Below are 51,147 nucleotides of genomic sequence, written 5' to 3' on the forward strand. Positions count from 1 at the left end.
TAAATTCACCGCCTTTGATGCGGCGATGACGCAGCGCGCGCTGGTGGCCTATTCCGTGGGGCTGATGGGGCTTATCGTGGTGAAGGTGCTGGCCCCGGGATTTTATTCCCGCCAGGACATTAAAACGCCGGTGAAAATCGCGATTGTGACCCTGATCCTCACCCAGCTGATGAACCTGGCGTTCATCGGGCCGCTGAAGCACGCTGGCCTGTCGCTGTCCATTGGTCTGGCAGCCTGTATTAACGCCAGCCTGCTGTACTGGCAGCTGCGTAAGCAGGATATTTTCCAGCCGCAGCCGGGCTGGGCGCCATTCCTCTGGCGTCTGCTTGCCGCCGTGGTCGTGATGTCCGCCGTCTTGTTAGGTATGATGCACGTCATGCCAGCCTGGGACGTCGGCAACATGGCTTATCGCCTGGTGCGCCTGATGGCCGTGGTGGTTGCGGGGATCGCCGCCTACTTCGGTACGCTGATGGTGCTGGGCTTCAAAGTGAAAGATTTCGCACGACGAACGCTGTAACTTTTCCTGAGGTGGATGACGCGCGCGCTTATCCACCCTACTATTTATATGTTGAATTTTTAAGTAGGTAACAGAGCTATGAACGGGACAATCACAACCTGGTTTGAAGAAAAAGGTTTTGGTTTTATCAAAGATGAAAACGGCGATAACCGTTATTTCCACGTCATCAAAGTCGCTAATCCAGAACTGATAAAGAAAGATGCGGCGGTGACCTTTGAGCCAACCACCAATAACAAAGGTCTGTCCGCCTTTGCGGTCAAGGTTGAGCCAGACAGCAAGTATATTTTTATTGCCGGTGAGCGTATCAAAATCACCGCCATCAAGTCTTTCCTGGTCTACAGCGAAGAAGTGCCTGCGGATTCGAAGATCGACAAAGAGAAAACGGTGCTTTCCGTGGGCCTGCTGATGAACAGCATCCGTCCGAAGGATGACAAGAAAGAAGGGGAGATGCGTACGCTGAAAAAGCTGGCGATCACCACTTTCCAGAACAGCACGCTGATTTTCTCTGAAGATGAAATTGACGTGGATGCCACCATGAAGATCCTCAAGGCGCTGCCACGGTAGTCCTAGCGGTGGATAGCGCCTGGCGCCTGTCCACCCTATTTATACTGACATAGAGCGTAGGTCGGATAAGCGTGAGCGCCATCCGACACTTAAATACCTAAATCTTAATCTTTTTATTTCCGCCGCGATTCATCGTCGTGGCTTGCCCATCTGCCCCATACAATTTGGGTTCCTGGTGCGGCTTCAGTACCGCTAATGCCTGCTCGTTACGCTCCAGCTGATCTTCTAACAGCCAGCCGTTGTGCTGATTAATGTCGCGCAAATGCTGCGTTTTCTGGGTAATCGTCTGCCAGCGCTGGCTTACGTCCGTGCTGGACTGCGCTTCGGGGTTTTGCTCCGCCCGGCGCTGCTGCTCAAGGTAGTCGAGCGTCGCCAGCAGCGAGCTTTTATCTTCGGTGATGCGCTGCAGCGCGCTGCCGTTTACGTGGCCCGCAGAGAGCTGCTGCTGTTCGGCGTCCATCACCTCTTTGAGTGAATTGAGCACCGCAGTCATTTGGTCGAGCACTTCTAACAGACGACTCATGCAATTAGTTACTCTGTAAATCGCTTTGGGCATCCTGAATCAGCGCATCGGCGATTTTGCCGGTATCCATCTTCAGTTCGCCGTTACGGATTGCGGTTTTCAGCGCCTCAACACGTTCCATATTGATGTCGCTGCTGCCTGGCTGCATCAGCTTAGCCTGCGCATCGCTCAGGGTCACGCTGGTGCTGTTTGCCGTGGTGCTTTTCTCCAGACGGCTTTTCTGCGCCTGAGTATCGGTGGTTTCACGCGGTTGGACAGTGCTAACCGGCTTCAAAGGCGACGTGCGGTCAATGCTCATTATTTTATCCTCTTCGAGGGGAGGCTCACGGCGGAGAGCCAGTCAGTTTCATCGTTAACTATTTATCGGCAGCCGCCACTGAATCTTTAAAAAGATTACAGATTAATCAGAATATTCCCATCAGGATCTACCGTGCCGCTGACAATCTGCCCGGAGGCCATACGCACGCGGGCATTTTGCGCCACCGCGGCGTTATTTAATACCTGGCCCTGGCTGTTGACGCTGAATCCTTCCCCCGAGGCGACCACCTGCACATGCTGGCCCGCTTTCACCCGCCAGGACTGGCGAACCATCGACAGCATAATCGGCTGATCCGGCGCGATGTCCCGCAGCGTAGCTGCATTCGCCGCCTGCTTCAGATCGAGCATGGTGCGCGGCGGGAGCCGATCCAGACGACCATATTTCATCCGCACATTGCTTTCGCTAAGCAGGGTGCCGCGCGTTAAGGCCTGTGCCGCAACGACGTAATTCCCGCTGGCCGCTACCGCAACCTGAACAAAACGCTTATCGCTGCCGCAGCGCACCATCACGCTGACGCTTCCCCACAGGCGTCCGTTGCCGGGCATCACAAATTCAGGCTGGGGGCAGTCGGGGAGCTGCGCGTCTGGGGTTTTCACCGTCACCGCCACGTCATCGCTGATGCCCGCCAGCCGCTGCTGGAAAAACTGGGTCAGCGGCGCGTCCAGCTGGCCGGCGCCTGCATAAAACGCAGCCAGCAAAGCCGCGGTGCCAGCGCAGATTTTCACTTTGTTCATGATGCCACTCCTTGTTCAGGTTGCAGCGATTCTACCCGCAGGCGGAATTGATCAAGGCGACAAATAGCGATGCATTTTGCGTTTATTCCGTCGATAACGCACGCGTAAGGGGCCGTAAGCTGTCGGACAAATCCTAATTATGCGGAGGGAACATGCTCGACAAACTGGACGCCGCGCTGCGATTTCAGCAGGAAGCGCTTAATTTGCGTGCCCAGCGTCAGGAGATTCTGGCAGCCAATATTGCCAACGCGGATACCCCGGGGTATCAGGCGCGGGATATCGATTTTGCCAGCGAAATGAAGAAAGTGATGGATCGCGGGCGCGCGGAGGGCACAGGCGTATCGCTTGCTATGACCTCGGCTCGCCATATTCCGGCGCAGACGCAAACCGTACCGCAACTGGATCTTCTTTACCGTGTTCCTGACCAACCCGCGCTTGACGGCAACACCGTCGATATGGACCGCGAGCGTACGCAATTTGCTGATAACAGCCTGAAGTATCAATCCGACCTGACGGTTCTGGGCGGGCAAATCAAAGGCATGATGTCCGTGCTGCAACAGGGTGGCTAATCCATGGCGTTACTGAATATTTTTGATATTGCCGGCTCGGCAATGACGGCCCAGTCCCAGCGCCTGAACGTGGCGGCCAGTAACCTGGCCAACGCCGACAGCGCCACGGGGCCGGACGGACAGCCCTACCGCGCCAAACAGGTCGTGTTTCAGGTCGACGCCGCTCCCGGCGCGCAGACCGGCGGCGTGAAGGTCAGTGAAGTCGTGGAAAGCCAGGATCCGGACCGCATGGTTTATCAGCCCGGTAACCCGATGGCGGATGCCAAAGGCTACGTGAAGATGCCGAACGTCGACGTGGTGGGTGAGATGGTGAACAGCATGTCCGCCTCGCGCAGCTACCAGGCCAACGTGGAAGTGCTCAACACCGTGAAGAGCATGATGTTGAAAACCCTGACTCTCGGTCAATAAAGGAGTAACGCATGTCTCTTGCCGTTAACGTAAACGATACCACCACCAGCGCCGCAACCAGTACTAACACCGGCACCAGCAGCCTGACGGGCAGCAGCGCTTCGGATCTGCAGGGCAGCTTCCTGACCCTGCTGGTAGCCCAGCTGAAAAACCAGGATCCGACCAACCCGATGCAGAACAACGAACTGACCACGCAGCTTGCGCAGATCAGCACGGTGAGCGGCATCGAAAAACTGAACACGACCTTAGGCTCCGTCTCCGGCCAGATCAGCAACAATCAGCAGGTTCAGGCCAGCACGCTGATTGGCCACGGCGTGATGATCCCCGGCAGCAAAATTCTCTCCGGCAGCGAAGCCACCACGCCGTTCGGCGTCGAGCTTCAGCAGGCCGCGGATAAAGTCACCGCAACGATTACCGACGCCAGCGGCAAAGTGGTGCGCACGATTGATATCGGCGCGCTGACCGCGGGCGTGCACACCTTTACCTGGGACGGCAGCATGACGGACGGCACCACCGCACCGGACGGCGCCTATAACGTGGCGATCAACGCCAGCAACGGCAGCACGCAGCTGGTCGCGCAGCCGCTTAACTTTGCCATGGTCAACGGCGTCACGCTCAGCAACGGCGCGACCCAGCTCGACCTCGGCACCTACGGCACCACCACCCTCGACCAAATCAGGCAGATCATTTAAGCCTTCAACCTTTGCAGGAGTAAGACATGGCCTTTTCTCAAGCGGTCAGCGGCCTGAATGCTGCGGCCACCAACCTGGACGTGATTGGTAACAACATTGCCAACTCCGCCACCTACGGCTTTAAAGCCGGTTCCGCCTCTTTTGCCGACATGTTTGCCGGTTCAAAAGTGGGCCTCGGCGTAAAAGTGGCGGGCATCACCCAGGACTTTAACGACGGCACCACCACCAACACCGGGCGCGGCCTGGACGTGGCTATCAGCCAGAACGGTTTCTTCCGCCTGGTGGATAGCGCGGGCTCCGTGTTCTACAGCCGTAACGGCCAGTTCAAGCTGGATGAAAACCGTAACCTGGTGAACATGCAGGGTTTACAGCTCACCGGCTACCCGGCAACCGGTACGCCGCCGACCATCCAGCAGGGTGCTAACCCGGTAGGCCTGTCCGTGCCGAATACGCTGATGGCGGCGAAAGCTACCTCGACGGCGGCTATGCAGGTCAACCTTAACTCCACCGACGCTAAGCCAGCCGTATCGCCGTTCAACCCGGCCGATGCTGATACTTATAACAAGAAAGGGACGGTGACGGTTTTCGACAGCCTCGGCAACTCCCATGACATGAACGTTTACTACGTCAAAACCACCGACAACAAGTGGGATGTCTACACCCAGGACTCCAGCATCAGCGGCGCGGGTTTCACTAAGGCTGCGCAGATGAGCTACAGCGACGCAGGCACCCTGACAGAAGTGCGGAATTACGACGCGACTGGCGCGCTGGACGCTAACCCCAACGCGCAGCCGCAAATCACGATCAATATGGCTTCGTTAAACGGTTCTGCTGCAGGCACCTTCGATCTGAGCTTCCTGAACTCCATGCAGCAGAACACCGGCTCCAACAACATCGTGGCGGTCAGCCAGAACGGCTATAAGCCGGGCGACCTGGTGTCCTACCAGATCAACGATGACGGCACCGTGGTCGGCAACTACTCCAACGAACAGACCCAGCTGCTGGGCCAGATCGTGCTGTCCAACTTCGCCAACCCTGAAGGCCTCTCTTCCGAGGGCGATAACGTCTGGTCGGCGAGCAACGCTTCCGGCGTGGCGCTGCTGGGCACGGCGGGCAGCGGTAACTTCGGTACGCTGACCAACGGCGCGCTGGAGTCTTCGAACGTGGACCTGAGTAAAGAACTGGTGAATATGATCGTCGCGCAGCGTAACTATCAGTCTAACGCGCAGACCATCAAAACCCAGGATCAGATCCTCAATACCCTGGTTAACCTGCGCTAAGCGCCTGACGGGACGGCTTAATGGATCACGCAATTTATACCGCCATGGGCGCGGCAAGCCAGACGCTGAACCAGCAGGCGGTGACGGCCAGCAACCTGGCCAACGCCTCAACGCCGGGCTTTCGCGCGCAGCTTACCGCGCTGCGTGCGGTTCCGGTAGAAGGGCTTTCACTGCCAACCCGTACCCTCGTCACCGCCTCTACGCCCGGGGTGGACATGAGCCAGGGCCAGCTGGATTACACCCAGCGCCCCCTCGACGTCGCCCTACAGCAGGACGGCTGGCTGGCGGTACAAAGTGCTGACGGCACCGAAGCCTACACCCGCAACGGCAGCATGCAGCGAAGCCCAACCGGCCAGCTCACCCTGCACGGTCAGCCCGTGATGGGAGACGGTGGCCCGATTGCCATTCCGGAAGGGGCGGAAGTCACCATCGCGGCCGACGGCACCATCTCTGCGCTTAACGCGGGCGATAACCCCAACACGGTTGCGCCGATTGGCAAGCTGAAGCTGGTTAAGGCTACCGCGCAGGAAGTGGTGCGCGGGGACGACGGCTTCTTCCGCCTGAACCCGACCGCCCTGGCCGCACGTGGCGCTACCCTGCAGGCCGACCCGACCATCAAAGTGATGCCGGGCGTGCTGGAAGGCAGCAACGTGAAGCCGGTGGAGGCCATGGCCGACATGATTGCCAGCGCCCGCCGCTTTGAGATGCAGATGAAGATTATCTCAAGCGTCGATGAAAACGAGCAGCGCGCCAACCAGCTGCTGTCGATGAGCTAAGCGCCCAGGCGTAACTAACAGGAAATCAACATGATCAGCTCTTTATGGATCGCCAAAACCGGTCTTGACGCCCAGCAAACCAACATGGATGTGATTGCCAACAACCTGGCAAACGTCTCCACCAACGGGTTTAAGCGTCAGCGCGCGGTATTTGAAGATCTGCTTTATCAGACCATTCGTCAGCCGGGCGCCCAGTCTTCCGAGCAGACTACGCTGCCTTCCGGCCTGCAAATTGGTACCGGCGTGCGTCCGGTTGCCACTGAACGTCTGCACAGCCAGGGCAACCTGTCCCAGACGAACAACAGCAAAGACGTGGCGATCAAAGGCGACGGCTTCTTCACGGTGCAGCTGCCGGACGGCTCGAACGCCTATACCCGCGACGGCTCGTTCCAGGTCGACCAGAACGGCCAGCTGGTGACCTCCAGCGGCTATCAGGTTCAGCCTGCGATCACTATCCCGGCGAACGCGCTGACCATCACCGTTGGCCGCGACGGTATCGTCAGCGTCACCCAGCAGGGCCAGGCGCAGCCCGTTCAGGTTGGTCAGCTTAACCTGACGACCTTCATGAACGATACCGGTCTGGAGAGCCTTGGGGAAAACCTCTATGCCGAAACCCAGTCATCCGGTACGCCGAATGAAAGTACGCCGGGGCTTAACGGCGCGGGGCTGCTGTATCAGGGCTATGTCGAAACCTCTAACGTCAACGTGGCGGAAGAGCTGGTCAACATGATCCAGGTCCAGCGCGCCTACGAAATCAACAGTAAAGCGGTCTCGACCACAGACCAGATGCTGCAAAAACTGACGCAGCTGTAAGATGCCTGCCGGCGCGTCCGCGCGCCGGCAGCTGAGACCTGAAGATGAAAGCAATGCAAAAACAACTGGTTCTTCGTCCCGCCATTGCCTGCCTGCTGCTGGCAACCGGCGGCTGCGCCCTGATCCCCACCAAACCGCTGGTTGAAGGGGCGACCACTGCCCAGCCGGTGCCCGGCCCTGCGCCTGTGATCAACGGCTCTATTTTCCAGACCGCGCAGCCGGTGAACTACGGCTATCAGCCGCTGTTTGAGGACCGTCGCCCGCGTAACGTAGGCGATACGTTGACCATCCAGCTTCAGGAAAACGTCAGCGCGAGCAAAAGCTCGTCGGCCAACGCCAGCCGCGATGGCAAAACTAATTTCGGCCTGGACGTCACGCCGCGCTACCTCGAAGGCCTGTTTGGCAACGACCGCGCGTCCATTGACGGCTCCGGCGGCAACAGTTTCAACGGCAAAGGCGGCGCCAATGCCAGCAACACCTTCAGCGGTACGCTTACCGTCACGGTCGATCAGGTGCTTGCCAACGGCAACCTGCACGTGGTGGGCGAAAAGCAGATCGCTATTAACCAGGGAACGGAGTTCATACGTTTCTCCGGTGTCGTGAACCCGCGCACCATCAGCGGCAGCAACAGCGTACCGTCCACCCAGGTGGCCGATGCCCGCATTGAATACGTCGGCAACGGCTATATCAACGAGGCGCAGAACATGGGCTGGCTGCAGCGTTTCTTCCTTAACCTGTCACCGATGTAAGTGGGGAATCACATGGTCAAATATTTAATCGGCATGCTGATGCTGGTGGCAACGCTGGCCCAGGCCGAGCGTATCCGTGACCTGACCAGCGTTCAGGGCGTGCGCGAGAACTCGCTGATCGGCTACGGGCTGGTGGTCGGCCTGGACGGCACCGGCGACCAGACGACGCAGACGCCATTCACTACCCAGAGCCTGAATAACATGCTCTCGCAGATGGGGATCACCGTTCCGGCCGGCACCAACATGCAGCTCAAGAACGTGGCCGCCGTTATGGTGACGGCAAAATATCCCGCGTTCGCGCGTTCCGGGCAGAACATCGACGTCGTGGTGTCCTCTATGGGTAACGCCAAAAGCCTGCGCGGCGGCACGCTGCTGATGACCCCGATGAAAGGGGTGGATAACCAGGTCTACGCGCTGGCGCAGGGTAACATTCTGGTAGGCGGTGCCGGGGCTTCCGCAGGCGGCAGCAGCGTGCAGGTTAACCAGCTTAACGGCGGACGCATCACCAACGGTGCGGTCATTGAGCGCGAGCTGCCGGGCACCTTCGGCCAGGGCAACGTTATCAACCTGCAGCTGAACGACGACGACTTCACGCTCGCCCAGCAAATCACCGACACCATCAACCGCGCCCAGGGCTACGGCAGCGCGTCCGCGCTGGATGCCCGCACCGTACAGATTCGTACCCCGAGCGGCAACAGCTCGCAGGTGCGCCTGCTGGCCGGCATTCAGAATCTTGAGGTCAACGTAGCGGTGCAGGATGCGAAAGTAATCATTAACTCCCGCACCGGCTCCGTAGTAATGAACCGCGAGGTGACGCTGGACAGCTGCGCGATTGCGCAGGGTAACCTGTCGGTCACCGTCAACCGCTCCGCGCAGGTCAGCCAGCCGGATACGCCGTTTGGCGGCGGTCAGACCGTGGTCACCCCGCAAACGCAAATCGATCTGCGCCAGAGCGGCGGGGCGATGCAGCGGGTTAACGCCAGCGCCAACCTGAATAACGTGGTGCGCGCGCTCAATACCCTTGGCGCGTCGCCGATGGAGCTGATGTCCATCATCCAGGCCATGCAGAGCGCGGGCTGCCTGCGTGCAAAAGTGGAAATCATCTGATGCTGAACGACACCCGGTCATTGGCCAGCGCCGCATGGGATGCCAGCTCTTTAAACGAGCTGAAAGCGAAGGTCGGCCAGGATCCGAAGGGTCACCTGAAATCGGTGGCCCGCGAAGTGGAAGGGATGTTCGTGCAGATGATGCTTAAAAGCATGCGCGAGGCGCTGCCAAAAGACGGCATTTTCAGCAGCGACTCAACGCGCATGTACACCAGCATGTACGACCAGCAAATTTCCCAGCAGCTCAGCAGCAAAGGGCTGGGCTTTGCGGACATGATGGTCAAACAGATGGGGGAAAACGCCGACCCGTCGGAAGAGGCGGGCAGGGTGCCGATGAAGTTTGATTTGCAGACGGTGACCAGCTTCCAGAACCAGACGCTGACTCAGATGGTGCGCCAGGCGGTGCCTAAGGCCCCGTCAAACGAAGAGCCCCTGAGCGGCGACAGCAAAGACTTCCTGGCCCAGCTCTCCCTCCCGGCGCGGCTGGCGAGCGAGCAAAGCGGCATTCCTCATCACCTGATTCTGGCGCAGGCCGCGCTGGAGTCCGGCTGGGGGCAGCGGCAGATCCTCACCAGCAGCGGCGAGCCGAGCTTCAATATTTTCGGCGTGAAGGCGACGAGCAGCTGGAAGGGACCGGTTGCGGAAATCACCACCACCGAATTTGAAAACGGCGAAGCGAAGAAGGTGAAGGCGAAATTCCGCGTCTACGGCTCTTATCTGGAGGCGCTTTCTGACTATGTCGGCATGCTGACCCGTAATCCTCGCTATGCCGCCGTCACCAGCGCGAGCACGCCAGAGCAGGGTGCCCAGGCGCTGCAAAACGCGGGCTACGCCACAGATCCGAACTACGCCCGCAAGCTGACGGGCATGATCCAGCAGCTGAAAGGCATGAGCGAGAAGGTCGCCAAAGCCTACGGTAACGATTTGTCCAAATTGTTCTGATTCGACTCAAGTCCTGCGGCGTGCTGCCGATACTATTCGACGGGACCCGTGACTATACGTGCTTAAGGAAAATCCATGTCCAGTAGCCTGATTAACAGTGCCATGAGTGGCCTGAGTGCTGCCCAGTCGGCACTGAACACCGTCAGTAATAACATTTCCAACTATAACGTCGCGGGCTACACCCGCCAGACGACGCTGCTCGCCCAGGCTAACAGTACGCTGGGCGCCGGTGGCTTTGTGGGTAACGGCGTCTACGTAAGCGGCGTGCAGCGTGAATATGACTCATTTATCACCAACCAGCTGCGCGGCGCGCAGAACCAAAGCAGCGGGCTGACAACGCAGTATCAGCAGATGTCGAAAATCGACGACATGCTGTCCGGCTCCACCAATACGCTCGCCACCACCATGCAGGATTTCTTTACCAGCCTGCAAACGCTGGTCAGCAACGCCTCTGATTCGGCGGCCCGCCAGGCGATGCTGGGAAAAGCGGACGGTCTGGTTAACCAGTTTAAGGTAACCGACCAGTATCTGCGTGACCAGGACAAGCAGGTCAACCTTGCCATCACCAGCAGCGTGGAGCAGATCAACAGCTACGCCAGCCAGATTGCCAACCTTAACGATCAGATCTCCCGCCTGAAGGGCGTGGGCGCAGGCGCATCCCCTAACGACCTGCTGGATCAGCGTGACCAGCTGGTCAGCCAGCTTAACCAGATTGTCGGCGTTGAAGTCAGCGTGCAGGACGGCGGCACCTACAACGTTTCAATCGCCAACGGCATTAACCTGGTGCAGGGTTCAACGGCAAACCAGCTGGCGGCCGTGCCGTCCAGCGCGGATCCGACCCGCACGACAGTAGCCTATGTAGATAAAGTTTCCGGCACCACGGAAATCCCGGAGAAGCAGCTTACTAACGGCTCTCTCGGCGGCCTGCTTGCCTTCCGCTCTCAGGATCTGGACAGCGCACGCAACCGTCTGGGCCAGCTGGCGCTTGCCTTCGGGACCGCGCTTAACGATCAGCATACCCAGGGTTACGACGCCAACGGCCACAAAGGCGAGGCGCTTTTCGATCTCGGTGGCCCGACGGTTATCGGCAACAGCAAGAACACTCCGGGAACCTCCCTCTCCGCAAACGTTGCCGACAGCACTAAAGTACAGGCCAGCGATTATAAAGTGACGTTCGACGGTACCGACTGGCAGGTGACCCGCCTGTCTGACAACGCCAAAATAAACCCGGGCGTTGCCGACGACGGCAGCGGCAACAAAAGCCTGAATTTTGACGGGCTGAAAATCGATATCAGCGGCGCGCCTGCTAAAAATGACAGCTTCACCGTCAAGCCGGTCAGCAACGTCATCGTTAATATGGACGTGGCTATCAGCGACGAAAGCGAGCTGGCGCTGGCAAGCGATCCGACCGCAGGCGAGAGCGATAACCGCAACGCCCAGGCGCTGCTTGATTTGCAGAGTGCGAAAGAGGTCGGCGGGAATAAATCGTTCAACGACGCTTATGCAAGCCTGGTCAGCGACGTCGGCAACAAGACGGCCAGCCTTAAAGTCACCAGCACCACCCAGAGCAACGTGGTCACGCAGCTGAGCAACCAGCAGCAGTCCATCTCCGGCGTCAACCTGGATGAAGAGTACGGCAACCTGCAGCGCTTCCAGCAGTACTACCTGGCGAATGCTCAGGTTTTACAGACCGCATCGTCGATGTTTGATGCCCTACTGGCCATTCGTTAACAGGAGCAACGTATGCGTATCAGCACCCAAATGATGTACGACCAGAACATGCGCGGCGTGACCAGTGCCCAGAGCGAATGGCTACGCTACGGCGAGCAGATGTCGACCGGCAAGCGCGTCAACCGTCCTTCCGACGACCCTATTGCCGCCTCGCAGGCGGTGGTGCTCTCTCAGGCTCAGTCGCAGAACAGCCAGTATGCGCTGGCGCGCACCTTCGCCACCCAGAAAGTCTCTCTTGAAGAGAACGTGCTGGGGCAGGTGACGACGGCAATCCAGAGCGCGCAGGAGAGAATTGTTAACGCCGGTAACGGTACCTTAAGCGATGATGACCGCGCGTCGCTGGCCACCGACCTTGAAGGGATCCGCAACCAGATCCTGAACCTGGCAAACAGCACCGACGGCAACGGCCGGTTTATCTTTGCCGGTTACAAAACCGAGAGCGCCCCGTTCGTGGAAAATGCGACGACGGGGAAGGTCGGCTATGAAGGGGGCAGCACCGGGATCACACAAACCGTAGACGCCGCCCGTACCATGACCATCGGCCATACCGGCAAAGAAGTTTTCAATTCGGTCACCAGCAATGCGGTGAAGGAGCCAAACGGCGATGCTTCAGAAACTAATCTGTTCGAAATGCTGGACTCGGCGATTGCCTCGCTGAAAACGCCGGTGGCAGATCTGGACGACGCGGGAAAGGCCGTACAGGCTGAAGTGATTGATAAAACCAACCGCGGCCTGAAAAACTCCCTCAACAACGTGCTGACCGTACGTGCGGAGCTTGGCACGCAGCTTAACGAGCTGGACAAGCTTGATTCGCTGGGGTCTGACAGGGCGCTGGGGCAAACTACCCAGATGAGTAACCTGGTGGACGTTGACTGGAACTCAACAATCTCTTCGTATGTGATGCAGCAGGCCGCGCTTCAGGCGTCCTATAAGGCCTTCAGCGATATGCAGGGGATGTCGCTGTTCCAGCTGAATAAGTAATCTTTTGTTGTTTGGGCGAGCCTGGAAACCGGCTCGCTTTCTCTGCCCGCTTCCGCACCCCGGAGCGGGCATTTTTTTGTCCTGCGCTCGGGAATAACAGCGATAAAAAAAGCCGGTCAGTTTCCTGACCGGCTTTTTAGCTTAGCGCTTTAGCTTAATCGACGCTTTGCGGACGAGTAGCTGGCGCGGTAGCCTGATGAGTGGCGCTGTGGCCACCTGCAGAACCACGACCGCTGAACTCATAGTCCGGGCGTACCCAGTCGCTATGGCGCGCTGGCTCTGGCGAGTAGTCCGGCGCCGGAGCGCGGGTCATTGGCGCAGTAGCATGCTTAACGGCGTGTACCGCAGCAGGGACTTCAGCAGCAACAGGTGCTGGTTTCGCCGCTGGAGCTGGCTCAGCCGCAGGTACTGGTTCAGTAACCGGAGCTGGTTCAGCCGCAGGTGCTGGTTCAGCAACCGGGGCAGGCGCAGCGACGGCTGGCTTGCTTTCTTCAACGGTAGCCACCGGTGCTTCTGGCGCAGCTTCTTCAACCACGACAGGCGCCTCTTCGGCGATTTCCACAGACTGTACCGGCTGCTCGCTGATCTCTTCCGCTGCCGGAGCCGCTTCTGCAATCACCTGTTCGGCCACGGCTTCATCCTGCTGCTCAACAATCTGAGGCTGTTCGGTAACCGGAGCGGCAATCACTTCCGGATGCGTGGTTTCGACAACAGGTGTCTCAACCGGCGCTTCCTGAACGACTGGCTCAGTCACGACAACTTCAGCCGGAGCCGCAACCTGCTGCTCAACTGCCGCAGCAATCGGGGCTACCTGCTCAACAGCATTCTCAGCCGCGTTGTTTTCCGCTGTGTTGCTCTGGAACTCTTCATGCGACGCAATTTCCGGGCGGGCAATCGGATACTGGATCCAGGCTTTACCGGAGGCAAGCTCTGGTGAAGCACAGGCAACGGTCAGCGGCATTGGTGACTGGGTTGGGTAACGCTCGTCACGGTAACGGCGACGACGCTGGCCGCTCACGCGCAGGTGGCGTGGAGAACGGCGTGAACGACGTGGCATACCGTTGGCATCGTTGCGCGTATCTACATTGTCATCCTGTTCTGCTGCCTGAGTTTCAACAACCGCTGGCAGTGGAATGGTGGCGACTTCTGTATGCGGTGCAACGGCTGCCGGTGCTGAGGACTCTTCCTGAGCTGCCAGTTCAAGCGCGGCGGCATTTGCCTGAGCGTTGGCGATGTCTTCAGCAGATTCGAAGCGCACTTTCTGGCTCAGCTGGCGCGGCTTGCGGCGCGGCATGTGCTGAACGCGTTCTTCCTGCTCGGACTCGACCTCAACGACTTCATCACGCTGCAGGGATTTAACTTCCTGCTGCGCCTGACGCTTGTCATCGCTACGGCGACGGTTGCGGTCGCGACGCGGCTGCTGCTCGTCACGTGACTTAGGCTTTTCAGCTTCTTCGGTGGCGACGTTCTGACGAACTTCACGCACTTCAGCATTTGGCTGCTGGCCCTGGCGACGATTGCGACGGTTTTCGTCACGATTCTCGCGCGGCTCACGTGCTTCACGCGGCTCGCGTGGTTCACGGGTTTCACGAGTTTCGCGATTGTCGCGGTTTTCACCACGGTTCTCACGGTCACCACGTTCACCGCGATTATTGCGATCGCCACGGTCACGGCGGTTGTTCTGACGGCGGTTGTTACGGCGATCCTGGCCCTGACGCTGGGTTTCGGTTTCTGCCGGTTTCTCGACCTTAACTTCTTTAGCTTCAGCTTCAGGTTCCGCAGCAAACATGTTTTTCAGCGCGCTGAAGAAGCGGCTAATCAGGCCAGGCTGAGCAGGGGTCTGAGGCTGGGCAGCAGCGGCTGGTTTCGCAGCGGCGGCCGGCGCGGCAGCTGGTGTAGTTTCCTGCGGCGCTGGCGGCACATCCGGCATCACGAAGGTGGCTAATGCTGGCTGTTCAGGACGTTTACGCTCGGCGTACTCTTCGTCAGAAGGCATTGCCATCTCTTCTTCATGCAGCTTCGGCAGCATGTAGCTGAGGGTCTTGGTCTCTTCGCCTTTGCGCACGCGCAGCACGGAGTAATGCGGGGTTTGCATCTGATCGTTAGGCACGATGACGGCTTTAACGCCGCCCTGACGGGTTTCAATGGCGCTTACCGCATCACGTTTTTCGTTCAGCAGGTAGGAAGCAATTGGCACCGGAACGATGGCGTGCACTTCCTGGGTGTTCTCTTTCAGCGCCTCTTCTTCAATCAGACGCAGAATGGAGAGGGCCATGGATTCGTTATCACGAACGGTGCCGGTACCGCTACAGCGTGGGCACACGTGGTGGCTTGACTCGCCCAGGGAAGGGGAGAGACGCTGACGGGACATTTCCAGCAGGCCAAAACGGGAGATATGGCTGATCTGGATACGCGCACGGTCCTGGCGCACCGCTTCACGCAGGCGGTTTTCAACCGCGCGCTGGTGGCGTACCGGGGTCATATCGATGAAGTCGATAACAATCAGACCGCCCAGGTCGCGCAGGCGGAGCTGGCGGGCGATTTCATCGGCGGCTTCAAGGTTGGTGTTGAACGCTGTCTCTTCGATATCGCCACCGCGGGTTGCGCGAGCGGAGTTGATGTCGATAGCGGTCAGGGCTTCGGTAGAGTCGATAACAATCGAGCCACCGGAAGGCAGACGGACTTCACGCTGGAAGGCGGATTCAATCTGCGATTCAATCTGGTAGTGGCTGAACAGCGGGATTTCACCGGTGTAGAGCTTGATTTTGCTGCTGAAGTCCGGACGACCCAGCGCGCCGATATGCTGGCGAGCCAGCTCGAGCACTTTCGGGTTATCGATGAGGATTTCACCGATGTCCTGGCGCAGATAGTCACGGAAAGCACGGACGATAACGTTGCTTTCCTGGTGGATCAGGAACGGAGCAGGGCGGTTTTCCGCCGCTTTCTGTATAGCTTCCCAGTGCTTGAGGCGGAAGCTCAGATCCCATTGCAGCGCTTCCGCGGATTTACCCACGCCGGCCGTGCGCACAATCAGACCCATGCCGTCCGGCAGCTCCAGCGAGGAGAGGGCTTCTTTCAGTTCGGTACGGTCATCACCTTCGATGCGGCGGGAGATACCACCGGCACGCGGGTTGTTTGGCATCAGAACCAGATAGCTACCGGCCAGGCTGATAAAAGTCGTCAGCGCCGCGCCTTTATTACCACGCTCTTCTTTATCAATCTGAACGATCACTTCCTGACCTTCGCGCAGAACATCTTTGATGTTCGGGCGGCCATGAGATGAATAGTTTGACGGGAAGTACTCGCGGGCGATCTCTTTCAGAGGCAGGAAACCATGACGTTCAGCGCCGTAATCAACAAATGCCGCTTCCAGACTTGGTTCAATACGCGTGATTTTTCCTTTATAGATGTTGGCTTTTTTCTGTTCGTGTCCCGGGCTTTCAATATCCAGGTCGTACAGGCGTTGCCCATCTACAAGGGCGACGCGCAACTCTTCTTGCTGAGTTGCGTTTATTAACATTCTCTTCATCGTAACTTACTCATTATTCTTACATTGGTAGATAAGCTACGGGCATGGTGACGCTGACCGGGAATGAACCGATGGCCTCGTGACTGATCGCACAGTCGCCAACCTCACGGTTGTCGCTTGCTGAGAGGCGCAAAGTGTCGGTAGCCTGTATTTCATACGGAAATACAGCGCAATTATCGTGGGAATAACCTTAGAATATTTCTTAAGAGTTGATTCCATTTTACCGGTCAGGCTGCAACCCGCAGCCCGCTAACTGCCTGAAAGTACAAAACGTCTTACGCCATTGCTGCGTGGATGAACATTCAGGCAAAACTGGTAATTCCGCAAAGTTCCTGTTCTGACAAGTCTTAACACGGAAAACCGCAACATTATTCCATTGCTAAGCTTGTTATAGCAAGGTGACTTTTGCCTTTGATGCCTCGTTTCTTACAGTTTTTTAACCCGCAGTTTTTCAATTTGTACAGAAAATGAATAAAAGCAGGTTAAGTTGTGATAAATGAGGCTGAAGTCAGTTAAGCACATAAAAATGAGTGGCGCTATGCGCGTGCGCTAATTAGAATCGCCGACCATGAAAACGCAGACTCCATCTCCTTCAGTACAAATCGTTGCTATTTCCGCCGATGAGGCCGGGCAGCGTGTCGACAACTTTTTGCTTGCCCGGCTCAAGGGCGTGCCAAAAAGCATGATTTATCGCATTTTGCGTAAGGGTGAAGTGCGCGTGAATAAAAAACGCGTCAAGCCCGAGTACAAATTAGAGGATGGCGATCAGCTTCGCATCCCGCCGGTGAGAGTGGCCGAACGTGAAGAGGTGCAGGTCTCTCCCCATCTTCAGAAAGTGGCGGCGCTTACCGATGCCATCCTCTATGAAGATGACCATATCCTGGTGCTCAACAAACCTTCGGGCACCGCCGTTCACGGCGGCAGCGGCCTGAGCTTTGGGGTGATCGAAGGATTGCGCGCTCTGCGCCCGGAAGCCCGTTTCCTGGAGCTGGTGCACCGCCTCGACCGCGATACATCAGGGATCCTGCTGGTGGCCAAAAAGCGTTCCGCGCTGCGTTCGCTGCATGAGCAGCTGCGTGAGAAGGGCATGCAGAAAGATTATCTGGCGCTGGTTCGCGGCCAGTGGCAGTCGCACATCAAGGTTGTTCAGGCACCGCTGCTAAAAAACATCCTGCAAAGCGGTGAGCGTATTGTGCGTGTGAACAGCGAGGGCAAGCCTTCCGAAACCCGCTTTAAGGTGGAAGAGCGCTATGAGTTTGCAACCCTGGTACGCTGCAGCCCTGTGACTGGCCGTACGCACCAGATTCGTGTGCATACCCTGCATGCCGGGCATCCCATCGCCTTCGATGACCGCTACGGTGACCGCGAGTTCGACAAACAGCTGAACGGTACCGGGCTTAGCCGCCTCTTCCTGCACGCTGCCGCGTTGAAATTCACCCACCCGAATACCGGTGAAGTGATGCGCGTTGAAGCGCCGATGGACGATGAGCTGAAGCGCTGCCTTACCGTCCTGCGCAAAACGGCCTGATCAGAAGCTCCCGCCCGGGAGCTTTTTTTATGCCCACTTACCGGTGGATGGCGCTGTCGCTTATCCACCCTACAAAACCCGTCCCGTAGGCCGGATAAGCGCAGCGCCATCCGACAATTTTCCGACAAACTTACTGCCCCAGTGGATTGCACCCCTCGTTTCGCAACATCTCGCACAGGCTGATAAGCGGCAGGCCAATTAGCGTATTGGGATCGCGTCCCTCAAGCCTTTCGAACAGCGCTATGCCTAATCCCTCGCACATAAAGCTCCCCGCGCACTGCAGCGGCTGCTCTTTGCGTACGTAGGCGCGAATCTCTTCCTCGCTCAGATGGCGGAAGTGGACGTCAAATGGTTCACAGGCGGTCTGCAACTGGCCGTTCTCTGAGTTATAGAGGGCAAGTCCAGTGTAGAAGGTCACAATGCTGCCACGCGCCTGCATCAGCTGGGCGACAGCGTTCTCTTCGGTGTGCGGCTTGCCGGTAATTTTATTCTCCAGGACGCAAACCTGATCCGATCCAATAATAAGATGGGAAGGGTAGTCCTCTTTTAACGCCTGAGCTTTCGCCTGAGCCAGCCTCGTGACCAGTTCACGCGCGCTCTCGCCGGGCCGGGGTGTTTCATCAGTAAGCGGTGAGGCCGTTATAAAAGGCATACCAAGCTTCTCAAGCAGCGCACGGCGGAAGGGAGAAGTTGAAGCCAGCACAATAGGTTTCATATTTTTTTCATTAAAGATAGCGAATTGGATAAAGGCATTTTAAACTGTGCCACCGCAATGTGTGCGAATAAATGGCGAAAGGCGCTGTTATGAGGCCTTTTTCTTTGACTCTATGACGTTACAAAGTTAATATGCGCGCCCTATGCAAAAGGTAAAATTACCCCTGACTCTCGATCCGGTTCGTACGGCTCAAAAACGCCTTGATTACCATGGTGTGTATACACCTGAACAGGTAGAGCGCGTCGCCGAATTTGTGGTCAGTGTAGACAGTGATGTGGAATGCGATATGCGGTTTGCTATCGACGAACAACGCCTCGCGGTTTTAACCGGTGATGCGAAGGTCTCGTTAACACTCTCATGTCAGCGTTGCGGGAAGCCGTTTGCGCATCAGGTCTACACGCAGTATTGTTTTAGCCCGATCGTCAAAGACGAGCAGGCTGAAGCACTCCCGGAAGCGTATGAGCCAGTTCAGGTTAACGAATTTGGCGAAATCGATCTTCTGGCGGTGGTAGAAGATGAAATCATCCTCTCCCTGCCGGTGGTTCCGGTGCATGATTCTGAACACTGTGAAGTGTCCGAGGCGGACATGGTCTTTGGCAAACTGCCTGCAGAGGCGGAGAAACCAAACCCATTTGCCGTATTAGCCAGTTTAAAGCGTAAGTAATTGAGGAGTAAGGTCCATGGCCGTACAACAGAATAAACCAACCCGTTCCAAACGTGGCATGCGTCGTTCCCATGACGCGCTGACCACCAGCACCCTGTCCGTGGACAAAGTTTCTGGCGAAACTCATCTGCGTCACCACATGACTGCCGACGGTTTCTACCGCGGCCGCAAGGTTATCGTTAAGTAATCCTGACGATACCTTGACACGTCTAACCCTTGCGTTAGATGCCATGGGTGGGGACTTCGGTCCTTCCGTGACAGTGCCTGCAGCATTGCAGGCACTGGACTCTAACTCCCAGCTAAGCCTTCTCCTGGTCGGTTGCCCCGACACCATCACGCCATTACTTGCCAAAGCTGATTTTGATAAACGTTCGCGTCTGCAGATTATTCCTGCGGAATCGGTTATTGCCAGTGATGCCAGGCCGTCGCAAGCGATCCGCAACAGTCGCGGTTCTTCTATGCGGGTGGCGCTTGAATTGGTCAAAGAGGGGCGGGCAGAAGCCTGCGTCAGTGCCGGGAATACCGGCGCGCTGATGGGGCTGGCGAAATTATTGCTCAAGCCCATTGAGGGAATTGAGCGTCCGGCGCTGATGACGGTGTTGCCGCATCAGCAAAAGGGCAAAACGGTAGTATTAGATCTCGGAGCCAACGTCGACTGCGACAGCAATATGCTGGTGCAGTTTGCCATTATGGGCTCCGTGATGGCGGAAGAAGTGCTGGGCGTGGTGAATCCTCGCGTGGCGCTGCTGAACATCGGTGAAGAAGAGACCAAAGGTCTCGACAGCATTCGCGATGCCTCCGCATTATTAAAAACAATGCCTTCTATCAACTATATTGGTTATCTTGAAGCCAACGAACTGTTGACCGGAAAAACGGATGTCCTGGTGTGCGACGGGTTTGTAGGAAACGTCACGCTCAAGACGATGGAAGGGGTTGTCAGGATGTTCCTTACCCTGCTCAAATCACAGGGCGAAGGGAAAAAAAGGTCGTGGTGGCTGATTTTATTGAAGCGTTGGTTACAAAAGCATCTGACCAGGCGATTCAGTCACCTCAACCCCGACCAGTATAATGGCGCCTGTCTGTTAGGATTGCGCGGCACCGTGATCAAGAGCCACGGTGCGGCCAATCAGCGAGCGTTTGCTGTCGCGATTGAACAGGCAGTGCAGGCGGTGAGGCGGCAAGTTCCGGTAAGGATTGCCGCTCGCCTGGAATCTGTATTACCCAAGAGTGACTGAGCGTACATGTATACGAAGATTATTGGTACGGGCAGCTACCTGCCCGAACAAGTGCGGACTAACGCCGACCTGGAAAAAATGGTGGATACCTCTGACGAGTGGATTGTCACCCGTACAGGTATTCGTGAACGCCGAATCGCCGCGCCTGACGAAACCGTTGCCACAATGGGTTTCCAGGCTGCGACCCGCGCCCTTGAAATGGCCGGTGTTGATAAGTCACAGATTGGCTTAATCATCGTCGCGACGACGTCTTCGACGCACGCGTTTCCAAGCGCCGCCTGCCAGGTGCAGAGCATGCTGGAAATCAAAGGCTGCCCGGCATTTGACGTTGCGGCCGCATGCGCAGGCTTTACCTATGCGCTGAGCATCGCCGATCAGTACATCAAAAATGGTGCGGTAGATTACGCGCTGGTGATCGGTGCTGACGTGCTGGCTCGCACGCTCGATCCAAACGATCGTGGCACAATTATTCTGTTTGGCGATGGTGCCGGTGCGGTCCTGCTTGGCAGGAGCGAAGAGCCGGGCATCTTGTCAACACATCTGCATGCTGACGGCAGTTACGGTGAATTGCTGACGCTGCCAAACCAGGACCGTTTCGATCCGTCCAAACCGTCCTACGTGACGATGGCCGGTAACGAAGTGTTCAAAGTTGCCGTAACTGAACTGGCCCACATCGTTGATGAAACCCTGACGGCGAACAACCTCGATCGTTCCGATCTCGACTGGCTGGTGCCGCATCAGGCCAACCTGCGCATTATCAGCGCGACGGCGAGAAAGCTGGGAATGTCGATGGACAACGTTGTGGTGACGCTGGACAGGCACGGTAATACCTCTGCGGCCTCCGTGCCGGCAGCGCTGGACGAAGCGGTACGTGATGGTCGCATTCAACGCGGTCAGCTGGTGCTGCTTGAGGCGTTCGGCGGCGGCTTTACCTGGGGTTCGGCACTGGTTCGTTTTTGATTAAAGGAATGAGAAAATGACGCAATTTGCTTTTGTTTTCCCGGGACAGGGTTCTCAGAACGTCGGAATGCTGGCAGAGTTAGCCGCCGCGTATCCGATTGTTGAAGATACTTTCCGTGAAGCTTCAGACGCGCTGGGCTACGATCTCTGGGCGCTGGTGCAAAACGGCCCGGCCGAAGAGCTGAATAAAACCTGGCAGACTCAGCCAGCGCTGCTGGCGGCCTCCGTTGCGATTTATCGCGTCTGGCAGCAGCAGGGCGGTAAAACCCCAGCGCTGATGGCAGGTCACAGCCTGGGTGAATATTCTGCTCTAGTGTGCGCAGGCGTAATCAACTTTGCCGACGCTGTTCGTCTGGTAGAACTGCGTGGCAAACTGATGCAGGAAGCGGTGCCGGAAGGCACCGGCGGCATGTCTGCTATTATCGGTCTGGACGATGCTTCCATCGCTAAAGCCTGTGAAGAAGCGGCGCAGGGGCAGGTTGTCTCCCCGGTCAACTTCAACTCTCCGGGCCAGGTTGTGATTGCGGGTAACAAAGAAGCCGTTGAACGTGCGGGCGCCGCTTGTAAAGCCGCTGGTGCAAAACGTGCTCTTCCTTTACCTGTCAGCGTGCCGTCACACTGCGCGCTGATGAAGCCTGCGGCAGACAAACTTGCCGTTGCGCTGGAAAATATTACCTTCAACGCGCCAGCCGTTCAGGTTGTGAACAACGTTGATGTGAAGTGCGAAACTTCACCGGAGGCGATTCGTAGCGCGCTGGTACGCCAGCTCTACAGCCCGGTGCAGTGGACCAAATCTGTAGAATTTATGGCGGCACAGGGCGTGACCCAGTTGCTGGAAGTCGGCCCAGGTAAAGTCCTGACCGGCCTGACTAAACGTATTGTTGACACCCTGACCGCAGCGGCCATTAACGAGCCTGCTTCCCTGTCAGCGGCGCTTGAGCAATAAAACGAGGAAGACCATGAGTTTTGAAGGAAAAGTTGCGCTGGTAACCGGCGCAAGCCGTGGTATCGGCCGTGCGATCGCAGAGACCCTGGTGGCTCGCGGCGCAAAAGTAATTGGTACTGCGACAAGCGAAAGCGGTGCGCAGGCCATCAGTGACTATTTAGGCGCGAACGGCAAAGGTTTTATGCTGAACGTGACCGATCCGGCCTCTATCGAGTCGGTTCTGGAAAATATTCGTGCAGAATTTGGCGAAGTGGACATTCTGGTCAATAATGCCGGTATCACTCGTGATAACCTGCTGATGCGCATGAAAGATGCCGAGTGGGACGATATCATCGAAACCAACTTGTCATCAGTTTTCCGTCTGTCAAAAGCGGTAATGCGAGCTATGATGAAAAAGCGTCATGGTCGTATTATCACTATCGGTTCTGTGGTTGGTACCATGGGAAATGCTGGTCAGGCCAACTACGCTGCGGCGAAAGCAGGCTTGATCGGTTTCAGTAAATCACTGGCGCGCGAAGTGGCGTCCCGTGGTATTACTGTAAACGTTGTTGCTCCGGGCTTTATTGAAACGGACATGACGCGTGCGCTCTCTGACGATCAGCGTGCGGGTATCCTGGCGCAGGTTCCAGCGGGTCGCTTAGGTGACGCAAAAGAAATCGCCAGTGCAGTAGCATTTTTAGCTTCTGACGAGGCCGGGTACATCTCTGGTGAGACCCTGCACGTCAATGGCGGAATGTACATGGTTTAACCACGATTAAAATTATTTGCGTTATTTGGGCGAATGCCCGCAAAATAGCGTAAAATCGTGGTACGACCTGCCGGGATTTAGTTGCATCTTTTTCAACATTTTATACACTACGAAAACCATCGCGAAAGCGAGTTTTGATAGGAAATTTAAGAGTATGAGCACTATCGAAGAACGCGTTAAGAAAATCATTGGCGAACAACTGGGTGTTAAGCAGGAAGAAGTCATCAACTCCGCTTCCTTCGTTGAGGACCTGGGCGCTGATTCTCTTGACACCGTTGAGCTGGTAATGGCTCTGGAAGAAGAGTTTGATACTGAGATTCCGGACGAAGAAGCTGAGAAAATCACTACCGTTCAGGCTGCCATTGATTATATCAACGGTCACCAGGCGTAAGTGAACATCTCCAGGCGGTCATTCGACCGCCTGAGTTTTATCTGATTGTCCCACAAGTCCCAATTTTTTCCCTCCCTGGAGGACAAACGTGTCTAAGCGTCGTGTAGTTGTGACCGGACTGGGCATGTTGTCTCCTGTCGGCAATACCGTAGAGTCTACCTGGAGTGCTCTCCTTGCCGGTCAGAGTGGCATCAGCCTGATCGACCATTTCGATACTAGCGCCTATGCAACGAAATTTGCTGGCTTAGTAAAGGATTTTAACTGTGATGACATTATCTCGCGCAAAGAACAGCGCAAGATGGATGCCTTCATTCAATATGGAATTGTTGCTGGCCATCAAGCCATGCTGGATTCTGGGCTTGAAGTAACGGAAGAGAATGCAACCCGTATTGGTGCCGCTATCGGTTCTGGTATTGGTGGTCTGGGTCTTATTGAAGAGAACCACACCTCGCTGGTTAACGGTGGTCCACGTAAGATCAGCCCGTTCTTCGTACCCTCTACTATCGTGAATATGGTGGCAGGTCACCTGACCATTATGTTTGGTCTGCGTGGTCCGAGCATTTCCATTGCCACGGCGTGTACCTCTGGTGTGCATAACATCGGCCATGCTGCCCGTATCATCGCCTATGGCGATGCAGACGCGATGCTTGCCGGTGGCGCAGAGAAAGCCAGTACGCCGCTGGGCGTCGGTGGTTTTGGTGCAGCGCGTGCGCTCTCCACCCGCAACGACAACCCGCAAGCGGCAAGCCGCCCGTGGGATAAAGACCGTGACGGCTTCGTGCTGGGTGACGGCGCAGGCGTTATCATGGTCGAAGAATACGAGCATGCTAAAAAGCGCGGCGCTAAAATCTACGCGGAAATCGTCGGTTTTGGTATGAGCAGCGATGCCTACCACATGACGTCTCCGCCGGATACCGGCGCAGGGGCAGCACTGGCGATGGAAAATGCTCTGCGTGATGCGGGTATTGCTCCGGGCCAGATTGGCTATGTTAACGCGCACGGCACTTCAACGCCTGCCGGTGACAAAGCTGAAACGCAGGCCGTTAAGTCTATCTTTGGTGCCGATGCCAGCCGCGTGATGGTTAGCTCAACCAAGTCGATGACCGGTCACCTGTTAGGTGCCGCAGGGGCGGTAGAGTCCATCTACTCCATCCTTGCGCTGCGCGATCAGGCTGTTCCGCCTACCATCAACCTCGATAACCCGGATGAGGGCTGTGACCTGGACTTTGTTCCACACGTTGCTCGCCAGGTGTCCGGGATGGAGTACGCGCTGTGTAACTCCTTCGGTTTTGGTGGCACAAACGGTTCTCTGATCTTCAAAAAGATCTAAACCGTCCCCATAAAGGGCTCGCTTGCGGGCCCTTTATGCATTTCGGCCCACGCTTCAGACTTCCCCCCTTGCTGCTTTTTCCCCGTACTGGCACCCTTACGCCATCAGACACCGAGGAACCGCTATGTATTTAATCAATGGACAGTGGCAGACGACGCTCCCGGCAAACGATCGTGCGGTGCAGTTTGGTGACGGCTGCTTTACCACGGCGGCGGTGAACAACGGCCGGGTCAGGTTCATCGACCAGCATATCCGTCGCTTACAGCTTGCCTGTAAGACCCTGATGCTTTCGTTTACGGACTGGCTGATGCTGAGAGAAGAAATGCAGCAGCTCGCCGCGCGTGAGGGGCAGGCGGTACTCAAGGTGATAATCACTCGTGGAGCGGGGGGGCGAGGCTACAGCGCGGCCCAGTGTGAACATCCCACGCGTATACTTGGCGTCTCGCCATTTCCAGCTTTTTACGCTGAGTGGCAGCAGCAAGGGATTACCCTTGCGCTCAGCCCTATCTGCCTTGGTGTAAACCCCAGCCTGGCAGGTATAAAACATCTGAATCGCCTTGAGCAGGTCCTGATCCGTACGCATCTTGAACAGACGCCCGCCAACGAGGCGCTGGTCCTTGACAGTGACGGGTGGCTTACGGAATGCTGTGCGGCTAATTTATTCTGGCGTAAAGGGGAAAGGGTGTTTACCCCTTATGTCGATCGCGCGGGGGTTAACGGTACGATGCGGCAGCATATTATTGCCACGCTGGCGGATTCCGGCCGACGGGTGCAGGAAGTGCGGGAGCGGGTAGAAACTCTTGCGGACGCCGATGAAATTGTTATCTGTAACGCCCTGATGCCGGTTGTACCAGTAAAACAGGCGCAGGCATGGAGCTACAGCTCGCGCGAGCTTTATCATTATTTAGCGCCACTTTGTGAGTAAACGATTACCGATGAAAAAGATGCTACGTTTTTTCCTGCTGTTACTGGTGATTCTGGGCGTTGCCGCCGGTGTCGGCGTCTGGAAGGTCCGCCAGCTGGCAAACAGCCCTCTGCCCATAAAGCAGGAAACGATCTTTACCCTCAAGGCGGGCACTGGCCGCCTTGCGCTGGGCAAACAGCTTTATGAAGAGAAGCTGATAACACGGCCGCGGGTCTTCCAGTGGCTGCTGAAGGTAAAACCGGAGCTGGCGAACTTCAAAGCCGGAACCTACCGCCTGACGCCGAAAATGACGGTGCGCGATATGCTTGCGCTGCTCGCCAGCGGCAAAGAAGCCCAGTTCCCCATCCGCTTTGTGGAAGGGATGCGCCTTAGCGACTGGCTTAAGCAGATGCGTGAAGCGCCTTACATTAAGCACACCCTGAAGGATGACAGCTATGCCACGGTCGCAGAAGCGCTTAAGCTCGAGCACGCCGACTGGGCTGAAGGCTGGTTCTTCCCGGATACCTGGCTCTACACAGCCAATACTACGGACGTTGCGCTGTTGAAACGTGCGCATGAGCGGATGAAAAAGGCCGTGCAGGAGGCGTGGGACGGTAAGGCCGACGGGCTGCCGTACAAAACGCAGAATGATTTAGTCACCATGGCGTCCATCGTCGAAAAAGAGACGGCCGTGGCGAGCGAGCGCGACCGTGTCGCCTCGGTATTTATCAATCGTCTGCGGATCGGCATGCGTTTACAAACGGATCCGACGGTGATTTACGGCATGGGTGAGAACTATAATGGTAAGCTGTCGCGCAAAGATCTGGAGACGCCGACCCCTTACAACACCTATGTGATAAGCGGTATGCCGCCGGGCCCGATAGCTATTCCCTCTGCGGCCTCATTACAGGCGGCGGCCCATCCGGCGAAAACACCTTATCTCTATTTCGTTGCCGACGGTAAAGGCGGCCACACCTTTAACACTAATCTCGCCGGCCACAATCAGGCGGTACAGGTCTATATCAAAGCCTTAAAGGACAAGAATGGTGAGTAAATTTATCGTTATTGAGGGGCTCGAAGGGGCAGGGAAAACCAACGCGCACAACGTGGTGGTCGCGACCTTAAAAGAGCTTGGGGTGACCGATCTGGTCTTTACCCGTGAGCCCGGCGGTACGCCGCTGGCGGAAAGACTGCGCGAACTGACGCTCAATAACAAAGGCATCGGCGACGAGGTTGTAACGGACAAAGCCGAAGTGCTGATGTTTTACGCGGCCAGGGTGCAGCTGGTGGAAACCGTCATCAAGCCTGCACTGTCGCGCGGGGCATGGGTGATTGGCGATCGTCACGATCTCTCCACTCAGGCCTACCAGGGCGGCGGCCGCCAGATCGACCAGCAGCTGCTGATGGCGCTGCGTAACACGGTATTAGGCGATTTCTATCCCGATCTGACTATTTATCTCGATGTGACACCGGAAGTTGGCCTGACGCGCGCCCGCGCCCGAGGGGAACTGGACCGCATCGAGCAGGAGTCGATTGATTTCTTCAACCGTACCCGCGCCCGTTATCTGGAGCTTGCGGCGGCGGACAACCGCATTAAAACCATCGATGCGACGCAGACGCTTGACGAGGTCTCCGCTGCGGTGCGCAATGCGGTGATTAACTGGGCGAAGGAACTGGCCTGATGAAATGGTATCCCTGGCTGCGCGGGCCGTTTGAGCAGATCCTCAGCCAGTATCAGTCGGGCCGTGGGCATCATGCGCTGCTGCTTCACGCCCTGCCGGGAATGGGCGACGAGGCGCTGATTTACGCCCTCAGCCGCTGGCTGATGTGCCAGCGGCCGCAGGGCAACAAAAGCTGTGGCCAGTGCCGCAGCTGTCAGCTTATGCAGGCAGGTAACCATCCGGACAGCTACGTCATCGAGCCGGAAAAAGGCAAAAGCAGCCTGGGCATCGACAGCATCCGCGAGATAACCGAGAAGCTTTACGGCCATGCCCAGCAGGGCGGGGCAAAGGTAGTCTGGCTCAAAGATGCGGGTCTGCTGACCGAAGCTGCGGCGAACGCCCTGCTGAAAACGCTTGAAGAGCCGCCCGCCAACACCTGGTTTTTCCTTGGCAGCCGCGAACCAGCCCGCCTGCCCGCCACGCTGCGCAGCCGTTGTCTTTACTGGTATCTCACGCCGCCGGAAGAGTCCTTTTCCCTTGCCTGGCTTGCCCGTGAAAGCTCGCTGGACAGCACTCAGCTGCGCGCGGCCTTGCGCCTGGCCGCCGGTGCCCCTGCCGCAGCGCTTGAGCTGCTTGAGCCGGAACACTGGAAGCATCGTCAGGCACTTTGCGAAAAGCTCGCGCTGGCCTGCTCGTCTAAAGACATGCTTTTGCTGCTGCCGGTGCTGAACCATGAAGAGGCGACTCGCCGTATTCAGTGGCTGAGCTCGCTGCTGCTGGATGCCCTTAAGTGGCAGCAGGGCGCAGGGCAGTGGCTGGCCAATGCGGATATGCAGCCGCTGGTCGCAAACCTCGCTAACAGCGCGAAGCCCGCCGTATTACAGGCAACTTTACAGGGTTGGTTTACCTGCCGTGAATCTCTGCTGACGGTGGTGGGCGTTAACCGTGAACTCCTTATTACCGAACAGCTGCTGACCTGGGAGCGACTCATGCGACCGGGTGCTATCCTTCCTTCTCCACATCTTTAAGAGTGCCCGTATGTTTCTTGTCGACTCACACTGCCATCTTGATGGCCTGGATTATGAATCCCTGCACAAAAACGTCGATGACGTTCTTGAAAAAGCCGCCGCGCGGGACGTGAAGTTCTGCCTGGCCGTGGCAACCACGCTTGAAGGCTACCGCAGCATGCGCGAGCTGGTGGGAGAGCGGGAGAACGTTGCCTACTCATGCGGCGTACACCCGTTAAATCAGGACAAAGAGTACGACGTTGAAGAGCTTCGTCGCCTGGCCGCTGAGCCAGGCGTGGTGGCGATGGGTGAAACCGGCCTCGATTATTTCTATACGCCTGAAACTAAGCCGCGCCAGCAGGAGTCTTTCCGCAACCATATCCGCATTGGACGTGAGCTCAACAAGCCAGTCATCGTGCACACCCGTGACGCCCGCGCCGACACCCTGGCGATCCTCCAGGAAGAGAAAGTGACAGACTGCGGTGGGGTACTACACTGTTTCACTGAGGATCGGGAAACTGCCGGTAAGCTGCTGGATATGGGATTCTACATCTCTTTTTCCGGCATCCTGACCTTCCGTAATGCTGACCAGCTGCGCGAGGCAGCCCGCTTTGTGCCGCTGGATCGCATACTGGTTGAAACGGACTCGCCTTATCTGGCCCCCGTCCCGCACCGGGGCAAGGAGAATCAGCCGGCAATGACCCGTGACGTAGCAGAATACCTGGCGGTGCTGAAGGGGGTTTCAGTTGAAGAGCTGGCGACGGTGACCACGCAAAACTTTGCCGGGCTCTTTCATATCCCGCTCTCCCGCCTGCACTCAGCGTGATTAGCTGACTTATTTTTTAGCTCGTAATTAATCATCGAAGCGAGTAAAGTGCTCCGCCTCAAAAGGGGTGTAGCACATCGTTTTTGAAATATTCAGACATGAGTACTGTAAATTAATGAAAGTTTTCATACTGGCTGACCAAGAAACGTGATAGCCGTCAAACAAAATTTTCCTGATTTATTTTACTCTGCGTAATAAATAAAGGGCACTTAGATGCCCTGAATAGGGTCCGGTTCTCCCCCCGGTCCGATGCGCATAATGCGTAAAAAAAGCACAAATACTCAGGAGCACTCTCAATTATGTTTAAGAATGCATTTGCTAACCTGCAAAAGGTGGGTAAATCGCTGATGTTGCCAGTATCCGTACTGCCTATCGCAGGTATCCTGCTGGGCGTCGGTTCTGCAAACTTCAGCTGGCTACCAGCCGTGGTTTCTCATGTGATGGCGGAAGCGGGCGGTTCAGTTTTCGCCAACATGCCGCTTATCTTCGCAATCGGTGTGGCATTAGGCTTCACCAATAACGACGGCGTTTCTGCGCTGGCGGCCGTAGTCGCTTACGGCATCATGGTGAAAACCATGGCGGTGGTTGCGCCACTTGTTCTGCATATGCCTGCGGAAGAAATTAACGCCAAGCACCTCGCCGATACCGGCGTGCTGGGCGGCATCATCGCGGGTGCGATTGCCGCGTATATGTTTAACCGCTTCTACCGCATCAAGCTGCCTGAGTATCTGGGCTTCTTCGCCGGGAAACGCTTCGTGCCGATCATCTCCGGTCTGGCTGCGATCTTCCTGGGCGTGGTGCTGTCCTTCATCTGGCCGCCAATCGGTAACGCGATCCAGACCTTCTCTCAGTGGGCTGCATATCAGAACCCGGTAGTGGCGTTCGGTATCTACGGCTTCATCGAGCGCTGCCTGGTACCGTTCGGCCTGCACCATATCTGGAACGTTCCATTCCAGATGCAGATTGGTGAATACACCAACGCAGCAGGTCAGGTCTTCCACGGCGATATCCCTCGCTATATGGCAGGCGACCCAACTGCGGGCAAACTGTCCGGTGGCTTCCTGTTCAAAATGTACGGTCTGCCTGCTGCGGCTATCGCAATTTGGCACTCGGCGAAACCTGAGAACCGTGCGAAAGTTGGCGGCATCATGATCTCCGCTGCGCTGACTGCGTTCCTGACGGGTATCACCGAGCCAATCGAATTCTCCTTCATGTTCGTGGCGCCAATCCTGTACATTATCCACGCGGTGCTGGCAGGCCTGGCATTCCCGATCTGTATCCTGCTGGGTATGCGTGACGGGACCTCCTTCTCACACGGTCTGATTGACTTCATCGTGCTGAGCGGTAACAGCAGCAAGCTGTGGCTGTTCCCTATCGTTGGTCTGTGCTACGCGGCTGTGTACTACACCATCTTCCGCGTGCTGATCAAAGCGCTGGACCTGAAAACGCCAGGTCGTGAAGACACTACCGCTGAGACGTCCACCACTTCTACAAGTGAAATGGCTCCGGCTCTGGTTAGCGCCTTCGGCGGGAAAGAAAACATCACTAACCTTGACGCCTGTATTACCCGTCTGCGCGTTAGCGTGGCCGACGTCTCTAAAGTCGACCAGGCTGGCCTGAAGAAGCTGGGTGCGGCAGGTGTGGTAGTAGCTGGTTCAGGCGTTCAGGCAATCTTCGGGACTAAGTCCGATAACCTGAAAACTGAAATGGATGAGTGGATCCGTAACAGCTAAGCAGTGATTTGGGGAGACTAAGGGAGGCCAGTGGCCTCCCTTTTTTACGTCTATGTACTGGTGGATGACGCTGGCGCTTATCCACCCTACAACAGATGCCGATCGCGTAGGCCGGATAAGCGAAGCGTCATCCGGCATTATCTCATTCAAAAAGCGTAATTAGCGGTAACCGAGAAATTACGAGGCGCGCCGTAAACCAGGCCACGGCTGTCTACGTTGGTGTCGTACTCTTTGTCGAAGAGGTTATCTACATTGGCCTGTACGGAGAAGGCCTGGGTAACCTGATAGCGGGCAAACAGGTCGACCAGCGCAAAGCTGCCCTGTTCTGAACGGTAGGTGCCACCCGGCACGGCTACGTCAGCCCAGACGTGGTTTTGCCAGTTAACACCGCCGCCCATGGTCAGCTCTCGCAGCGCTGGCAGGGTATAGCTGGTAAACAGTTTTACCGTAGTACGCGGCAGGTTTGGATTCACCGCATCGCCGTTAAAGTCTTCCGCAACATAGCGGGTGGCGCCGAACGTCATCTGCCATTCATCCGTCAACGCCCCGTTGACTTCAAATTCAACGCCCCGGCTTACGGTGCCATTGGCTTCACGGTAGGCCGTTTCGCCGTTGCTGCCCGGGATAAGCGCTCCGGTAGACTGCGCCAGATGATCCTGCTCGATGCGGAAGACCGCAAGCGACGTGGTAAAGCGTCCGTTCATCCAGTCGCTCTTCAGACCCGCTTCGTAGTTATTACCGGTAATAGGTGAAAGGTAGTTACCCTGAATATCCCGCTGGGTCTGCGGGCTGAAGATGGAGGTGTAGCTGGCGTAGGTAGACCAGTTTTCGTCGATATCATAAATAATGCCCGCATAGGGAGAGGTGTTATTCTTCTCCAGGTTCTGCGTCAGCGTATCGAGGTTATATTTGGTATAGCGCGCGCCAACGATGACGTGCAGCGGATCGGCCAGAGTGATGCGGGTCGCGATATACGCAGATTTTTGATGGACGGTATCTTCCTGAGCGAGGCTCAGCGGGTTCCAGTTTGTCTCCGGGAAGTTGGCATCATAATCATAATAGTTGCCAAGCTGATCGGCGCTGACGTTCTCCCAGGAGCTGTAGTAGGTATTTTTCTGTTTGGTATAGCTGGTGCCAATCATCAGCTCGTGCTGCTGGCCAAACAGCTCGTAGGAACCGTTGGCGAAGGTATCCAGCGCATCCACCTTACGTTTACCAGTGTTATAACCCGTGCCGCCGACGTAGGGATAAGAAGGACCGTAGGGGCTGACCATCATGCCGCTGTTCTTATCCACCAGGCCGTCGAGGTACATCTGCTTGCTCTCAAGCGTCATTTCGGTGTGCGTGCCGTTAACGGTGAGCTGCCAGTCGTTGCCCAGCTTTTGCTTCAGCGTCATGAAGGTGCGCTTCTGCTCTTTGTCGTTATACGACCAGTCCGGCGCGGTGCTGTCGCTGCGGTCAGGATTGGTTTTGCTGCCGTCGGTGTACCAGCGCGGGATGCCGCCCCAGGTCGGGCTGTTAACGTTGGTTTGCTGATAGTCGTAGCCGACGGAGAAGCTGGTCGCTTCGGTCAGATCCGCATCCAGCACGCCATAGAAGAACTTTTTCTTCTGGTTGTAGCGGTCGAGCCAGCTGTCGTTGTCCTGATAGCCTGCCACCATACGGCCACGAATATTGCCGCTGTCGGTCAGCGGGGTGGACAGATCGGCCACGTAGCGCTGCTTGTTCCAGCTGCCGTACTCCGCAGACACGTTAGTTTTGAATTCGCGGCTGTCGGCGTGTTTGCGGACCATATTGATAGCCGCAGAGGGGTTGCCCGAGCCGGTAGTCAGCCCGTTCGCCCCTCGCACCACTTCAATGCGTTCGAACAGCGCGGTATCGGTCAGCGCGTCACCCAGGTTCCAGCGGGATTCGAACAGGGTAGGGATGCCGTCGACCATATAGTTGTCGATGAGGAAGCCGCGGGAGTAATAGGTGCTGCGGTCGGAGTCAGCAACGCTCTCTGAAATACCGGTGGTGTTTTTCAGCACGTCGCCCACCGTCTCCAGCTTCTGATCCGTCATGCGCTGTTCGCTGATGATGCTGACCGACTGTGGGATATCCCGGGGAACCAGCAGCATTTTCGTTCCGCTGGTGGTGCTCTTAACGCTGTAGTCACGATCTTCCGCATCGGTGATGCCAGCCGCCGAGCTTTCGACGATCATCGTCTCTTCGGCTTTTTTTTCAGCGGCGTTAGCGGCAGAGGAGAGTAAGGCGAAAGTAATACAGGAGGCCAGCACGGAAAGCGCGCAGGCAGGAGAAACCTGCCCGTCCCTGGTCTGAACGGTGAAAGACATCATAAGCCCTTAACTGTGTGTTGGAAGTTGTGCCCCGCGGACAAAACTGTCCGCCCGCAGGTGCGCATGGGAATGCAAATGAGAAATATACGCATTCATATGCATGGTGTAAATATATGTTACATGACCGAATGAAATATCGTTTTGATCGCCTGACGTCAGGGCTGGTGGAGAGGAGCGGTGGTGAAAGCGTCGGGAAGGGGATACGTTAAAGAAATCACGGGTTAAGGTTGAAAGAGCACGACTAAGTCGCTCATACTCTTACGCTATACCAACAGCAAATGTATAAAGGTAAGCGTCATGGCCGAAGAAACAATTTTTAGTAAAATTATTCGCCGCGAAATTCCGGCAGATATCGTTTATCAGGACGAGCTGGTTACCGCCTTCCGTGATATTTCCCCTCAGGCTCCTACACATATCCTTATTATTCCAAACGTTCTGATCCCGACGGTCAACCATGTCACCAGCGAGCACGAGCTGGTGCTGGGCCGCATGCTGACGGTGGCGGCTAAAATTGCCGGGCAGGAAGGGATTGCGGAAGACGGCTATCGTTTGATCATGAACTGCAACCGCCACGGCGGCCAGGAAGTTTATCATATCCATATGCACCTGCTGGGCGGCCGCGCTCTGGGGCCGATGCTCACCCACAAGGGATAAAACAGATGAAGCGGAACACGCTCTTATTACTGCTTACGGCTATGCTGATGGCAGGGTGCAGCTCAAAGCCTGCCATTCCGGTAAGTGACCAGCAGACGCTGGTAATGGAATCGGCGGTGCTGGCAGCGGGCATAAGCGCTGAAAAACCAGATATTTCTTCCCTGGAGGGCGCCACCGTATCCCGTTCCGAGCTGTATAATGAGCGTTCTGTTCCTGTCGTCGTTCACTATCGTTTCTACTGGTACGACGCCAAAGGGCTGGAGATTCATCCGCTCGAAAAAGCACGTACCGTCACGATACCGGCGCAATCTTCCGTGGCGGTAATTTCTACGGCCAGCTATCCGGACGCGCGTAAGGTGCGTCTATCTCTCTCTTTGTAAGGGGTGAATTTTGATTAAGGGAATCCATCGTTACCTGGTAGTGGTCGCGGCAGCGATGATACTGTCCGGCTGTATTAAAGGCGGAGGCGAACAGCCCGCTCCCGTGGATGAAGTGAAGCCAGGCACAAGCCAGCCGGTTCAGCCGGAGCCAACGGTACCGTCCGTTCCTCCAGTGCCTGAGCAGCCGGGTCCGATTACCCAGCCGGAGCCAACCATTCCCGCCACGCCAAAGGTGCGCACCTACGACTGGGGCAGCGCGATGCAGCCAATGGTCGGTAAAATGCTGCAGGCCGATGGGGTCACGGCGGGCGGCGTGCTGCTGGTCGATTCCGTAAACAATCGTACCAACGGCTCTTTGAACACCAGTAAAGCCACCGAAGCACTGCGCGGCGCGCTGGCAAACAACGGGAAATTTACCCTGGTTTCCGATCAGCAGCTCTCTATGGCGAAGCAGCAGCTTGGTTTGTCCCCGCATGACAGCCTGGGCTCACGCAGCAAAGCAATTGGCATTGCGCGCAACGTCGGAGCGCAGTATGTCATCTACACCAGCGCGAGCGGCAGCGTGCAGGCGCCTACGGTGAAAATGCAGCTGATGCTGGTGCAGACGGGTGAAATCATCTGGTCAGGTAGCGGTGCCGTACAGCAAACGCAGTAAGGCCGCCTTACAGGCAGTGATCACAAAGTGTATTCCGGCGGCTGAGGCCGCCGGATGCTTTTCTGCGCTGGAGGGGCTGAGCGGTGGAAGCCTGCATTTCACGGCTGGCGGACAAGAGTATGTCGCGCGTCAGCAGCCCGCTGCGGCTATGCCTGGCGTTTCACTCTCCAGACAGCATCGGGCATTAAAACGCATTCCCCGTGGCATTGGTCCGCGCCCGGTCTGCAATGCAGACGGCTGGCTTATCGTCGAGTGGCTGGCGGGCGAGGTAAAATCAGATATCGGCCCGCTGCCACGGCTTGCCGCCTTGCTGTATCATCTGCACGGCCAGGCCCGCTTCGGCTGGCGAATCAGTTTGTTACCGCTGCTGGAACATTACTGGCAGCATGCAGAGCCAGGGCGACGAAGCCTGCTGTGGTTACGCTGCCTGCAGCGCATGCGGCGACGCGGCGAGCCAAAGCCGCTGCGGCTGGCTCCGCTGCATATGGACGTCCATGCCGGTAATTTAGTGCATCAGCAAAGCGGCATGAAGCTCATCGACTGGGAGTATGCCGGGGATGGTGATATTGCGCTGGAGCTGGCGGCGACCATTGCGGCCAGCGGTCTCGACGGCGAAACGCTGATAAACAGCTACGCCAGGATGAGCAACGTTGCGCCAGAAAGGTTACGGCGACAGGTTAATCGCTGGCGTCCGTGGGTTATTATGCTGATGGCGTCGTGGTATGAATGCCGCTGGCAGCAAACGCAGGACAGAACATTTATAGCGCTGGCAGACGGGGCCTGGAGCCTGCTGCGGGCGAAGAACAGATAAAGAGAGGTAGATGTGGGCCCGGTAATGTTAGATGTGGCAGGCTTCGAGCTGGATGCCGAAGAGCGTGAGATCCTGAAACACCCGCTGGTGGGCGGCCTGATACTGTTTACCCGCAACTATCACGACCCTGAGCAGCTGCGCGAGCTGGTTCGCCAGATCCGGGCAGCATCGCGTAATCATCTCGTGGTGGCGGTGGATCAGGAAGGCGGACGCGTGCAGCGTTTCCGCGAGGGTTTCACCCACCTGCCCGCCGCGCAATCTTTTGCAGCGCTGCATGGCCTTGAGAAGGGCGGAGAGCTGGCGCAGGACGCAGGCTGGCTGATGGCCAGCGAAATGATCGCCATGGACATTGATATCAGCTTCGCCCCGGTGCTGGACGTGGGCCATATCAGCGCGGCTATTGGCGAGCGCTCTTATCATGAAGATCCGCACAAAGCGCTGGCGATGGCCACCCGCTTTATCGACGGCATGCACGCCGCGGGCATGAAAACCACAGGTAAACACTTCCCTGGCCACGGGGCCGTCACGGCGGACTCCCATAAAGAAACCCCGCGCGACGATCGCGACGAAGCCGTCATTCGCGAACATGACATGCAAATTTTCCGCTCGCTGATTACTGAAAACAAGCTTGATGCCATTATGCCCGCCCACGTGATTTACACGCAGGTTGATCCGCGCCCGGCAAGCGGCTCTCCGCACTGGTTAAAAACCGTATTGCGCGGCGAGCTGGGCTTTGAAGGCGTGATTTTCTCCGACGATCTGTCGATGGAAGGCGCGGCGATTATGGGCAGCTACGCCGAGCGGGGTCAGGCTTCGCTGGATGCGGGTTGCGATATGATCCTCGTCTGCAATAATCGTAATGGCGCGGTGAGCGTGTTAGATAACCTGTCTCCGGTCAAAGCAGAGCGTGTTACAGGTTTGTACCATAAAGGTTCATTTACCCGTCAGGAGCTGATGTCATCGACGCGCTGGAAGCAGGTTAGCCAGCAGCTTGAGGCGTTGCATCAGCAGTGGCAGGACCACAAGGCGGGTCTTTAATACCTGGCCCCTGGCCAGAAAATGCGGTGAGGATGCGATGATTATCTATTTGCACGGTTTTGACTCAAACAGTCCCGGTAACCATGAAAAGGTTCTGCAGCTTCAGTTTATCGATCCGGACGTGCGGCTTATCAGCTACAGCACGCGGCACCCTAAGCATGACATGCAGCACCTGCTGAAAGAAGTCGACAAAATGCTCCAGCTCAGCGACGACGAGCGTCCGCTGATCTGCGGCGTGGGGCTGGGGGGATTCTGGGCCGAGCGCATTGGTTTCCTGTGTGATATTCGTCAGGTGATCTTCAATCCAAACCTGTTCCCGCAGGAGAACATGGAAGGCAAAATCGACCGCCCGGAAGAGTACGCCGACATTTCAACCAAATGCGTGCAGAACTTCCGCGAGAAAAACCGCGATCGCTGCCTGACCATTCTTTCCCGTAAGGATGAGGCGCTGGATAACAAGCGGGCGGCCGAGCTGCTGCACCACTATTACGAGATTGTCTGGGACGAAGAGCAGAGCCATAAATTCAAGAATATCTCGCCGCACCTGCAGCGCATTAAGGCCTTCAAAACGCTGGGTTAAGTTTCCTTCCCACCGTGCGTTACGCAACAGGGTCAGCTCAGGCTGGCCCTTTTTTTGTGTATCTTTTCGGCATTAAAATTGATGTACATCAATTTTGGTATGACCAATGCACCCTTCATGCTATTCTCTGGGCATTATCCTTCGCGGATGAATGCAAACTGTTGTTAATTAAACGTTATTTAAATAACTTTTAATTAACAATTGGTTAATATTTTAGGGGGTCACTTTGACTACGCCATTAAGAAAAATTGTCATTGTCGGTGGTGGTGCCGGTGGGCTTGAGCTGGCTACACAGTTAGGGAAAAAACTGGGGCGTGGCAAAAAAGCGAAGATTACGCTGGTGGACAGAAACCACAGCCATCTGTGGAAACCATTGCTGCACGAAGTGGCAACCGGCTCCCTGGACGAAGGCGTGGATGCGCTCAGCTACCTGGCCCACGCGCGTAATCACCACTTCCAGTTCCAGCTGGGCTCCGTCATGGATATCAACCGTGAAGCGAAAACCCTGACGCTCGCCGAGCTGCGCGACGAAAAGGGCGAGCTGCTGGTTCCGGAACGTAAAATTCCTTACGACACGCTGGTTATGGCGCTGGGCAGTACCTCCAACGACTTCAACACCCCCGGCGTGAAAGAGAACTGCATCTTCCTCGACAACCCGCACCAGGCGCGTCGCTTCCATTCGGAAATGCTGAATCTGTTCCTCAAATACTCTTCTAACCTTGGCGCCAGCGGCAAAGTAAATATTGCCATTGTGGGCGGCGGGGCAACAGGCGTGGAGCTGTCTGCGGAGCTGCATAACGCGGTTAAGCAGCTGCACAGCTATGGCTACAAAGGGCTGACCAACGACGCGCTGAACGTGACGCTGGTGGAGGCGGGCGAGCGTATCCTGCCCGCGCTGCCGCCGCGTATCTCCGCCGCGGCCCACAGCGAGCTGACCAAGCTGGGCGTGCGCGTCCTGACGCAGACCATGGTTACCTCCGCAGATGCGGGCGGCCTGAACACCAAAGACGGCGAGTACATCGCAGCGGATCTGATGGTCTGGGCGGCGGGCATCAAGGCGCCGGACTTTATGAAAGATATCGGCGGGCTTGAAACCAACCGTATCAATCAGCTGGTCACCGAGCCTACGCTACAGACCACGCGCGATCCGGATATCTACGCGATTGGCGACTGCGCATCCTGCGCCCGTCCTGAAGGCGGTTTCGTGCCGCCGCGCGCTCAGGCCGCGCACCAGATGGCTTCGCTTGCGCTGACCAACATTCTTGCGCAGATGAAAGACAAGCCGCTGAAATCCTATGTTTACAAGGATCACGGCTCGCTGGTCTCCCTGTCTAAGTTTTCCACCGTGGGCAGCCTGATGGGGAACCTGATGCGCGGCTCAATGATGGTGGAAGGGCGCATGGCCCGCTTCGTGTACATCTCCCTGTACCGTATGCACCAGGTGGCGCTGCACGGCTACTTCAAAACGGGCCTGATGATGCTAGTTGGCAGTATCAACCGCGTGATCCGCCCGCGCCTGAAGCTGCACTAAATTCTCCGTCATCCCGAAACCCGGCCACGCGCCGGGTTTTTTTATGCTTAAGAATCCTCTCAAACCCATGCGTTTTGTGTATCAATCTGCCTTTTTCATCCGTTTTCTGATTGGTCTCCGGCCGCTTACGGCGGAAAATGGGGGTAATCACACTGTCAGGAGGATGTCCTGTGAATAAATCAATGTTGGCGGGTATAGGTATTGGCGTGGCCGCAGCACTTGGTATTGCTGCGGTTGCAAGTATGAACGTTTTTGACCGTGGTCCTCAGTATGCGCAGGTGGTCTCATCGACCCCTATTAAAGAGACGGTGAAAACGCCGCGTAAAGAGTGCCGCGACGTGGCAGTGACGCATCGTCGTCCGGTACAGGATGAAAACCGTATTCTTGGCTCCGCGCTGGGTGCCGTAGCGGGTGGCGTTATCGGCCATCAGTTTGGCGGCGGACGTGGTAAAGACGTGGCAACCGTAGCGGGTGCGCTGGGCGGCGGCTACGCCGGTCACCAGGTGCAGGGCGCTATGCAGGATCGTGACACCTACACCACGACCCAGCAGCGCTGTAAAACCGTCTACGACAAGTCAGAGAAAATGCTTGGCTATGACGTAACCTATAAGATTGGCGATCAGCAGGGCAAAATCCGCATGGATAAAGACCCCGGTACGCAGATCCCGCTTGATGGGAACGGCCAGCTGGTGCTGAACAAAGCTTAAAACGCCGGTGGATGACGCTGCCGCCTGTTCCCCCTACGGTTAACTCTTGTAGGCCGGAAAAGCGCAGCGTCATCCGACAAGTCCCTCTCAGTGCTTCCCTCGTAGCTCCTGCTGCAACGCTAATAACGCCTTCACTTCCTGTATTCTTCGCCGTGTCATCGCCGGAATTCCCTGCGGATCGCTGACGAACATCCTTTCTTTCCCCAATACCACTTCTTTTAAACACCGATCGTAAAGCGGACCATCGATAATATGCTGACGGCTGCTGTTGGCGTTCAGCACCTCTACCACCTCATCCGCGCCACGGCGATCCACGTTTATAACCCGTCCGTCATGCAGATAGATTTTCATCCCTTTTTGTCCGCCTGCCGGGCCCGCGTATTTATTTAGTGTCAGCGTAATAGGGATGCCGCTAAGCGTGCCGCGCAGGGCCGCGTCGCCTTCTGCGGTGGTGACATCACCCTCTTTGATCGGCCTACCTAGACGGTCGCGGGCGTGAACCAGCTCAAGGCTAAGTTCGTCAGTGCCGCCAAGCTGATGCACGGTCTCGCGGATCATTGCCAGCACGTGCGTGCCGATATCGACAATGACCCCGTCCGGATGGCGTAACGTGCGCGTATCCGCTTCGCCCGTGGCAAAGTTCAGGGCTACGGGTTCGCCCGCGTCGTTAAAGCCGCTCGGCTCCTGTAGAAAGCCTTCAATGCGTTCAATTTCGCTGACATCTTTAATAAACCGCGTGGCGTCGGTGCGCACCATCCAGTGATCCAGCGCTAACACGCGCGACGCTACCGCCGGATCGGCCAGCAGGCTGTCCAGCACGGCGAGCTGCTCAAGGGTGGGGGCAACGGGCTTCTCAACCACGATCTGCGGCACGGCGCTTTTCAGCACCGCTTCCAGCACGGGAAGATGAGCAAGGGAAGGCGTGGCGATCAGCACCACATCCAGCGGCAGCGCCAGCAAATCATGCAGCGAGTCGCAGGGGGTAATTTCACTTTTCCGGCGAGCCGGATCGGGATCGAAACCGTATAAGGTCAGCCCGGCAAGCGACAGGCGAGAGATTGCCGGGAGATACGCCGTTTCCACCACGGCACCGTTACCAATGAATCCAACTAGCATATGAATACCCTGCGATAAATACATAATACAAATAGACGTTGCCCTATGTTTTATAGCAGTGGGCGGGGCCGGTCGAGGGGGAAGTTGTGTGCAGTGGTAAAAATGCAGGCCCGCGCAATCAGCGGGCCTGAGGAGGAAGCTTAGAACAGAACGGAGTAGTTCACGCCGTAGGTGCGGCCCCGGCCTTTGTAGTCATACAGTGAAGCAGGGCCGTAGCCAGGGCTGTAGTACATCGGCGCCCGCTGGCCCCAGACGGTGGTGTAATCCCGGTCCAGCAGGTTTTCGATGCTGAAGCTTAGTTTGCCCACCGGCAGCTCGTAGTTGCCGAGGAAATCAATGGTGGTGTAGCCGTCGATTTCATTGCCCGCATCGTCGCTGATTTTAAAGGACGTCGTGCTTTGTACGCGCAGGCTCCACGGGTCCGGCGCCCAGCCAACGTACGCCGTTGCCTTCGACGGGCTGGCGACCTTCACGTCGTACTTTTCCCACTTGCCGTTAACTTTTGACTCCGTTTTCAGCACGTTAAAGTTGCCGCCGGTGCTCCAGTCGGTGTCCGGGATAAAGTAATCCACCGCGCCTTCAACGCCGTAAATCCGGCGCTTGTCGTCCAGCACGCTGATCGTCAGGTCTTTGTTCGCGACGACACTCTTATCTGAGAGGGAGTAGTAGGTGGCAATCTGCGTGCGCAGGTTATCGCCGGTGTAGCGCCAGCCCAGCTCGTAAGAGTCAACCTTCACGCCCTGCAGCTTGCTGTCGCTGACGTTCACGCTGTTGGTGAGCGGCAGGTGGCCGTTAACGGCCGGGCCGTATGCACCGCGACCGTAGTATTTACCCGGATCCGGCAGCTCGACACCCTGGGAGAAGTTAAACCACGTCTGCTGGCGCTCGGTGAGGTGCATCAGCAGGCCGGCGTTGAACAGGAAGTTGTCGTAGTCGGTGGAGCCGCCCGGGATGGCGTCGGCGGACGTGGCCTTACCGGCGGCGATGGACTGCTGCTGCGCGTAGCCGATGAAGTCGTCAATTTTGTTCTCGGTGTACTGGTAGCGCACGCCGCCGCTCAGGGTGAACAGGTCGTTGATGTCATAGCTCGACTGCAGGAAGGCCGCCAGGTTAGTGATGTCGTAGCCCGGATAGCGCCCGGTGGTATAAATGCTCTTATTGTTCAGGCCGCCGGAGGCTGCGGCTTTATCCAGATCGAAAAACATCTGGTTAGAGGTAAAGCGCTCGTGGTCGGCGTCCAGCCCGTAGGTCAGCTGTAAACCATCGAGCGGCGTGCTGTTCAGCGTCAGCTTCGCGCCGTACTGGTCCGTATCCTGCTGGGAGGAGGAAAGGGCGGTCACGTCTTTATTACCGTTCACCGTCGGGAAGGGATAGAACAGCTGCGACTCGTCGCGATAGTACACCTGGCCGACCAGCTCCTGGCCCAGGAAATCGCTGTTGGAGTACTGCAGGCTTATCAGGTGGCGTTCGGTGCCCGGAATACGGTCAGAGTCCAGCCCCTTGCTGACGTAAGCGTCGCTGGTGCCTTTGATTGCCGAAAAATCTTCGCCAAGATTCAGGCCGTAATCATCGTCGCCTTTACTCTTGTAATACTGGGTGACAACCTGCAGCTGCTGGGTCTCATCAATATTGATGGTGCCGGTGCCCATTAAATCCAGGCGGTCGGAATACTGAAGACCGGTCTGCGTATTATCCAGCAGCGTCTGGTCGCCGTTGCCGTCAAACCAGCCGCCAAACTTCTGGTAGGCCACGGAGACGCGGCCAGAGGCGTGATCGTTACCGCCGGAGACGGCGGCGGCGATGCGCTCGTCGTGATCCTTGCTGCTGTTGAAGCCGGATTTAAGCCCGGATTCGAACTCCATCTGGGTTTCCGGCTGGCCTTTCTTGGTGACGATATTGATCAGGCCGCCGGTGCTGCCGCCGCCGTACAGCGAGGTGGCGCCGGAGATAACCTCAACGTGTTCGATATTGAACGGGTCGATGGAGTCCAGCTGGCGGCTGTCGGTACGTGAAGAGTTCAGGCGCACGCCGTCGATCAGGATCACCATCGGGCGACCGCGCAGGTTCATGCCGTAGTTGGTGCGGCTCTGGCTGCTGACGTCAAGGCCGGGGATCAGCTGGGCCAGCGCGTCCTTCAGCTCTTTGCCGCCCTGGACCTGCTCCTCCAGCTCGGCGTTTTCAATCACCCAAGTCGTCTGGGCCATCTCCGCAACGGTGCGGTTGCTGCGGTTGGCGGAGACCACGATATTTTCTTCGTTAGTTTGCTGTGCGACCGCCGGGGCCATCATGGCCAGAAGCAGCGGATTCAGCGCCCAGAGAGTATGCTTTTTGCAGATCATTATTCTTCCTTCGTGCGGGCTAACAATAATCAGCCCAAAGACTCTGTGTAGTGAGTGAACGAAGCAGCCGTGTGCTGCGGTATTTCCCTGCTGCTGCTGCGCCACTGGATAAGCGGCGGCGGCATGCTGAGATCGAATAAATCACGCCCCAGAGCGCGATTCAGAATGCGGGCGGAGCGCCAGGCCATCAGGCTCAGCTGCGGTTCCGCGATGCCGTGGGTCTGCATGCTGGCGTTAACGGCAAAAATATTGTTTTCACGCGGGCCGTCCCACTCCAGCGTGAAGTCCTCACGCACGTTGAAGCTGCACTCATCCCGCATGCTCAGGCGAGACACCAGCGGCGAAAGCATCTGCGGCAGCGCCGGGCGGTAGCCGGTGGCAAAAATCACCACGTCGCTGTCGATAACGTCATAGCCGTGGTCAAGGTGATGCTGCAGCTGAAGCTGCCAGCCCTGGCCGCGGCCCTGCAGGCCCGTGACCGAGCGGCTTGGCAGCAGCTGAGCGTTGCGCGGCTGGCCGAGCACTTCGAAACGGTGATAGAGCGCGCGATAAATGCTTAGCAGGGAGTCGGCGGTAATGCCGTCTGAGGTCATCTTCTGCTCGTCGAGCATCTGCTGCCTGGCGCTTTCCCCCAGCCCAACGAAGCTGGTGACGTACTCCGGCGTGAAGTACTCGTTAGCGAAGGCTGCTTCATCCAGCGCGTTGAAGTTGTTGCGACGCGAAACCCAGTTCACCTGCGCCACCTCGCCCCATGCGCCGTTGAAGGCGTTGAGGAACAGGTCGGCACCGCTCTGGCCGCCGCCTACAACCGTCACGCGTTTGCCGGTTAAATCCGGCTTGCGCAGGCTCATCTCGCTGGCGTGGAAGCAGGTTGAGGTAACGGTTTTCACGCAGGGCGGCAGGTGGGTCTGTTTGCCGATGCCAAGGCAAATATTGCGCGCGTAGCTCTCGCCCTGGCCGGTCCGCAGTACAAACCGCCCGTTGCGATCGTCAAAATCAATCTGCTCAACGGTCTGGTTAAAACGCAGGTTATTCATGCCCTCGGCGGCCCAGCGCAGATAGTCCGAAAACTCATCGCGCGAGACGGTGCGCAGCTCGGTGGTCAGGAAGCGGTAGAACTTTTTGCGCTTTACCAGGTAGTTCACAAAGCTGAACGGGCTGGTGGGGGCAACGGCGCTCACCAGATCCTTCAGAAACATCGTCTGCATGTGGCAGTCCGGCACCAGCATGCCCGGATGCCACGCAAAGTTCGGGCGGCTGTCGAAGAACTGGCTCGTAAAACCTTCCGCTTCGTGGGCAAGGGCCGCGATGCTCAGGTTGAACGGGCCAACGCCTACGCCGATAAAATCAACAGTGTTTGTCATGATTAGTCCTTCGTGACCAGCCACAGCGGGTTTTGCAGATCCTCAAGGTAGTTCGGCAGCATACGGCTGCCGCCGTCCTGGTCAGGCCAGGTCAGTTTTACCGGGTTCAGCACGACGCGGATGATCTGTGGCTTAAAGAGTGAGAAAAGCGCAAAGCGCGCCGACAGTTGCGGATGGGCCTGCATGTAATCACTCAACACTGCGGACAGCAGCTGATAAAAACGTCGTTCCGGTACGCCGAGGCGCGCCATCAGCGGCGAAACAAAGCGCAGCACCGTGACAAAGTGTCCGGTCTGCAAATCATGAATTAAATAGTCGGCGCTCAGGCGGGCGGTGACGTCCCGCACCTCCTGAGGCAGGGAGTCCATCTCCGGGAACTCATCCTTCACCAGACGCATATCGCCCTGAAAATCCTTCAGCAGGACGCGCTGCGGCACGCCGTCCTTCATGGCGAGGGTAATATTCTGCCCGTGGGCGATAAGGGCAACGCCGTAGCGGCAGAGCAGGTGATAAAGCGGCACGACGGCCACTTCGAACATCTTCGTCAGCCAGGCTTCGGCGCTGAGGCCGGAGCGGGCGATATACGCGCCAATCAGCGGCTGACCGTTCTCGTCGCACTCCATCAGCGTCGCCATCAGGATCGGCGTCTCGTCGGCATTCAGCCAGCGGGACGGATTTTCGCGCCAGATAACTCCCAGCATTTCCTGGTAGCGATAAGGGGCTTCCGCCAGCGCGGCGTAGCCTTCGTGGGAAACGTAGCCCGCAGCTGGCTCACCAAGGATCGCCGCACCCGTATCGATAAGCGTTCTGTCGGTTGCAAAGACGGTTTGCAGCCAGCGGGAGGCCAGCGGCCCGGCGGCAATGTATTTGCCGGGGATCCCGCGATAGCAGGAGGTGTTGTAGATGGTCAGCGGCAGCTTGATATCCAGCCCGCCCTGACGGCTGGCGTTGGTCAGCGTGCGCAGCGACTGCTGGGCAAGCCACCGGTCGCCGAACTCGCCAAGAGAGACCATCTTGCCTTCGGCCAGGTCCGCCACGAACTCGAGGGCTATCTTTTGCTGCCACTGCCACGGATGAACCGGAAGCGGCAGCCAGCTCTCGTCCAGGCCACTCTCTTTCCACGCCTGGTTAAAACGGGCTGATTCAGCCTCGTCCATCGCGGCGGCCAGCAGCTGCCGTACATCCAGCTCGCTGTCGCAGCGCCAGACCATATGCTCACGCTTTACCGCCAGCCAGTGCAGGCGGAAGGTGTTGGCATATTCGGGCGCATAGCGCTCCAGCGCCTCCAGCCCCCAGCCGCGGCGGCCTTTGTTAAAGGCGAATTTCGGGTGGCCGCTCAGCAGGCATTGCAGCCTGTCGGCGTCCAGATCGATAAGATCGTCGGCGCTCATCCCACGGCGGGCGTTCAGCAGCTGCAGGTCGCCGCGCAGGGTAGCGTTGAGATCCTGCATATGTTCGGCGACGGTCGCATCGCTCATCGACAGCACGGGCTTCAGCTGCATCAGCAGCGTTTGCGCCAGCACCGGCTCGTCCCCGCAGCGCAGCGACTGCGGATCGATCCACAGCCAGCCCCAGATGCCGCGTTCGGCTGTAAAGTGCCATTCGACGCCGGGCAGGCCGATGCAGTAACTGTTATCACCCTGTTCCTGCGCGTGAAAAACCTGCTCGTACTCCAGCTCCGCCAGCATTTTGGCGACCAGCTGGCGGTTAACGAAATCCCAGTCCTTGCGGTTCATCACAGGCCCACCTCGCTGAAGAAGCTATGACGTTCGGCCATGACCAGGCGGGAGCGTTTATGGGGGAAATCGAACTCTTTTATCGTGGCGTAACCCGCAGGCTCCAGGTGGCGGAACAGGCGCTGGTTGTCGGCTCGCGGCTCCAGCACCAGGCGCTGAGAGGCGGGCTGATCGAGCAGCAGATAGTGGCTCAGGCCGCGCAGCCAGCTCTGCACAAAGTGCGCGCCGCGCCACTCCTGCTCGCCAACCAGCAGGTGCAGGCCGCGGTCGAAGGCCTGCCACGGATAGTGGCGGCCAATGCGGTCTTCCGCCGCCCAGTAAATTTCGAAATAACTGAACGGCCGATCGTCAAAACAGCCAATCAGCGGGAAGGCGTGCTTGCCGGTGAGCTGGCGCTCCAGATAGGCGGTCTGCACGTCCAGCGGGCCGCTTTGTTCCCAGAAGAACTCAACGCGCGGATCGTTCATCCAGCGGGTGAAGCGCTCTGAGTCCAGCGCCGGGTCGGCCACGCGGAAGCTCAGCGTGCGGCGAACTCGCGGGTCGTAACGGCGATAAACTTCGCCCTCCGGGCGGGCGGGGCGCTGCGGGTGATAAATCTCGCGTTCGGCATCAAAGATCATCTCGCCGGAAGCCGTTTTGCGCGGGGCGCTCAGCCACAGCGGCAGCTGCCAGAATGCTTCGCGGTGAACGATGTCGCTTTTCAGCCCGTCAAACAGGGCCAGCGCCTGCGGCTCTTCGCGCCACTCGGCGTACGGCAGAACGACAGCCTTAAGCTGCGGCGCGGCGATAAACATCTGGTCCAGCGCGTCGCGCAGCCAGCCTGCCGGAAGAGCGCCGGGCCAGTGCAGCACCGCGCTGTTGTCCTGTCCCCAGCCCAGCGCCAGCGTTTTAGCGAGTTTTTCGCAGCGCAGGCCGTGGCCGCCGTGAACGATAGTTGCCTGAGACATTTAGCCCTCCTGAGCCAGCAGCGGGTTGCTGAAATCGAAGTAGATCACCGACGGATCGACGATGGTGTTTTCGTTGTGGTCGTGCAGGTAGCAGAAGAAGTTGCCCTTCACGTTCCAGTGCGGGCTTTCCAGCACGTAGTCGAGACAGGTTTTGTGCGTTACTTCGCGGCGAACCGCGTCCAGCGCATCGCGGACACGCGCCATCAGGCTGGCTTCAGTGTCCATTCCGGCGGCACCCAGTGCGGCGGTGACCGCAAACGTGGAGTTCACCAGCAGGTAGTAAGGGAAGTAGCGCAGGAGCTGCTCGCGGGTGAAGACGTTCTCCGCCTGCGCTTCGCCAATTACGTCCAGCCAGCCTGCGGCGTGGGGCATAAAGGCGCTGCCCTGGCAGTCGCGGTAGATCAGGCCAACCGGCAGATCCTGCTGCATCTCCACCAGAATATTTTGCTGATGGGCAAGCAGCACCAGGCCGTAGTCCGCCTCGGCGGTAAACAGCGGCTTCAGGATCTGCTGGCAGTAGGCATCCACCCACGCGTGGGCGGCCTGTTTCTCAGAAATGTTCAGACGCCTGCTAAGGCGCTTAACCGCCGCAGCCAGCAGGGAATCCCCGCCGTCAGGGGCGGACTGCGTCAGCGAAACCAGCACGTTAGTCTGGCTCTGCGGCTGGTCGACAATCAGGTTCTCGCGCAGGGCGAAGAGGCTCTCTTCCATGACGTTGCCCTGCAGGTCGCGCAGCCCGGCCCAGCCGTCTTCCTGCATCACGCGGAAGGTCGGGAAACGGGCCTGCAGCTCCTGCCAGCGCCCGGTTTGCGCCAGGCGCGCAAGACGCATCCCGCGCTTCACTTCCTTCACCGAGAGGGTGCGGACGGAGTTGGTCAGCCGCACGCTCAGGGAAAACTTAATCATGTCGCGGCTGGTGGCGCAGTAGAGCGAGCGGGAAGAGGTGGTGGGCAGCCACGGCGTTCCTGCCTCGCCCAAATCTTTGACCAGACCCTGCTCAACCAGCTGCTGGCACCACGCCTGTTCAAGCAAATAATCTGCCTGCCACGGGTGCAGCGGGAATAGCCACTGCTGGTCGGTCAGTTCACTTAGCAGCTGCGGTGCGTTCTCAGCGGCAAAGCGGGTCAGACGCTGTTGCAGGCTGAGGTGGAGGCTGTCGCCCGCCAGCTGAGCCTTATCCACAGCAAACCAGCGCAGCGGGAAATGGGGTGCAAAATCAGGTAGATAGCGTTCGGCTTCCCGCTGGCTGAACGGCTCGTGGGATTTCGGTGCCGGGTGGAACGCGTGGCCCACCAGCAGCGCCTGCTCGGCTTCGCCGAAGTTCAGCGGTCTTTCACGCAGCGCGGGCCAGTCGTGGCGGGCATCTATCGCCTGATGGGTATGCACATGGCTTTCCATTACCCGCTGGTAAAAAGCCTCGCAGCCGGAGGCCGGGAGCATTTGCTGATGCTGCAGCTTATCGACGATCAGCTGGGCGAGGGTGGCAAAATCTACCGCCCGGCTGCCGCTGCCGTTCACCAGGCGCGCCGGGAAGGCAAAGCGGTGATGCTGGGTTGGCGAGAAGTAGGCCACTTTACAATGCAGCGCCTGCTGCTCCCCAAGCGGAATAATGAGTTCGGCAGGCTGACCGTCGCTGAGCCGCCAGTCTGTGGTTTCACGGATAAGAGAGTTCAGGAAGCACTGCGCAGCCACGTCCGGGGCCTGCGTTTTGGTCGACAAGTTCATTATCAAACAGTTTCCACGCGTTATGATAATGCGAATTCTGCCGATAACGTTTCTCATTATCAATATCAATTGTTAGAATCTGATAAATAAGTTTTACAAATACATACATAAACTCTACGGGTTAGCAACATTGTGACATCCCTTGACATAGCCGCAGCGCCGCAAAAATCCCTTTCCTGCTGGCCCCTGGCGTTCAGCGCCGGGCTGCTTGGCGTCGGTCAGAATGGCCTGCTGGTGGCCATTCCGGTGCTGGTGATGCAGACGCATTTAAGCCTGTCGGTGTGGGCGGGTTTGTTAACGCTGGGGTCGATGCTGTTTCTGCCGTCCTCGCCGTGGTGGGGAAAGCAGATCGCCCGCCAGGGCTGCAAGCCCGTGGTTTTGTATTCGCTGGCCGGATACGGCCTGAGTTTTATTCTGCTCGGCCTTGGCTGCGCGCTGCTGGCGCTTAACGCGGTGGACGGATACGTCGGACTGGCGATTTTGGTTATCGCCAGGGTCATCTATGGCCTGACGGTTTCGGCAATGGTTCCCGCCTGCCAGGTCTGGGCGCTTCAGCGGGCGGGCGAGGGGAAACGCATGGCAGCGCTGGCGACCATCAGCTCAGGCCTTAGCTGCGGCAGGCTGTTCGGGCCGCTGTGCGCGGCCGGGATGCTGGTTATCCATCCGCTTGCGCCGCTGCTGCTGCTGATGGTGGCTCCTTTGCTGGCGCTGCTGATGATGCTGCGCCTGCCGGGTACGCCCCCTCAGCCTGCGACCACGCGCAAAAGCGCCCGCCTGCGGCTGGACTGCCTCCCCTACATGCTTTGTGCCCTGCTGCTCGCGGCCTCGGTGAGCCTGATGCAGCTGGGGCTTTCCCCGGCGCTGGCGCGCCAGTTTGCCGGTAATACCACGGCTATCAGCCATCAGGTTGCCTGGCTGCTCAGCCTGGCGGCAGTGGCGTCGCTGATCGCGCAGTTCGCCGTGCTTCGTCCCCAGTTATTAACTCCCATTCCCTTACTGCTGACCGCCGGGGCGTTGATGGTCGCAGGGCTGGCAATGATGATATCCGGCCAGCTCTGGCTGTTTTATGTCGGCTGCGCGGTGCTCTCCTTCGGGGCGGCTATGGCACCCCCGGCATACCAGCTTCTTCTTAATGACAAACTTGCCGACGGCGCCGGGGCGGGGTGGATCGCCACCAGCCACACGCTGGGCTACGGCTTATGCGCGCTGCTGGTGCCGCTGGTGGCGAAAGCCCACGGCGACGCGGCGCTGATTATGGTGGCGTTTCTTACCGCCCTATTATTTACCGTGGTGTCGGGCGTCATCTGGCGCAGCCGCACATCGCCTGCAATTTAAGCGTAAGGAAGAGTTATGGCAGGAGTTCAGGGCTATCGCCTGTTCAACGTAAAACTGGCGCGTAAGAGGGCCGTGTCGCCGTCGCTGCTGAGCCTTGTGTTCAGCGGCGAGGACGTGGCGAAGATGAAATGTGATTCGCCGGACCAGCGCATCAAAATGCTGTTTCCGTCCGAAGACGGCACGCCGCCGTCGCTGCCGAACGAAGGGCAGTGGTATCAGCTATCCCTCGAGCTGCCAAAAGAGAAAAGGCCGGTTATCCGCACCTATACGCTGCGCCATGTGGATCGGCAGCGTCATGAAGTGACGGTAGAGTTTGTCAGCCACGGCACGGAAGGCCCCGCTTCGGCCTGGGCAATTCATTCGCAGCCGGGCGAAGCTATCCAGATCGTTGCCCCAAACGTGGAATACCCGGAGGACAGCGGCGGCTACGAGTGGACGCCGCCGGAGGGGCTGAAGAAAGCGCTGATTATCGCCGACGAAACGGCCTTACCGGCGGCGCGCGGTATTCTGGAAATGCTGGCGGCGCAGGCAAATCCACCGCAGGTGCAGGCGTTTTTTGAAGTGCCGGAAGAGGGCGACCGCGCTGAGTTAAGCGCCTTTGAGTTTGCCGAAATCAACTGGCTGCCGCGTAAGCCGCACGGCGCGACACACGGTGAATGCTTAATTCCAGCCGTGAAGCAGCATGCCCGAACCCCGCAGGCAAACAGCAGCGATGAAGCCGTACATGAAGAAGCCGAGGGCGAACTGCTGTGGGACAAAGCGACCAGCTGCAGCCGGGAGTTTTACGGCTGGGTGGCGGCGGAATCCAGCGTGGTGAAGTTATTACGACGCCATCTGATCGGCGAGCGTGGGGTGAACCATGACGCTATTAACTTTATGGCGTACTGGAGCAAGGGAAGGGTACGCTAGAAAATAAGGTGGATGGCGCTGGCTGTACGACCGGTCACATAGGTTACAGATCAGACCGGCCACACAGGTAACACATTCAGCCTAATCTATCCGGATGATA

The 51,147-nt window shown here is 57.6% G+C and carries 50 protein-coding genes (1 of these 50 running past the window's edge); 38 read left to right on the forward strand and 12 right to left on the reverse strand.

The annotated features are described in order from the left end of the window. Together murJ and AAE045_RS10245 are read left to right on the forward strand one after the other, a co-directional pair. Positions 1–517: the 3' end of a murein biosynthesis integral membrane protein MurJ gene (gene murJ, locus AAE045_RS10240; RefSeq protein WP_455547624.1), read on the forward strand. The gene continues 1,019 nt to the left of window position 1, outside the view; only the last 517 of its 1,536 coding nucleotides appear in the window; its start codon lies beyond the left edge, outside the window; its stop codon occupies positions 515–517. 78 nt (positions 518–595) lie between these two features. Beyond that, positions 596–1,081, forward strand: coding sequence for a cold-shock protein (locus tag AAE045_RS10245; RefSeq protein WP_455547625.1), 486 nt, complete (start codon positions 596–598; stop codon positions 1,079–1,081). A 97-nt stretch (positions 1,082–1,178) separates the two neighbouring features. On the opposite strand, the gene flgN is transcribed toward AAE045_RS10245, so the two are convergent. The 3 genes from flgN to flgA form a co-directional block, all read right to left on the reverse strand. Further along, a complete protein-coding gene (flgN, locus tag AAE045_RS10250; protein WP_455547626.1) occupies positions 1,179–1,604 on the reverse strand; it encodes a flagella biosynthesis chaperone FlgN in 426 nt (141 codons plus the stop codon). A gap of 4 nt (positions 1,605–1,608) precedes the next feature. Next, positions 1,609–1,902, reverse strand: coding sequence for a flagellar biosynthesis anti-sigma factor FlgM (flgM, locus tag AAE045_RS10255; RefSeq protein ID WP_455547627.1), 294 nt, complete (start codon positions 1,900–1,902; stop codon positions 1,609–1,611). A gap of 95 nt (positions 1,903–1,997) precedes the next feature. After that, the gene (gene flgA / locus AAE045_RS10260) at positions 1,998–2,657 is read right to left on the reverse strand and encodes a flagellar basal body P-ring formation chaperone FlgA (protein WP_455547628.1); all 660 of its coding nucleotides are present in this window, start codon (positions 2,655–2,657) and stop codon (positions 1,998–2,000) included. Between the two features lie 152 nt (positions 2,658–2,809). On the opposite strand from flgA, the gene flgB reads away from it, so the two are divergent. From flgB to flgL, 11 genes are all read left to right on the forward strand, one after another. After that, complete coding sequence (flgB, locus tag AAE045_RS10265) at positions 2,810–3,226, forward strand: flagellar basal body rod protein FlgB (RefSeq protein ID WP_455547629.1); 417 nt, start codon at positions 2,810–2,812, stop codon at positions 3,224–3,226. Between the two features lie 3 nt (positions 3,227–3,229). After that, positions 3,230–3,634 carry a flagellar basal body rod protein FlgC gene (gene flgC, locus AAE045_RS10270; RefSeq protein WP_455427749.1) on the forward strand — a complete coding sequence of 135 codons (405 nt, stop codon included), beginning with the start codon at positions 3,230–3,232 and terminating at the stop codon, positions 3,632–3,634. 11 nt (positions 3,635–3,645) lie between these two features. Next, complete coding sequence (gene flgD / locus AAE045_RS10275) at positions 3,646–4,326, forward strand: flagellar hook assembly protein FlgD (protein WP_455547630.1); 681 nt, start codon at positions 3,646–3,648, stop codon at positions 4,324–4,326. A gap of 26 nt (positions 4,327–4,352) precedes the next feature. Then, complete coding sequence (gene flgE, locus AAE045_RS10280; RefSeq protein ID WP_455547631.1) at positions 4,353–5,606, forward strand: flagellar hook protein FlgE; 1,254 nt, start codon at positions 4,353–4,355, stop codon at positions 5,604–5,606. Positions 5,607–5,626: 20 nt separating this feature from the next. Next, positions 5,627–6,382 carry a flagellar basal body rod protein FlgF gene (locus tag AAE045_RS10285; protein WP_455547632.1) on the forward strand — a complete coding sequence of 252 codons (756 nt, stop codon included), beginning with the start codon at positions 5,627–5,629 and terminating at the stop codon, positions 6,380–6,382. A gap of 30 nt (positions 6,383–6,412) precedes the next feature. Next, the gene (gene flgG, locus AAE045_RS10290; RefSeq protein WP_455427753.1) at positions 6,413–7,195 is read left to right on the forward strand and encodes a flagellar basal-body rod protein FlgG; all 783 of its coding nucleotides are present in this window, start codon (positions 6,413–6,415) and stop codon (positions 7,193–7,195) included. A 53-nt stretch (positions 7,196–7,248) separates the two neighbouring features. Next, positions 7,249–7,944, forward strand: coding sequence for a flagellar basal body L-ring protein FlgH (locus tag AAE045_RS10295; protein WP_455547633.1), 696 nt, complete (start codon positions 7,249–7,251; stop codon positions 7,942–7,944). Positions 7,945–7,956: 12 nt separating this feature from the next. Continuing rightward, positions 7,957–9,051 (forward strand): flagellar basal body P-ring protein FlgI, encoded by a 1,095-nt coding sequence (locus tag AAE045_RS10300; protein WP_455547634.1) that lies wholly within the window; start codon positions 7,957–7,959, stop codon positions 9,049–9,051. Further along, the gene (flgJ, locus tag AAE045_RS10305; RefSeq protein WP_455547635.1) at positions 9,051–9,992 is read left to right on the forward strand and encodes a flagellar assembly peptidoglycan hydrolase FlgJ; all 942 of its coding nucleotides are present in this window, start codon (positions 9,051–9,053) and stop codon (positions 9,990–9,992) included. Before AAE045_RS10300 ends, flgJ begins: the two co-directional genes overlap by 1 nt. A 75-nt stretch (positions 9,993–10,067) precedes the next feature. Beyond that, positions 10,068–11,723, forward strand: coding sequence for a flagellar hook-associated protein FlgK (flgK, locus tag AAE045_RS10310; protein ID WP_455547636.1), 1,656 nt, complete (start codon positions 10,068–10,070; stop codon positions 11,721–11,723). Between the two features lie 12 nt (positions 11,724–11,735). After that, complete coding sequence (gene flgL / locus AAE045_RS10315) at positions 11,736–12,704, forward strand: flagellar hook-associated protein FlgL (protein ID WP_455547637.1); 969 nt, start codon at positions 11,736–11,738, stop codon at positions 12,702–12,704. 154 nt (positions 12,705–12,858) lie between these two features. On the opposite strand, the gene rne is transcribed toward flgL, so the two are convergent. Next, the gene (rne, locus tag AAE045_RS10320) at positions 12,859–16,233 is read right to left on the reverse strand and encodes a ribonuclease E (protein ID WP_455547638.1); all 3,375 of its coding nucleotides are present in this window, start codon (positions 16,231–16,233) and stop codon (positions 12,859–12,861) included. A 568-nt stretch (positions 16,234–16,801) separates the two neighbouring features. Between rne and rluC the strand changes: the two genes are divergently transcribed. Beyond that, the gene (gene rluC, locus AAE045_RS10325; RefSeq protein WP_455427760.1) at positions 16,802–17,761 is read left to right on the forward strand and encodes a 23S rRNA pseudouridine(955/2504/2580) synthase RluC; all 960 of its coding nucleotides are present in this window, start codon (positions 16,802–16,804) and stop codon (positions 17,759–17,761) included. 130 nt (positions 17,762–17,891) lie between these two features. On the opposite strand, the gene AAE045_RS10330 is transcribed toward rluC, so the two are convergent. Beyond that, positions 17,892–18,476, reverse strand: a complete 585-nt coding sequence (locus tag AAE045_RS10330; protein ID WP_455547639.1) for a Maf family protein — start codon at positions 18,474–18,476, stop codon at positions 17,892–17,894. Between the two features lie 142 nt (positions 18,477–18,618). Here AAE045_RS10330 and yceD point away from each other — a divergent pair, with 142 nt between their 5' ends. From yceD to ptsG, 14 genes are all read left to right on the forward strand, one after another. Beyond that, complete coding sequence (gene yceD, locus AAE045_RS10335) at positions 18,619–19,140, forward strand: 23S rRNA accumulation protein YceD (RefSeq protein WP_271128572.1); 522 nt, start codon at positions 18,619–18,621, stop codon at positions 19,138–19,140. A 16-nt stretch (positions 19,141–19,156) separates the two neighbouring features. Further along, complete coding sequence (gene rpmF, locus AAE045_RS10340) at positions 19,157–19,327, forward strand: 50S ribosomal protein L32 (protein WP_202304884.1); 171 nt, start codon at positions 19,157–19,159, stop codon at positions 19,325–19,327. Between the two features lie 13 nt (positions 19,328–19,340). After that, positions 19,341–20,375 (forward strand): phosphate acyltransferase, encoded by a 1,035-nt coding sequence (gene plsX, locus AAE045_RS10345; protein ID WP_455427762.1) that lies wholly within the window; start codon positions 19,341–19,343, stop codon positions 20,373–20,375. 6 nt (positions 20,376–20,381) lie between these two features. Beyond that, entirely contained in the window at positions 20,382–21,335 is a 954-nt protein-coding gene (locus tag AAE045_RS10350; protein ID WP_455547640.1) for a beta-ketoacyl-ACP synthase III, read from the forward strand. 16 nt (positions 21,336–21,351) lie between these two features. Beyond that, positions 21,352–22,281: an ACP S-malonyltransferase gene (fabD, locus tag AAE045_RS10355; RefSeq protein WP_455547641.1), complete on the forward strand. Its 930-nt coding sequence runs from the start codon at positions 21,352–21,354 to the stop codon at positions 22,279–22,281. A gap of 13 nt (positions 22,282–22,294) precedes the next feature. Next, positions 22,295–23,029 (forward strand): 3-oxoacyl-ACP reductase FabG, encoded by a 735-nt coding sequence (gene fabG / locus AAE045_RS10360; RefSeq protein WP_271128575.1) that lies wholly within the window; start codon positions 22,295–22,297, stop codon positions 23,027–23,029. A gap of 154 nt (positions 23,030–23,183) precedes the next feature. Next, entirely contained in the window at positions 23,184–23,420 is a 237-nt protein-coding gene (gene acpP / locus AAE045_RS10365) for an acyl carrier protein (protein ID WP_034456161.1), read from the forward strand. An 88-nt stretch (positions 23,421–23,508) separates the two neighbouring features. Continuing rightward, positions 23,509–24,750, forward strand: a complete 1,242-nt coding sequence (fabF, locus tag AAE045_RS10370) for a beta-ketoacyl-ACP synthase II (protein ID WP_455427766.1) — start codon at positions 23,509–23,511, stop codon at positions 24,748–24,750. A gap of 124 nt (positions 24,751–24,874) precedes the next feature. Then, positions 24,875–25,675 carry an aminodeoxychorismate lyase gene (gene pabC / locus AAE045_RS10375; protein ID WP_455547642.1) on the forward strand — a complete coding sequence of 267 codons (801 nt, stop codon included), beginning with the start codon at positions 24,875–24,877 and terminating at the stop codon, positions 25,673–25,675. A 10-nt stretch (positions 25,676–25,685) separates the two neighbouring features. Further along, positions 25,686–26,708, forward strand: coding sequence for a cell division protein YceG (gene yceG / locus AAE045_RS10380; protein ID WP_455547643.1), 1,023 nt, complete (start codon positions 25,686–25,688; stop codon positions 26,706–26,708). Next, a complete protein-coding gene (gene tmk, locus AAE045_RS10385) occupies positions 26,698–27,336 on the forward strand; it encodes a dTMP kinase (protein WP_455547644.1) in 639 nt (212 codons plus the stop codon). The genes yceG and tmk overlap by 11 nt, the downstream gene beginning before the upstream one ends. After that, positions 27,336–28,343: a DNA polymerase III subunit delta' gene (holB, locus tag AAE045_RS10390; protein ID WP_455547645.1), complete on the forward strand. Its 1,008-nt coding sequence runs from the start codon at positions 27,336–27,338 to the stop codon at positions 28,341–28,343. The genes tmk and holB overlap by 1 nt, the downstream gene beginning before the upstream one ends. 10 nt (positions 28,344–28,353) lie before the next feature. After that, on the forward strand, positions 28,354–29,148 hold the full coding sequence (locus AAE045_RS10395; protein ID WP_455547646.1) for a metal-dependent hydrolase: 795 nt from the start codon (positions 28,354–28,356) through the stop codon (positions 29,146–29,148). 299 nt (positions 29,149–29,447) lie between these two features. Beyond that, entirely contained in the window at positions 29,448–30,881 is a 1,434-nt protein-coding gene (ptsG, locus tag AAE045_RS10400; RefSeq protein WP_455547647.1) for a PTS glucose transporter subunit IIBC, read from the forward strand. 146 nt (positions 30,882–31,027) lie between these two features. On the opposite strand, the gene fhuE is transcribed toward ptsG, so the two are convergent. Next, a complete protein-coding gene (gene fhuE / locus AAE045_RS10405) occupies positions 31,028–33,217 on the reverse strand; it encodes a ferric-rhodotorulic acid/ferric-coprogen receptor FhuE (protein WP_455547648.1) in 2,190 nt (729 codons plus the stop codon). Between the two features lie 300 nt (positions 33,218–33,517). On the opposite strand from fhuE, the gene hinT reads away from it, so the two are divergent. The 8 genes from hinT (at position 33,518) to AAE045_RS10445 (ending at position 39,576) form a co-directional block, all read left to right on the forward strand. Next, a complete protein-coding gene (hinT, locus tag AAE045_RS10410) occupies positions 33,518–33,874 on the forward strand; it encodes a purine nucleoside phosphoramidase (protein WP_455547649.1) in 357 nt (118 codons plus the stop codon). 5 nt (positions 33,875–33,879) lie between these two features. Then, positions 33,880–34,254 (forward strand): YcfL family protein, encoded by a 375-nt coding sequence (locus tag AAE045_RS10415; RefSeq protein WP_455547650.1) that lies wholly within the window; start codon positions 33,880–33,882, stop codon positions 34,252–34,254. A 55-nt stretch (positions 34,255–34,309) separates the two neighbouring features. Then, positions 34,310–34,909, forward strand: a complete 600-nt coding sequence (gene lpoB / locus AAE045_RS10420; protein ID WP_455547680.1) for a penicillin-binding protein activator LpoB — start codon at positions 34,310–34,312, stop codon at positions 34,907–34,909. After that, entirely contained in the window at positions 34,887–35,720 is an 834-nt protein-coding gene (gene thiK / locus AAE045_RS10425) for a thiamine kinase (RefSeq protein WP_455547681.1), read from the forward strand. Before lpoB ends, thiK begins: the two co-directional genes overlap by 23 nt. 12 nt (positions 35,721–35,732) lie before the next feature. Next, positions 35,733–36,758, forward strand: coding sequence for a beta-N-acetylhexosaminidase (gene nagZ, locus AAE045_RS10430; RefSeq protein ID WP_455547651.1), 1,026 nt, complete (start codon positions 35,733–35,735; stop codon positions 36,756–36,758). Between the two features lie 37 nt (positions 36,759–36,795). Next, positions 36,796–37,338 carry an alpha/beta hydrolase YcfP gene (ycfP, locus tag AAE045_RS10435; protein ID WP_455547652.1) on the forward strand — a complete coding sequence of 181 codons (543 nt, stop codon included), beginning with the start codon at positions 36,796–36,798 and terminating at the stop codon, positions 37,336–37,338. A gap of 226 nt (positions 37,339–37,564) precedes the next feature. After that, positions 37,565–38,869 carry an NAD(P)/FAD-dependent oxidoreductase gene (locus AAE045_RS10440; protein ID WP_455547653.1) on the forward strand — a complete coding sequence of 435 codons (1,305 nt, stop codon included), beginning with the start codon at positions 37,565–37,567 and terminating at the stop codon, positions 38,867–38,869. Between the two features lie 170 nt (positions 38,870–39,039). After that, positions 39,040–39,576: a glycine zipper 2TM domain-containing protein gene (locus AAE045_RS10445; protein ID WP_455427779.1), complete on the forward strand. Its 537-nt coding sequence runs from the start codon at positions 39,040–39,042 to the stop codon at positions 39,574–39,576. 87 nt (positions 39,577–39,663) lie between these two features. Here the strand turns inward: AAE045_RS10445 and AAE045_RS10450 are convergent, their stop codons facing one another. From AAE045_RS10450 to iucA, 6 genes are all read right to left on the reverse strand, one after another. Continuing rightward, positions 39,664–40,692, reverse strand: a complete 1,029-nt coding sequence (locus AAE045_RS10450) for a Gfo/Idh/MocA family oxidoreductase (protein ID WP_455547654.1) — start codon at positions 40,690–40,692, stop codon at positions 39,664–39,666. Positions 40,693–40,832: 140 nt separating this feature from the next. After that, on the reverse strand, positions 40,833–43,031 hold the full coding sequence (iutA, locus tag AAE045_RS10455) for a ferric aerobactin receptor IutA (protein ID WP_455547655.1): 2,199 nt from the start codon (positions 43,029–43,031) through the stop codon (positions 40,833–40,835). A gap of 29 nt (positions 43,032–43,060) precedes the next feature. Beyond that, positions 43,061–44,395: an NADPH-dependent L-lysine N(6)-monooxygenase gene (gene iucD, locus AAE045_RS10460; RefSeq protein ID WP_455547656.1), complete on the reverse strand. Its 1,335-nt coding sequence runs from the start codon at positions 44,393–44,395 to the stop codon at positions 43,061–43,063. A 2-nt stretch (positions 44,396–44,397) separates the two neighbouring features. After that, on the reverse strand, positions 44,398–46,131 hold the full coding sequence (gene iucC / locus AAE045_RS10465) for an aerobactin synthase IucC (RefSeq protein ID WP_455547657.1): 1,734 nt from the start codon (positions 46,129–46,131) through the stop codon (positions 44,398–44,400). Next, positions 46,131–47,078 carry a N(6)-hydroxylysine O-acetyltransferase gene (iucB, locus tag AAE045_RS10470; RefSeq protein WP_455547658.1) on the reverse strand — a complete coding sequence of 316 codons (948 nt, stop codon included), beginning with the start codon at positions 47,076–47,078 and terminating at the stop codon, positions 46,131–46,133. The genes iucC and iucB overlap by 1 nt, the downstream gene beginning before the upstream one ends. Next, positions 47,079–48,803 carry an aerobactin synthase IucA gene (gene iucA / locus AAE045_RS10475; protein WP_455547659.1) on the reverse strand — a complete coding sequence of 575 codons (1,725 nt, stop codon included), beginning with the start codon at positions 48,801–48,803 and terminating at the stop codon, positions 47,079–47,081. 132 nt (positions 48,804–48,935) lie between these two features. Here iucA and AAE045_RS10480 point away from each other — a divergent pair, with 132 nt between their 5' ends. After that, a complete protein-coding gene (locus AAE045_RS10480; RefSeq protein ID WP_455547660.1) occupies positions 48,936–50,138 on the forward strand; it encodes an MFS transporter in 1,203 nt (400 codons plus the stop codon). 15 nt (positions 50,139–50,153) lie between these two features. After that, positions 50,154–51,047 (forward strand): siderophore-interacting protein, encoded by an 894-nt coding sequence (locus tag AAE045_RS10485; protein ID WP_455547661.1) that lies wholly within the window; start codon positions 50,154–50,156, stop codon positions 51,045–51,047. The last annotated feature ends 100 nt before the right edge of the window (positions 51,048–51,147 follow it).

The organism is Dryocola clanedunensis (genome assembly GCF_038405435.1).
GTDB classification, from domain to species: Bacteria; Pseudomonadota; Gammaproteobacteria; order Enterobacterales; family Enterobacteriaceae; genus Dryocola; species Dryocola clanedunensis_A.

What these genes read in the sequence shown, in the direction of transcription:
- AAE045_RS10485 (WP_455547661.1), top strand. Translation starts at nt 50,154, where the DNA reads ATGGCAGGAGTTCAGGGCTATCGCCTGTTCAACGTAAAACTGGCGCGT.
- iucA (WP_455547659.1), bottom strand. Translation starts at nt 48,803, where the DNA reads ATGAACTTGTCGACCAAAACGCAGGCCCCGGACGTGGCTGCGCAGTGC.
- rpmF (WP_202304884.1), top strand. Translation starts at nt 19,157, where the DNA reads ATGGCCGTACAACAGAATAAACCAACCCGTTCCAAACGTGGCATGCGT.
- AAE045_RS10395 (WP_455547646.1), top strand. Translation starts at nt 28,354, where the DNA reads ATGTTTCTTGTCGACTCACACTGCCATCTTGATGGCCTGGATTATGAA.
- yceD (WP_271128572.1), top strand. Translation starts at nt 18,619, where the DNA reads ATGCAAAAGGTAAAATTACCCCTGACTCTCGATCCGGTTCGTACGGCT.
- flgN (WP_455547626.1), bottom strand. Translation starts at nt 1,604, where the DNA reads ATGAGTCGTCTGTTAGAAGTGCTCGACCAAATGACTGCGGTGCTCAAT.
- ycfP (WP_455547652.1), top strand. Translation starts at nt 36,796, where the DNA reads ATGATTATCTATTTGCACGGTTTTGACTCAAACAGTCCCGGTAACCAT.
- flgJ (WP_455547635.1), top strand. Translation starts at nt 9,051, where the DNA reads ATGCTGAACGACACCCGGTCATTGGCCAGCGCCGCATGGGATGCCAGC.
- flgD (WP_455547630.1), top strand. Translation starts at nt 3,646, where the DNA reads ATGTCTCTTGCCGTTAACGTAAACGATACCACCACCAGCGCCGCAACC.
- acpP (WP_034456161.1), top strand. Translation starts at nt 23,184, where the DNA reads ATGAGCACTATCGAAGAACGCGTTAAGAAAATCATTGGCGAACAACTG.
- AAE045_RS10245 (WP_455547625.1), top strand. Translation starts at nt 596, where the DNA reads ATGAACGGGACAATCACAACCTGGTTTGAAGAAAAAGGTTTTGGTTTT.
- iutA (WP_455547655.1), bottom strand. Translation starts at nt 43,031, where the DNA reads ATGATCTGCAAAAAGCATACTCTCTGGGCGCTGAATCCGCTGCTTCTG.
- rne (WP_455547638.1), bottom strand. Translation starts at nt 16,233, where the DNA reads ATGAAGAGAATGTTAATAAACGCAACTCAGCAAGAAGAGTTGCGCGTC.
- flgE (WP_455547631.1), top strand. Translation starts at nt 4,353, where the DNA reads ATGGCCTTTTCTCAAGCGGTCAGCGGCCTGAATGCTGCGGCCACCAAC.
- hinT (WP_455547649.1), top strand. Translation starts at nt 33,518, where the DNA reads ATGGCCGAAGAAACAATTTTTAGTAAAATTATTCGCCGCGAAATTCCG.
- pabC (WP_455547642.1), top strand. Translation starts at nt 24,875, where the DNA reads ATGTATTTAATCAATGGACAGTGGCAGACGACGCTCCCGGCAAACGAT.
- iucD (WP_455547656.1), bottom strand. Translation starts at nt 44,395, where the DNA reads ATGACAAACACTGTTGATTTTATCGGCGTAGGCGTTGGCCCGTTCAAC.
- flgL (WP_455547637.1), top strand. Translation starts at nt 11,736, where the DNA reads ATGCGTATCAGCACCCAAATGATGTACGACCAGAACATGCGCGGCGTG.
- flgB (WP_455547629.1), top strand. Translation starts at nt 2,810, where the DNA reads ATGCTCGACAAACTGGACGCCGCGCTGCGATTTCAGCAGGAAGCGCTT.
- fabD (WP_455547641.1), top strand. Translation starts at nt 21,352, where the DNA reads ATGACGCAATTTGCTTTTGTTTTCCCGGGACAGGGTTCTCAGAACGTC.
- flgC (WP_455427749.1), top strand. Translation starts at nt 3,230, where the DNA reads ATGGCGTTACTGAATATTTTTGATATTGCCGGCTCGGCAATGACGGCC.
- rluC (WP_455427760.1), top strand. Translation starts at nt 16,802, where the DNA reads ATGAAAACGCAGACTCCATCTCCTTCAGTACAAATCGTTGCTATTTCC.
- holB (WP_455547645.1), top strand. Translation starts at nt 27,336, where the DNA reads ATGAAATGGTATCCCTGGCTGCGCGGGCCGTTTGAGCAGATCCTCAGC.
- AAE045_RS10415 (WP_455547650.1), top strand. Translation starts at nt 33,880, where the DNA reads ATGAAGCGGAACACGCTCTTATTACTGCTTACGGCTATGCTGATGGCA.
- iucC (WP_455547657.1), bottom strand. Translation starts at nt 46,131, where the DNA reads ATGAACCGCAAGGACTGGGATTTCGTTAACCGCCAGCTGGTCGCCAAA.
- flgM (WP_455547627.1), bottom strand. Translation starts at nt 1,902, where the DNA reads ATGAGCATTGACCGCACGTCGCCTTTGAAGCCGGTTAGCACTGTCCAA.
- AAE045_RS10350 (WP_455547640.1), top strand. Translation starts at nt 20,382, where the DNA reads ATGTATACGAAGATTATTGGTACGGGCAGCTACCTGCCCGAACAAGTG.
- ptsG (WP_455547647.1), top strand. Translation starts at nt 29,448, where the DNA reads ATGTTTAAGAATGCATTTGCTAACCTGCAAAAGGTGGGTAAATCGCTG.
- iucB (WP_455547658.1), bottom strand. Translation starts at nt 47,078, where the DNA reads ATGTCTCAGGCAACTATCGTTCACGGCGGCCACGGCCTGCGCTGCGAA.
- AAE045_RS10285 (WP_455547632.1), top strand. Translation starts at nt 5,627, where the DNA reads ATGGATCACGCAATTTATACCGCCATGGGCGCGGCAAGCCAGACGCTG.
- AAE045_RS10330 (WP_455547639.1), bottom strand. Translation starts at nt 18,476, where the DNA reads ATGAAACCTATTGTGCTGGCTTCAACTTCTCCCTTCCGCCGTGCGCTG.
- AAE045_RS10295 (WP_455547633.1), top strand. Translation starts at nt 7,249, where the DNA reads ATGCAAAAACAACTGGTTCTTCGTCCCGCCATTGCCTGCCTGCTGCTG.
- flgA (WP_455547628.1), bottom strand. Translation starts at nt 2,657, where the DNA reads ATGAACAAAGTGAAAATCTGCGCTGGCACCGCGGCTTTGCTGGCTGCG.
- flgG (WP_455427753.1), top strand. Translation starts at nt 6,413, where the DNA reads ATGATCAGCTCTTTATGGATCGCCAAAACCGGTCTTGACGCCCAGCAA.
- tmk (WP_455547644.1), top strand. Translation starts at nt 26,698, where the DNA reads ATGGTGAGTAAATTTATCGTTATTGAGGGGCTCGAAGGGGCAGGGAAA.
- lpoB (WP_455547680.1), top strand. Translation starts at nt 34,310, where the DNA reads ATGATACTGTCCGGCTGTATTAAAGGCGGAGGCGAACAGCCCGCTCCC.
- flgK (WP_455547636.1), top strand. Translation starts at nt 10,068, where the DNA reads ATGTCCAGTAGCCTGATTAACAGTGCCATGAGTGGCCTGAGTGCTGCC.
- yceG (WP_455547643.1), top strand. Translation starts at nt 25,686, where the DNA reads ATGAAAAAGATGCTACGTTTTTTCCTGCTGTTACTGGTGATTCTGGGC.
- fhuE (WP_455547648.1), bottom strand. Translation starts at nt 33,217, where the DNA reads ATGTCTTTCACCGTTCAGACCAGGGACGGGCAGGTTTCTCCTGCCTGC.
- AAE045_RS10300 (WP_455547634.1), top strand. Translation starts at nt 7,957, where the DNA reads ATGGTCAAATATTTAATCGGCATGCTGATGCTGGTGGCAACGCTGGCC.
- AAE045_RS10450 (WP_455547654.1), bottom strand. Translation starts at nt 40,692, where the DNA reads ATGCTAGTTGGATTCATTGGTAACGGTGCCGTGGTGGAAACGGCGTAT.
- fabG (WP_271128575.1), top strand. Translation starts at nt 22,295, where the DNA reads ATGAGTTTTGAAGGAAAAGTTGCGCTGGTAACCGGCGCAAGCCGTGGT.